Source organism: Solibaculum intestinale, from assembly GCF_040096205.1.
Taxonomy (GTDB): Bacteria; Bacillota; Clostridia; order Oscillospirales; family Acutalibacteraceae; genus Solibaculum_A; species Solibaculum_A intestinale.
Map to the genome: position 1 here is coordinate 1 of NZ_JBBMFD010000010.1, position 57,671 is coordinate 57,671.

Annotated in this window: 55 protein-coding genes; 28 read left to right on the plus strand and 27 right to left on the minus strand. The window is 52.1% G+C overall.

The features are described 5' to 3' along the window. The 3 genes from mobV to WMO26_RS07150 all read right to left on the minus strand — a co-directional run. Positions 1-419 (minus strand): MobV family relaxase (gene mobV, locus WMO26_RS07140; protein WP_349219259.1); only part of this gene is annotated, 419 nt, incomplete at its 3' end. A 183-nt stretch (positions 420-602) separates the two neighbouring features. Continuing rightward, positions 603-998 (minus strand): replication initiator protein A, encoded by a 396-nt coding sequence (locus WMO26_RS07145; protein ID WP_055154055.1) that lies wholly within the window; start codon positions 996-998, stop codon positions 603-605. A gap of 111 nt (positions 999-1,109) precedes the next feature. Next, positions 1,110-1,523 carry a cysteine-rich VLP domain-containing protein gene (locus tag WMO26_RS07150; RefSeq protein WP_349219362.1) on the minus strand — a complete coding sequence of 138 codons (414 nt, stop codon included), beginning with the start codon at positions 1,521-1,523 and terminating at the stop codon, positions 1,110-1,112. 197 nt (positions 1,524-1,720) lie between these two features. On the opposite strand from WMO26_RS07150, the gene WMO26_RS07155 reads away from it, so the two are divergent. From WMO26_RS07155 to WMO26_RS07190, 8 genes are read left to right on the plus strand one after another with little or no spacing between them, the layout of a single operon-like run. Next, on the plus strand, positions 1,721-2,551 hold the full coding sequence (locus tag WMO26_RS07155) for a helix-turn-helix domain-containing protein (protein WP_349219260.1): 831 nt from the start codon (positions 1,721-1,723) through the stop codon (positions 2,549-2,551). Beyond that, a complete protein-coding gene (locus WMO26_RS07160) occupies positions 2,548-3,024 on the plus strand; it encodes a very short patch repair endonuclease (protein WP_349219262.1) in 477 nt (158 codons plus the stop codon). The genes WMO26_RS07155 and WMO26_RS07160 overlap by 4 nt, the downstream gene beginning before the upstream one ends. Positions 3,025-3,074: 50 nt before the next feature. Continuing rightward, positions 3,075-3,284, plus strand: coding sequence for a helix-turn-helix domain-containing protein (locus WMO26_RS07165; protein WP_349219263.1), 210 nt, complete (start codon positions 3,075-3,077; stop codon positions 3,282-3,284). 12 nt (positions 3,285-3,296) lie between these two features. Beyond that, positions 3,297-4,493, plus strand: coding sequence for a DNA cytosine methyltransferase (locus WMO26_RS07170; RefSeq protein ID WP_349219265.1), 1,197 nt, complete (start codon positions 3,297-3,299; stop codon positions 4,491-4,493). Further along, positions 4,480-5,214: a PmeII family type II restriction endonuclease gene (locus tag WMO26_RS07175; RefSeq protein WP_349219267.1), complete on the plus strand. Its 735-nt coding sequence runs from the start codon at positions 4,480-4,482 to the stop codon at positions 5,212-5,214. Before WMO26_RS07170 ends, WMO26_RS07175 begins: the two co-directional genes overlap by 14 nt. A gap of 25 nt (positions 5,215-5,239) precedes the next feature. Continuing rightward, positions 5,240-6,334 (plus strand): DNA cytosine methyltransferase, encoded by a 1,095-nt coding sequence (locus WMO26_RS07180; RefSeq protein WP_349219268.1) that lies wholly within the window; start codon positions 5,240-5,242, stop codon positions 6,332-6,334. Positions 6,335-6,338: 4 nt separating this feature from the next. Further along, on the plus strand, positions 6,339-6,962 hold the full coding sequence (locus WMO26_RS07185) for a hypothetical protein (RefSeq protein ID WP_349219269.1): 624 nt from the start codon (positions 6,339-6,341) through the stop codon (positions 6,960-6,962). Further along, complete coding sequence (locus WMO26_RS07190; RefSeq protein ID WP_349219271.1) at positions 6,955-8,115, plus strand: GmrSD restriction endonuclease domain-containing protein; 1,161 nt, start codon at positions 6,955-6,957, stop codon at positions 8,113-8,115. Before WMO26_RS07185 ends, WMO26_RS07190 begins: the two co-directional genes overlap by 8 nt. 287 nt (positions 8,116-8,402) lie before the next feature. Here the strand turns inward: WMO26_RS07190 and WMO26_RS07195 are convergent, their stop codons facing one another. From WMO26_RS07195 to WMO26_RS07230, 8 genes are all read right to left on the minus strand, one after another. Beyond that, on the minus strand, positions 8,403-10,106 hold the full coding sequence (locus tag WMO26_RS07195; RefSeq protein ID WP_342680308.1) for a recombinase family protein: 1,704 nt from the start codon (positions 10,104-10,106) through the stop codon (positions 8,403-8,405). A gap of 84 nt (positions 10,107-10,190) precedes the next feature. After that, complete coding sequence (locus WMO26_RS07200; RefSeq protein ID WP_177940580.1) at positions 10,191-10,469, minus strand: hypothetical protein; 279 nt, start codon at positions 10,467-10,469, stop codon at positions 10,191-10,193. Between the two features lie 9 nt (positions 10,470-10,478). Continuing rightward, positions 10,479-11,363, minus strand: coding sequence for a ParB/RepB/Spo0J family partition protein (locus tag WMO26_RS07205; RefSeq protein ID WP_349219273.1), 885 nt, complete (start codon positions 11,361-11,363; stop codon positions 10,479-10,481). Next, a complete protein-coding gene (locus WMO26_RS07210; RefSeq protein ID WP_349219275.1) occupies positions 11,360-12,619 on the minus strand; it encodes a relaxase/mobilization nuclease domain-containing protein in 1,260 nt (419 codons plus the stop codon). Before WMO26_RS07210 ends, WMO26_RS07205 begins: the two co-directional genes overlap by 4 nt. Before the next feature lie 94 nt (positions 12,620-12,713). After that, positions 12,714-13,016 (minus strand): plasmid mobilization protein, encoded by a 303-nt coding sequence (locus tag WMO26_RS07215; RefSeq protein WP_177940577.1) that lies wholly within the window; start codon positions 13,014-13,016, stop codon positions 12,714-12,716. A gap of 965 nt (positions 13,017-13,981) precedes the next feature. Continuing rightward, positions 13,982-14,653 (minus strand): potassium channel family protein, encoded by a 672-nt coding sequence (locus tag WMO26_RS07220; protein ID WP_349219277.1) that lies wholly within the window; start codon positions 14,651-14,653, stop codon positions 13,982-13,984. Between the two features lie 21 nt (positions 14,654-14,674). Beyond that, complete coding sequence (locus WMO26_RS07225; protein WP_342680310.1) at positions 14,675-15,322, minus strand: potassium channel family protein; 648 nt, start codon at positions 15,320-15,322, stop codon at positions 14,675-14,677. A 5-nt stretch (positions 15,323-15,327) separates the two neighbouring features. Next, entirely contained in the window at positions 15,328-18,135 is a 2,808-nt protein-coding gene (locus WMO26_RS07230; protein ID WP_349219279.1) for a cation-translocating P-type ATPase, read from the minus strand. Positions 18,136-18,383: 248 nt separating this feature from the next. Between WMO26_RS07230 and WMO26_RS07235 the strand changes: the two genes are divergently transcribed. Continuing rightward, positions 18,384-18,629 (plus strand): TetR-like C-terminal domain-containing protein, encoded by a 246-nt coding sequence (locus WMO26_RS07235; RefSeq protein WP_342680489.1) that lies wholly within the window; start codon positions 18,384-18,386, stop codon positions 18,627-18,629. On the opposite strand, the gene WMO26_RS07240 is transcribed toward WMO26_RS07235, so the two are convergent. From WMO26_RS07240 to WMO26_RS07250, 3 genes are all read right to left on the minus strand, one after another. Further along, entirely contained in the window at positions 18,530-18,925 is a 396-nt protein-coding gene (locus WMO26_RS07240; protein ID WP_177940573.1) for a TnpV protein, read from the minus strand. The two genes, WMO26_RS07235 and WMO26_RS07240, sit on opposite strands and share 100 nt — an antisense overlap. Positions 18,926-18,929: 4 nt before the next feature. After that, the gene (locus WMO26_RS07245) at positions 18,930-19,115 is read right to left on the minus strand and encodes a hypothetical protein (RefSeq protein WP_342680312.1); all 186 of its coding nucleotides are present in this window, start codon (positions 19,113-19,115) and stop codon (positions 18,930-18,932) included. A 336-nt stretch (positions 19,116-19,451) separates the two neighbouring features. Then, positions 19,452-20,993 (minus strand): recombinase family protein, encoded by a 1,542-nt coding sequence (locus tag WMO26_RS07250; protein WP_349219281.1) that lies wholly within the window; start codon positions 20,991-20,993, stop codon positions 19,452-19,454. Positions 20,994-21,253: 260 nt separating this feature from the next. Between WMO26_RS07250 and WMO26_RS07255 the strand changes: the two genes are divergently transcribed. The 15 genes from WMO26_RS07255 (at position 21,254) to wecB (ending at position 38,256) form a co-directional block, all read left to right on the plus strand. Next, entirely contained in the window at positions 21,254-22,378 is a 1,125-nt protein-coding gene (locus tag WMO26_RS07255) for a DegT/DnrJ/EryC1/StrS family aminotransferase (RefSeq protein ID WP_349219283.1), read from the plus strand. A 77-nt stretch (positions 22,379-22,455) separates the two neighbouring features. Continuing rightward, a complete protein-coding gene (locus WMO26_RS07260; protein WP_349219285.1) occupies positions 22,456-23,613 on the plus strand; it encodes a glycosyltransferase family 4 protein in 1,158 nt (385 codons plus the stop codon). Continuing rightward, complete coding sequence (locus WMO26_RS07265) at positions 23,610-24,413, plus strand: aldolase/citrate lyase family protein (protein WP_349219287.1); 804 nt, start codon at positions 23,610-23,612, stop codon at positions 24,411-24,413. Before WMO26_RS07260 ends, WMO26_RS07265 begins: the two co-directional genes overlap by 4 nt. A 5-nt stretch (positions 24,414-24,418) precedes the next feature. Beyond that, positions 24,419-25,342 carry an NAD(P)-dependent oxidoreductase gene (locus tag WMO26_RS07270; protein ID WP_349219289.1) on the plus strand — a complete coding sequence of 308 codons (924 nt, stop codon included), beginning with the start codon at positions 24,419-24,421 and terminating at the stop codon, positions 25,340-25,342. A gap of 3 nt (positions 25,343-25,345) precedes the next feature. Further along, on the plus strand, positions 25,346-26,314 hold the full coding sequence (locus WMO26_RS07275; protein WP_349219291.1) for a glycosyltransferase family 2 protein: 969 nt from the start codon (positions 25,346-25,348) through the stop codon (positions 26,312-26,314). Positions 26,315-26,321: 7 nt separating this feature from the next. Next, complete coding sequence (locus WMO26_RS07280) at positions 26,322-27,641, plus strand: glycosyltransferase family protein (RefSeq protein WP_349219292.1); 1,320 nt, start codon at positions 26,322-26,324, stop codon at positions 27,639-27,641. Next, positions 27,625-28,686 (plus strand): acyltransferase family protein, encoded by a 1,062-nt coding sequence (locus WMO26_RS07285; RefSeq protein WP_349219294.1) that lies wholly within the window; start codon positions 27,625-27,627, stop codon positions 28,684-28,686. Before WMO26_RS07280 ends, WMO26_RS07285 begins: the two co-directional genes overlap by 17 nt. 3 nt (positions 28,687-28,689) lie before the next feature. Beyond that, positions 28,690-29,949: a glycosyltransferase family 4 protein gene (locus tag WMO26_RS07290; protein ID WP_349219295.1), complete on the plus strand. Its 1,260-nt coding sequence runs from the start codon at positions 28,690-28,692 to the stop codon at positions 29,947-29,949. Between the two features lie 56 nt (positions 29,950-30,005). Then, a complete protein-coding gene (locus WMO26_RS07295) occupies positions 30,006-31,196 on the plus strand; it encodes a glycosyltransferase (protein ID WP_349219297.1) in 1,191 nt (396 codons plus the stop codon). A gap of 23 nt (positions 31,197-31,219) precedes the next feature. Next, on the plus strand, positions 31,220-32,689 hold the full coding sequence (gene wzy, locus WMO26_RS07300) for an O-antigen polysaccharide polymerase Wzy (protein WP_349219299.1): 1,470 nt from the start codon (positions 31,220-31,222) through the stop codon (positions 32,687-32,689). Further along, the gene (locus tag WMO26_RS07305) at positions 32,667-33,206 is read left to right on the plus strand and encodes an acyltransferase (protein ID WP_349219301.1); all 540 of its coding nucleotides are present in this window, start codon (positions 32,667-32,669) and stop codon (positions 33,204-33,206) included. Before wzy ends, WMO26_RS07305 begins: the two co-directional genes overlap by 23 nt. A 48-nt stretch (positions 33,207-33,254) precedes the next feature. Beyond that, positions 33,255-34,769 (plus strand): lipopolysaccharide biosynthesis protein, encoded by a 1,515-nt coding sequence (locus tag WMO26_RS07310; protein ID WP_349219302.1) that lies wholly within the window; start codon positions 33,255-33,257, stop codon positions 34,767-34,769. Between the two features lie 115 nt (positions 34,770-34,884). Then, a complete protein-coding gene (locus tag WMO26_RS07315) occupies positions 34,885-35,928 on the plus strand; it encodes a polysaccharide biosynthesis protein (protein WP_349219363.1) in 1,044 nt (347 codons plus the stop codon). 57 nt (positions 35,929-35,985) lie between these two features. Then, positions 35,986-37,125 (plus strand): capsular polysaccharide biosynthesis protein CapF, encoded by a 1,140-nt coding sequence (locus WMO26_RS07320; RefSeq protein ID WP_349219304.1) that lies wholly within the window; start codon positions 35,986-35,988, stop codon positions 37,123-37,125. A gap of 3 nt (positions 37,126-37,128) precedes the next feature. Continuing rightward, complete coding sequence (gene wecB, locus WMO26_RS07325; protein WP_349219306.1) at positions 37,129-38,256, plus strand: non-hydrolyzing UDP-N-acetylglucosamine 2-epimerase; 1,128 nt, start codon at positions 37,129-37,131, stop codon at positions 38,254-38,256. Between the two features lie 18 nt (positions 38,257-38,274). Here the strand turns inward: wecB and WMO26_RS07330 are convergent, their stop codons facing one another. Further along, positions 38,275-38,424 (minus strand): hypothetical protein, encoded by a 150-nt coding sequence (locus WMO26_RS07330; RefSeq protein WP_349219307.1) that lies wholly within the window; start codon positions 38,422-38,424, stop codon positions 38,275-38,277. A gap of 262 nt (positions 38,425-38,686) precedes the next feature. Between WMO26_RS07330 and WMO26_RS07335 the strand changes: the two genes are divergently transcribed. Further along, positions 38,687-39,292 carry an acetyltransferase gene (locus WMO26_RS07335; protein WP_349219309.1) on the plus strand — a complete coding sequence of 202 codons (606 nt, stop codon included), beginning with the start codon at positions 38,687-38,689 and terminating at the stop codon, positions 39,290-39,292. A gap of 17 nt (positions 39,293-39,309) precedes the next feature. Further along, the gene (locus tag WMO26_RS07340; RefSeq protein WP_349219311.1) at positions 39,310-40,719 is read left to right on the plus strand and encodes an oligosaccharide flippase family protein; all 1,410 of its coding nucleotides are present in this window, start codon (positions 39,310-39,312) and stop codon (positions 40,717-40,719) included. A 79-nt stretch (positions 40,720-40,798) separates the two neighbouring features. Here WMO26_RS07340 and WMO26_RS07345 read toward each other — a convergent pair whose 3' ends face one another. After that, a complete protein-coding gene (locus WMO26_RS07345; protein ID WP_349219313.1) occupies positions 40,799-41,449 on the minus strand; it encodes a rhomboid family intramembrane serine protease in 651 nt (216 codons plus the stop codon). Between the two features lie 4 nt (positions 41,450-41,453). Then, the gene (gene cysK / locus WMO26_RS07350; RefSeq protein ID WP_349219315.1) at positions 41,454-42,410 is read right to left on the minus strand and encodes a cysteine synthase A; all 957 of its coding nucleotides are present in this window, start codon (positions 42,408-42,410) and stop codon (positions 41,454-41,456) included. 302 nt (positions 42,411-42,712) lie between these two features. On the opposite strand from cysK, the gene WMO26_RS07355 reads away from it, so the two are divergent. After that, positions 42,713-43,225, plus strand: coding sequence for an adenylate kinase (locus WMO26_RS07355; RefSeq protein WP_349219316.1), 513 nt, complete (start codon positions 42,713-42,715; stop codon positions 43,223-43,225). A gap of 76 nt (positions 43,226-43,301) precedes the next feature. Here the strand turns inward: WMO26_RS07355 and WMO26_RS07360 are convergent, their stop codons facing one another. From WMO26_RS07360 to WMO26_RS07405, 10 genes are all read right to left on the minus strand, one after another. Next, positions 43,302-45,380, minus strand: a complete 2,079-nt coding sequence (locus tag WMO26_RS07360) for a proline--tRNA ligase (protein ID WP_349219318.1) — start codon at positions 45,378-45,380, stop codon at positions 43,302-43,304. Positions 45,381-45,493: 113 nt separating this feature from the next. After that, the gene (locus WMO26_RS07365; protein ID WP_349219320.1) at positions 45,494-47,110 is read right to left on the minus strand and encodes a glycosyltransferase family protein; all 1,617 of its coding nucleotides are present in this window, start codon (positions 47,108-47,110) and stop codon (positions 45,494-45,496) included. Next, positions 47,082-48,110 (minus strand): glycosyltransferase, encoded by a 1,029-nt coding sequence (locus tag WMO26_RS07370; protein WP_349219321.1) that lies wholly within the window; start codon positions 48,108-48,110, stop codon positions 47,082-47,084. Before WMO26_RS07370 ends, WMO26_RS07365 begins: the two co-directional genes overlap by 29 nt. Further along, positions 48,107-49,036: an NAD-dependent epimerase/dehydratase family protein gene (locus tag WMO26_RS07375; protein ID WP_349219323.1), complete on the minus strand. Its 930-nt coding sequence runs from the start codon at positions 49,034-49,036 to the stop codon at positions 48,107-48,109. The genes WMO26_RS07370 and WMO26_RS07375 overlap by 4 nt, the downstream gene beginning before the upstream one ends. 12 nt (positions 49,037-49,048) lie before the next feature. Then, entirely contained in the window at positions 49,049-50,866 is a 1,818-nt protein-coding gene (locus WMO26_RS07380; RefSeq protein ID WP_349219324.1) for a thiamine pyrophosphate-binding protein, read from the minus strand. Positions 50,867-51,147: 281 nt separating this feature from the next. Beyond that, on the minus strand, positions 51,148-51,579 hold the full coding sequence (locus WMO26_RS07385) for a GtrA family protein (protein WP_349219326.1): 432 nt from the start codon (positions 51,577-51,579) through the stop codon (positions 51,148-51,150). Continuing rightward, positions 51,576-52,916, minus strand: a complete 1,341-nt coding sequence (rfbH, locus tag WMO26_RS07390; RefSeq protein WP_349219328.1) for a lipopolysaccharide biosynthesis protein RfbH — start codon at positions 52,914-52,916, stop codon at positions 51,576-51,578. The genes WMO26_RS07385 and rfbH overlap by 4 nt, the downstream gene beginning before the upstream one ends. A 3-nt stretch (positions 52,917-52,919) precedes the next feature. Then, positions 52,920-53,978, minus strand: coding sequence for a CDP-glucose 4,6-dehydratase (gene rfbG, locus WMO26_RS07395; protein WP_349219364.1), 1,059 nt, complete (start codon positions 53,976-53,978; stop codon positions 52,920-52,922). Further along, the gene (rfbF, locus tag WMO26_RS07400; protein ID WP_349219330.1) at positions 53,978-54,754 is read right to left on the minus strand and encodes a glucose-1-phosphate cytidylyltransferase; all 777 of its coding nucleotides are present in this window, start codon (positions 54,752-54,754) and stop codon (positions 53,978-53,980) included. The genes rfbG and rfbF overlap by 1 nt, the downstream gene beginning before the upstream one ends. Before the next feature lie 284 nt (positions 54,755-55,038). Beyond that, positions 55,039-55,704, minus strand: coding sequence for a 4'-phosphopantetheinyl transferase family protein (locus WMO26_RS07405; RefSeq protein ID WP_349219331.1), 666 nt, complete (start codon positions 55,702-55,704; stop codon positions 55,039-55,041). Between the two features lie 265 nt (positions 55,705-55,969). On the opposite strand from WMO26_RS07405, the gene WMO26_RS07410 reads away from it, so the two are divergent. After that, positions 55,970-57,565: an ABC-F family ATP-binding cassette domain-containing protein gene (locus WMO26_RS07410; RefSeq protein WP_349219333.1), complete on the plus strand. Its 1,596-nt coding sequence runs from the start codon at positions 55,970-55,972 to the stop codon at positions 57,563-57,565. The last annotated feature ends 106 nt before the right edge of the window (positions 57,566-57,671 follow it).

The window sequence follows — 57,671 nt, forward strand, 5'->3', positions numbered from 1 at the left end:
TTTGTCAGCGGAACAAAGGTCAAATGCAGGTGGGGCGTTTTCTCGTCCATGTGTACCACCGCCGACACGATATTTTCACGTCCTACCCGGCCAATGAGGAAATCTGCCGCCCTTTGGAAGAACGCCTGTATCTCCTTTGGGGATTTCCCCTTGAAAAACTCCGGGCTGGCGGTTATCAGCGTATCGACAAACCGTGTGCTGTCTTTCCTTGTCCGGCATCCGGCCTGCTCGATACGGCTCTGAATGAAGTGGTAATAGCGTCCCTCCGGCTTGACGATATGGAAATTGTATTTACTCCGGCTTGTGTCAATGTCGGGATTGCTGGCGTATTGTTCTTTCTGTCTTTCATGATGGGCTTCCAGCGGCCTTGCCGGGTTGCCCTTGTGCTTCTCAAACCGCAAAATTGCGTGTTGTGCCATTCTGCTCCTTTCCCCATTCCTTTCCTATCCGGGGTTTTCCACAGGGAAAATCCCGCCGGAATTATCTCTGATACGATAGGAATGGAATGGATATAAATAAATCATTTTAATCTTTGTATTTCTATATACCGTCCGGTTTTCGTACTTCAGGGGGGCGGTTTCCGTACTTCATGGGTACGGTTTTCAGCCCTCCGGCGTACCAGAACGGGATTTCTTGAAGTCGGTGTTTGGAACCGCTTCATAGGATTTTGGGAAAATGCGGTTGGGTTTTCCACAGCCCTGCTTCTGGATCTCCACCAGTCCGGCGTATTGCAGTTCCCGCAGGGTGTTCACCGCTTTCTGCCGCCCACAGTGGAGCAGGTCAACCACCTCACAGATAGGGTAATACAGGAAAATCCGTCCGCAGTCATCCGCCCACCCATTCTTGCGGGATAACTCTGTCCGGCGCAGGATAAAGGCGTACAGAACCTTTGCCTCGTTAGACAGGGGTTTGAATGTGGGGGCTTCAAAGAGAAAATTCGGGAGCCGGGTGAAGCTGAACGCCTTTTCCGGCTGATGGATATAGATGGTATTTGTCATAGTTCGTTTTGTGGACGGTTAGAAGCCCATTTTCCGGGCCGGGCGATACTTTATACCACCTGCCCCGGTTTGGGGCTTGCAAAGCCTGATAAATCAAGGATTTTTTCTCTCCTAACTGTCCACAGCAGACCTCCTTTTCCGTTCACTTTCTGTTTTCTGCCGCCTGTGAACTCTGGCGGCACAGCCGGGGCAGTATTTTGCCCGGTTGGATTTAGGGACGAACACACCGCCGCAGACCGCACAGCGTTTCAAGTCCTTATCACGGAAAATCTCGGCTTCCAGCGTCCCGTCCAGCGGCAAGACCGCCCAGCGGAACCACTTACAGCAGACCGAGAAAGAAGCCGTCTGCGGGCAGGTGCAGGTGTCCCCATCGTCAAGGACAATGCAGTTGCCGTCCTCACAGCAACAGCACTCCCGGCGTATCAGGCTGGCCGCCTGTTTTCTCTGCGCCGGTGTCATGCGGTAAAGGGAACCGTCCGGCCTGCGCTCCAGCGACGGCAAAGTTTTGATGGAATGGATGCTGATCCCTCTTTTCTTGTTGTATTCAACCGGTTGTGAGATCAGTTTATCATGAAAAAATGCAATTCCCGTTTTTCTGCGGAAATTGCATTTGTGCCATCGTGTAGACTTTGAAAATTGTAAATCTGCAATCAGGACTATTCCTAAATGCGGCCCGGTATGGTAAACTGGAAGGGAAGAAACACAGGCAAGGAGGGGGAAATATGGCGGCAAAACAGCTTGAGGGGCATCCGGGTGATCGGATTGGCGATCTGAGGACGAATTTGGGGATGACAAAGAAAGAATTGAGCCGGAAAACTGGGATTGACGCATCCCAGATTACCCGCATTGAAAACGGCACCCTCAAAACGATCAGCAGCGATTATCTGATAAAGCTGGCAAAGGAATTGAAAACATCTACCGACTATATCCTCGGGCTTACCACTGTCAGCGTCCCAAAAAGTTATGATATTTCCGAATTGGGCTTGTCAAATGAAGCGGTCAAAGGGCTTGTGACTGGCGCGATTGATGTGGAAATCCTCAACCGCCTGCTGGAACACAAGAGTTTCCCCCGGTTAATCCATCTGATCCGGGTTTACTTCCAAGATACGGCGGCGAGGGGGATTATGGCACGCAACCAGCTTATTGATATGGCAACGGCTTCCCTGTCTGACCTGATGAAAGAACGCCCGGAATATCGGGCAGGAGCAAAGCCGGATTTGCAGCTTTTGAACGCCCAAAAGCTGGGGGAGCATGAAGCGGAACTTGAAAAAATCAAAAATGTGTTCCTTGCAATCCTGCGGGATATTAAGAAAGATATGGACAACGGGGAACAACCGGGAGAAGTCGCCACCGCTGCGATGCTCCAAACCATGAGGGACACGCTGGCGGAGCAACAGCAGGAGCCGATGACAATGGATGATGTTGCCGGGATGGTTGCCGGCCAGCTTGGGCAGCTCGTCCCAATGGACGAGGAAACGGCGGAGCAGTTCCGGCAGTTGGCAAAGAAGATGATGGAGCAGGCAGGCGGTACACAAAACGAGGAAGAACCATGAGCGATGTAATGACCCCGGAGCAGCGGAGCCGGGCAATGAGCCATATTAAGGGGAAAGATACCAGCATAGAGGTATTATTGCGGAAAGCCCTTTGGCATAAGGGTATCCGATACCGGAAGAACTATAAAAAGCTACCCGGCACCCCGGATATAGCGATAACCAAATACAGGATTGCTATCTTTTGTGACAGCGAGTTTTTCCACGGCTATAATTGGGAGATCAAGAAGCAAAAGCTGGGGAACAACCGGGAATATTGGATTAAAAAGATTGAGCGCAATATGGCCCGTGACCGGGAAAACGACTTTAAGCTGATTGCAATGGATTGGGTACCCATGCACTTTTGGGGGCAGGAGATACAAAAGCGGACGGAGGAATGTGTAGAAGCTGTCGAAGATTTGATTTTCGAGTTGCAGATGATGCAGTTTGATGGTATGATAGAGGATATGAGGGACTGTGTTGAAGATATAAAATAATATTTTTATATCTTCAACTTAAAAATTGATAATTTACAAGGAGTACCCTTATGACCATATCAGAACAGATTAAGGTGCTGTGCGTACGCTCCAATATCAGCGTTGCGGAACTTGCAAGGCGCATGGGGACTACGCCGCAGAACTTCAACTCAAAAATGAAACGGGAGAGCTTTACCATCTCCGACTTGGAATATCTGGCGGAAGCAGTAGGGTGTTCTTTTGAACGCCATTTTGTCCTTCCAGATGGCGAAAAGGTTTAACAGGAGGGCATTATGGATTTATTGCGTTTCAAAGATAACGCCGCGAACCGGGATGTGATTTCCCTGTTTTCCGGGGCGATGGGGCTGGATATTGGCCTTGCAAAAGCCGGATTGAATATCGTAATCGGGCAGGACTTTGACCCCGCCTGCGTCGCTACCATGCGCGCAAACGGACATAAGGTGCTGGGTGGGGATATCCGCGAGATTGATGAAGCGGATCTGTTGGAACAGACCGGGCTTAAACAGGGGGAACCCTTCCTTATTTGCGGCGGCCCGCCTTGCCAGCCGTTTTCAACCGCTGGCAAGCGGATGGGGATCAATGACCCGAGGGGAAGCCTGTTCATGGACTTTATCCGCATGATTGACTATATCCGCCCCCGCTTTTTTATCATGGAAAATGTTAAGGGGATCATGTCTGCCCCGTTAAAGCATATCCCGCTGGCAGAACGGGATAAAAACGACCCGGAACAGCAGTTGGGGACGGTATTGGATGTTATCCTTTCCGAGTTTGGGAAGCTGGGCTACAAAACCGTGTACGGACTGTTGGATGCAGTCAATTACGGTGTCCCCCAATTCCGGGAAAGGTTTGTCTTGATTGGGAGCCGGGATAACGAGGACATTTTCCTGCCTTTCCCGACCCATTTCCAGATGCACCAAGACCCGCAATACCGTTGGCGCACTCTAAACGATACGATCCGCGATTTGGAATATGACTGTGGGGAATGTGCCGCATTCAGTAAGGATCGCCTTGCATACCTCCGCCTTGTCCCGGAGGGTGGGAATTGGCGCGATCTCCCGGAAGATGTGCGGAAAGAGGCAATGGGCGGCGCTTATGGTTCCGGCGGCGGGAAAGTCGGCTTTTACCGGCGGCTGTCTTATAGCCAGCCTTCCCCGACATTGGTTACTTCCCCGGTACAAAAAGCAACCATGATGTGCCACCCGACACAAGACCGCCCCTTGAGCATCCGGGAATATGCCCGCATCCAGCAATTTCCCGATAATTGGAAGTTCATGGGGACAAGCGCAGCGAAATACCGTCAGATTGGCAACGCCGTCCCGGTGGGGCTGGCGTTGGCGCTGGGAAAAGCGGTGCTTTCCGTTGCGGATCAATCTGCTGAAATCCGTACAAAACGGTTTAGAGGGACGGACATCCATCAAAAGCTGAAACAAGCCATAGAAATAGGAGGAAGCTGCTATGCCCATAAATAATAGCTACAACGAAGAAGCCATCGTAAAAGCGATTGCAACTGCGCTGGATAGTTTTTACACGAACTTAATCGGCAACATTGACAAGCTCAACATCAAAAAGGTCATGAAGCGCAAGAACCCGTACCTGTTCCGGGCAAAAGCCATGAACGGGGCAGCGCAGATTATTGATGCAATCCTCGCGGCTTTTGTGTCCTCGTCCGAGGAAACGATTTTCGGGAATGTATTCTTTGAGCCGATTGCCACCGCAGCCGCACAGGGGCAGAAAGCGTTGGCGGAAGGTGTGGATATTATGGTGGAACGGGATAACACCATCTATGCCATCGCAGTAAAATCCGGCACAAGCGTTTTCAATGCGGACAGCCGCAAAAAGCAGGAACAGAACTTCATGGCGGCAAGCAAGCTGGCGCAGCAGGCGAAGAAACGCTTCGTCCCGATTGTCGGCTACGGCTATGGGAAGAAGAAAACCTCTACCCGTGGCCTTCCCAAGTTTTACATGGAATTGGCTGGCAAGGATTTCTGGACAGAGCTGACCGGCGATGAAGAATTCTACATAAAGCTGATCCGCTTCATGGATAAGCTGCCGGAAAAGTATGTAGAGGAATTCGATGCCTCCTATCAAAAAGCCGCAAACCGGCTCGTCCGTGAGTTTACCCAAGAATTCTGCTTTGAAGATGGTAGCATTGATTGGGAGAAACTTGTGGAGTTTAATTCGGGGAATTAAAATAAACTTGTTGGGAGAGAAGAAGATGGATGTTGAAGTGTTTTCTTTTTTCTCTGGATTGGGTTTTTTGGATTTGGGATTTGAAAATGCCGGTTTCAACATCGTCTTTGTTAATGAGCACGATAAACGTTTTTTGAGTGCATATCAATATGCGAGAAGAAATAGCGGGCATACTCCGGTCTATGGATATAGCGAAAACGATGTTAGGGATTATCTATCAGATACTCTATGGAACAAGACTTTTCCCAATTATAACAATCGAGAGAATAAGTTGATCGGCTTTATTGGTGGCCCACCTTGCCCAGATTTTTCTACAGCCGGGAAGAACGAAGGCGAGAAAGGGGAAAATGGGCAGCTAACATCTGTGTATGTAAAACTTATAACTAAATACAAACCAGACTTTTTTGTGTTAGAAAATGTGAAAGGCTTGTTTCAGACAAAAAAGCACAAAGAGTTTTATGAACGTATGAAGCGCAAGCTTTACAGGGCAGGCTATTCCCTATTCGATTCATTGGAAAATGCATTAGAGTATGGCGTGCCACAATATAGGGATAGGCTTGTTCTGATAGGATTACTTAGAAGTAGGTTTGGGCAACATTTAGATTTTCAGATTGGACACCATCGCCAATATACGATGGAGGAAATTCAAAAAATCAATTGGCCTCAAATTGCGCCATTCGAAGAAAGCGGAGACTTATGCAAGCCAGATGGCCTTATAGATGACTTAACTGTTGAAAATTGGTTTACTCGAAATGATGTACGGCATCATCCTAATGCAAACGATATATTTGCGGTAAAAAGTATCTCCAAATTCACTTCTATTCCTGAAGGGGATTCTGGTGGAAAATCTTTCAAGCGTTTGCACCGATGGAGATATTCTCCAACAGCGGCTTATGGAAATAATGAAGTCCATCTTCATCCATACCTGCCAAGAAGAATTAGCGTGGCAGAAGCATTAGCAATTCAATCATTACCGGCGGATTTCTCCTTGCCTCCTGATTTGCCACTTTCGGCAAAGTTTAAGATGGTGGGAAACGGTGTGCCTTATCTTTTGGCGTTTGGTATTGCAAAGGATCTTTCTGAATGGATTGAGCAGTTTTTACATAGAATAGAGGAATAAAGCCATGATTACACAAGAGGTTCTTAAAGAAGACCTTCTGACATTGGAACCAAAGGCCTTTTATCTAAAACATATTGTCAAGTCACATAATTGGTACTTTTCTGAGTATCTCCATGTGCCATCAGATGAGATTGTAGATAAAATGGATTATTTTAAAGAAATTGTTTCTACAAATTTAGGAATCAACTTTCATAGCATGCAGATAGTGGGAAGTGCAAAGACAGGGTATAGCTTATCCCCTAAAAAGGTTTTGCAGCCATTTCATAATCGTGATAGTAGAATGGATTCATCGGATATAGATATTGCCGTGATCTCCGAAAAATTATATTTGCATTTCTGGACGCTTTTAAGGAACACAAAAGGTATATATAACCAATATTATTACAAATATTTGACTGCATCAATTTTTCGTGGATATATCAATGATAAAAACCTTCGGAATATTGATGGCATTCGTGAAGAGTGGGATGATTTAGTGGCCCCTATAAATGTGGCATTACAAGATAAGTTGCGCTTTGAGCATCCGATTACCTATCGCATTTATAGAAGTTGGGAAGATTTAGGGGAATATCAACTGATAGGCATATCTAAGGCGAGAGCTGCTTTGGAGGGAAAGAAAAATGTTTAGCTTTAATGACAACAGGAAAACTGTTAATGAAATATTTACAATGTTCGATGAAGGAAAACTAATTGTCGATGACACCTACCAGCGGCGCTCTGTATGGAGTGAAAAAGATAAGGTTCGGTTAATTGAAACGATTTTGCTTCAATTGGTTATCCCTGAACTTTTTTTCTGGAAAGCAGATACTGATCCAGAAACAGGTGTGTCAACTACCCATATCGTTGATGGGCAGCAAAGAATAAAGGCAATCTACTCTTTTATCAATAACGAGTTTAAGCTCAAACCGCAATACTTATTAGATGGCAGTATCAAGGCGGAATATTCTAATAAGTACTTTAAGGATTTGGATGCAGAAACAAGAAAAGCTTTTTGGAATTATCAGTTGATGATAATAGAAATTGATTCCAAGGCAACTCGGGATGATATAATAACAATGTTTAATCGTCTCAATCTTACAGATTATAGCCTTAACGATCAAGAAAAACGAAACAGCGTTTCCGGCGAGTTTGCTGCACTTGCGCGAGAACTATCAGATAATCCGTTATGGGATGAAAAACGGCTATTTACTGGGCCAGATGTAAAGCGCATGAAAGATGTCGAATTCTGTGCATCTATTGTGTTGCTATACCGCAAAGGAATAATCGATCAAACAGATCAATCTGCCCTTAACCAAGCGTATGAAGAATTGCAGATTGGCTACAAAGATGCAGAACGTGATAAAGAAGCAGTTTGTGCCGCAATAGAAACAATTTCATTGTTTTTTGTATCAGACAGCGTCACAAAATTTCTGCGAAGAAAAGCGCAGCTTTATACATTGTTTTCTGTTGTCTTTTATATGCAGCGCGAAAACATCGAAATTGAGCAATGCCAAAAAGATCATTTGGAATCATTTGTCAAACTATACTCTATCTTTGACAATGATATGGATTTAACAGGAGAAATTAGCGACCAAGAAAAGACCCTATTTGACTGGTTGAAGAAATATAAGCTCGCATCTTCCGAAGGGCTAAATAAACACACCAATCGGATGATTAGATATAATGTGATGAAAGATTTCCTCTTCGGATTAACAGACGAACTTGAAGCGGCACAACTAACCCTATATGAAAAAATGCAAGCTAATTCAACTGTTGTCGTAAAGGAAGACCCCGAAGACTAATTTTATTACAACAGGTTCATATCCCCGCTGCCACTCACGAAACCGCCCAGCTTTTTGCTCATCCCCATCCGCAAAAACCTGCCCGTTTTCCTGGCGGGCAAAACAAGCGTTTCCATCCGGCGAAACCCTCATTTTACCCGCCAGCCGTGACAGCAGGTATAACACACTACACTTTGCAAGCAAAGCCGTGTGCCAAAGGGGCATCCCCTTAGCCAACGCCAGATAAGGAAGTTTTTATGTAGGGGTACGGTGTAACTCAGTAAAATGGGTTGCACCGTATTCTTTTGTTATGCTACAAAGCGGAAGTCCTGCGGGTTTTCCCGTATTTCCTTCATCATAGCAAGGATTTCCTGTTCGGTAGGAATATCGATCATTCCCGCCGCCGTAAAATAAATATCCACCTTTACAAAACAGTGGCCACTTGACTTGTCATTGTTGTGTACTTCGATCCGCTCAATCAATGCGTTTACAAGCGTTGGGGTAAGCTCCGTAATATCCGTCAGTTCACGCAGGGTACGGAGCAGCAGCCTTAAATCTGTAACCTTCTGCTTCGCTTCCTGTAATGCCTTTTGACTGTCGGCAACCTCCTGTATTAAGGCTTTCTGCTCTTTTTCGTAGCTTTGGAGCATTTTGGAAAAGCGCTCATCGGAGAGTATGCCGCTTGCGTTCTGCTCGAACACCTTTTCAATCAGCCTGTCGATTTCGGCAATTCTCCTTGTACCCTGTTCCACTGTCTGTTGGAGTTTTTTGTGTTCTTTCTGCCGCATAGCGTTGGTTTTCTTCGCCAGCATATACAGAAATACCGTTTCGTGGCACTTCACGAAATCCGCTAAACCGCTGATGGCTTCAAACACAATCTTTTCAAGCACAACATCTCGGATATAGTGGATTTTGCAAGCTCCTCTGCCGTCCTTGTAGTTGGAACATCTCCAAAATTCCTGATTGCGTTTCAGGCTCTTAGCAGCACAGAAATGCAGCTTTGCGCCGCAGTCGGGGCAGTACACCAATCCCGAAAACAGGCTTGTTCTGCCCGTAGCTGTCGGTCTGCGGCGGTGTTTGCGGAGTTCTTGCACCCTTAACCATTGCTCCTCTGAGATAATCGGTTCCTGCATATCCGGAATGATCTGATGTTCCTCCGCTGGCTTGTAGACGGTTTTATGCACCTTGTAGCTGACGGTGGTGGTCTTGAAATTCACCGCACAGCCCGTGTACTGCCTGTTTTCAAGAATACCGACAACGGTTTTCTGATCCCAACAGTACGGATTAGCCGGTACTTTTTGTGCGTGTGATCTGCCGACACTTTCGTAATAAGCAGAGGGAACAAGAATTTTCTCTTTTTCCAACTGTCTTGCAATCTGAGATGGGCCACGCCCTGCAAGGCAGAAAGCATAGATTTTGCGTACCACTTCGGCGGCTGGCTCATCAATCAGCCATTTCTCTTTATCATTCGGGTCTTTCCTGTACCCAAACGGAACAGAAGAAGATACCCGTTTGCCGTTATCCGCTTTGGACTGCCATACCGCACGGATTTTCTTAGAGGTCTGCGCCGCATACCACTCGTTGAAAATATTGTGAAAGGGCATCATTTCCACGCCGTCTCCGGTCAGGGTATCTACTCGCTCCTGTATGGCGATAAAGCGAATGCCCAGCGACGGATACACTACCTGCGTCAGCCTGCCCATTTCCACCTGCTCACGCCCGAAGCGGGAGAGGTCTTTCACGATGATTGTGCCGATTTTTCCGTTCTCTGCCATACGCTCCATACGCATAAAATTTGGTCTTTGGAAGGTTGTACCCGATACGCCGTCGTCCACGAAAAACATGGTGTTGGTGTATCCCTCTTTTCGGGCGTAGTCCTGCAAAATCTGTTTTTGGTTGGTGATGGAGTTCGACTCCTCGTCCTTGTTGTCATCATCCACGGATAAGCGGCAGTAAAGCGCCGTGATTTTTTCATCTGCCTGCCCGTTTAATTTCGTTGCTGTTGTCATCATTCGTTTTCTCCTTTCCGACAACAGGGCATAGCAAAGGCATATTGATCCTACTATACCCTGTTGCCTTTTTCTACTGTGTGACTGTTAAATCAGCTTTTCGGACAGGATCAGTTCCTTGAATTGTTCCATAACGCATTGTCTGCCTTTCGGATTAAAGTGCGTAGAGATTTCATAGATTGTCCCACCGATCTTCAGCTTGAAATTATCCTCCCCAAAACGGCGCATCCTGCTGTAATCAAGAGTGCGTTCCTTGCTGCGGGGCAGCATATAATCCACAAGACAAACCGGCTCGTTTCCGTCTATCGGCTCAGGCGGCAGAGCATATATGACTTCGTTATTCGAATAAATATCTATTTTCTTCATATCTCCACCTTACCTTTCGTCCCGGCTTCTACGGCTTCGTTCCAATTTTCTGTTGTAGTCGTACAGCAGTTTTAAAATGGTATCGGTCATTTGTTTCTGCGTGTAATTCTTCGGGAAAAATGCCTTTAAATCCTGCACCTTAAAGCTGATACGCTCGGTCTGATTTGCTTTTTCCTCGGACATAATCTCATAGATACTTTCCAAAGAAAGCGTACCCTGCTGCGCCGCTTTCTTCATACGGATACTCTGTGCGTGAGAAGGGGTGCAATCGTTCAGGCGCATAGCGTCCAGCAGGATTTTCTGCTGTTCTTCGGACAGATAGGAAAGCTCAACGGCGGGGCTGAGCGCAATCCCGCCCTCGTCTACCTTTTGGAGCAGTTCGGGAATGAGGTGGGTTAAGCGGATATATCGGAATACTTTATTTCGGCTTTCGCCTTGTTCCTTGCCGATTTCGGCGGCGGTATCCGACTTTGTCGCAACTTGCGATAAAGTTAAGTCCGTGCGTTTGCCCTGTGCTTTCATTGCCTCCATTTTCATTTTGTAAGCAAAAGCTTTTTCGCTTGGGAGTATCCGTTCACGGTGGAGATTGCTGTCTACCACCGCAATCATCGCTTCGTTTCGGTCAGGGGGATAGATCAAAACAGGCACTTCGGAAAGTCCTGCTTTTATAGCGGCGTGTAGTCTGCGGTGTCCGCTAACCACTTCATATTCGTCCGTATTTTCAATCGGGCGGACGATCAGCGGACAAAGTATGCCTTGTTCTTTGATACTTTCGGTCAGCACCTCCATATCCTCATCGTCCAGCACCTGAAAGGGATGTCCCTCAAAGGTGCGGAGCTTATCCACCCCGATATTCGCCGCCTTTTTCTTCGGCGGGTTGATTGTATTTATCATCGTTCATACCTTCTTTCTTTGTGCTTCATTGTTACGGCAATTTCCATCTGCCGCTCGGTTTCGAGCAGTTTTTCAAATCTCGGTATCTTTTCGAGAATTGCCCGTGCGATGGACAGTTCTTTTCGCAAAGGCTTGATTTTTGCGGTAATATCCCTCGCTTCGGTGTTCAGCGATTCGCTTTTCTTATGGCGGTTTCGGTTATATATTGACTGCCTTTCCTTTTCCAAAGCGGAGATTTGCGCCCGTGTTTCGCTGATAAAAAAGGCAAGCTCCTGCGGAGAATCAATCTGCTTCTCGCACAGGAATCTGTATTCTTCAAGGGTTTTATCCAGTTTGGCAACCTCCCGCCGCATTTCGGGCGAAAGCAGGCGGGGAGCGGCAGGAGCAATATTGTTGCCTGTGATCAGCTTGCATAATTCGATAATCAGTTCAAACAATACCTGTATGCCGTCCATCTTTTTCATTTTGCGGTACTCGATTTCAAGCAGAAGCAGCGGTGTATATTTCGGCTTATGGAACGGAACATAGCCGACATATCGTTGATTATCCAAGAGTCGTTCACGGATAGCGGCAGGCATATATTCCTTGCCCAAGCGGTCTAAGCGGACTGCCCTCTGCCAGCTCGGCGCTTTGACGGAATAGTGGGCAAAGTGTTCGTCACGCCGTATCTCGTAGCCCATATCTTTGAGGCGTATCTCAAAGGCTTTGAAGTTGGTGGACTGGGCAAGAGCGGTGTCAATATCCGCCTTTAACAGTTCACGGTGCGACACACCGCCGCTCTGCTTCAGCCGGTATTCCTTTTTCTTCCCGCCATAAAATTCAGCTTCTTTTAAAATGCTTTTGCCGTATTCCAGACATACGGCGTCGGAGATTTCACGGAGCCTGTGGTGATCGGAGATATGGTTTTCAAACTTCCTGCCGGTCTTAAAGGATACGGAGTTTACCACAAAATGGTTATGGAGATTATCGGTATTGAGGTGGGTGGTAACAACAATTTCATATTCCTTGCCCCACATACGCCTTGCGGTTTCCAAGCCGATTTTGTGTGCTTCTTCGGGAGTTACTTCTCCCGTCTGAAAGCTCTGATACCCGTGATACGCCACATTGCCCCCTGTTTTACCGAAGCGCTTTTTTGTTGCTGTCATACGCTCATAGGCTCTTTTAGCGTTGCAGTTGATACCGCTGACATGCATACGCTCATCGGTCTTTCTATCATTGGAAACATACTGCAAGGCGGCGTAGAGATCGCTGTCCACATACCTTTTGTCGATGGTTTTATCGGGGTTTTCCGCATAGTCGATCACTTCCTTCAGCCTGCTTTTCACAGGCCAGTATCCCGTTGTCGCCACATCATACCACTATCCTTTCCTTTTGCGGTAAGATAAGTTCGGCGGTTATCTCATCAATCAAAGAGATAATTTTTTCTTCCGTGTCTGCTGAGATTTTGCCTTCGCATACCACACAAAGCTCATCTAATTTATCATTGAAAGAGAAGAATATTTCGGGTAAAACAGCTCTCGGCATATATCCCAAAGCTCGCTGCCTGAGATATTCTGATACAGAGAGACCGCACCTTTCAGCGTTATGCTCAATCATATTTTTCTCTTTTTCGCTGACACGGATAAACAGATTTTTATTTTTAACTTCGTTCATAACATCAGTCCTTTCTTTGATTTTTCAAGGGGTATTAGGGGTGCCCCCTAAAGTGAAATCGGCTCTCAAAGCCGATTGGGAGGGAAACTGTCAATACAGTTTCCCTGCTTGTTACAGCATACGACATCTCTGCTGTCTTTCCCGTGGGTGTTTTGCCGGTCTGCCTGAATGTCGTTTTTCTATTCCTGCCCCGGAGTCTCACCGCAGCGTTATTTCGCTCTCTCTGCTCACACAAGAGGTCTTGGCAAAATCATATCCCATCCAGCCGGTCATTCAGTTGTAACCGGCTTTCGGGTAACAAAAAAAGCCGGCACACAAATGCGTACCGACTTACCGCCAAAAGGATAAACTTATCCCTTGCGGTAGTGGCTTCACATTCATGTAACCGGCTTTGAAATTCAAAGTCGAAACTGTCCTTTACGCTTTTCTTACTGCCGACAGTCCAAAGCAGTTTCAGAAGCGGCGGCATTTTCTCTTAGCATACCGCAGGCATTATCCGGCTCACAGCCGTCATCCCAAATCTGTGAAGAAAGATATTCAGTTGTCGCTCTCTTTTGATATTTTTTTATTATACACCACAGAACAAATGTTTGTCAATACTTCCTGAATAAGTTTTTGAATATTTTTCAAAAAAGCGGAGATACTATTTTGTTTTATGCCTTGCGTAGTGAAATAGAAACCGATTCACATTTTATAATGTCGTTAAAACCTCTAATTACAACATATAAGAATCGAAAATTAGAGATTGAAAAAGCCTGATTTCAAGCCATTTCTAAAGCATAAACTTTGAGGGATAAGGTATAAACACCTTACCCCTCCATTTTGCATTTGAAAGCGTTACAGGATCATTTCCTCCATTTTACCCTAGCCGCATCAATGCGGCTATATTCGTTCCTTCATAATCTAATTTATTGCGACTAAGAAAGAAGATCGCAGAAAATATCCCTCCGATAAAATGATGTTTTCTACTTTTTCGCACCAAATATCCGGTTCAGTTCCTCCACGGCCGCCTCGTCTGCAAAAGCCAGAATATACTGGCCGGCACGAATAACGGTTTCACCATGGGGAATAAGCATCGCATCATCTTCATAAATAGCAATCAAGAGGGCGTGCGAAGGAAGTTTGATCTCAGCGATGGTTTTATTGACATTCGGAGAATGATAGTCGACATGGATACGGACAATCGAGTAGTCGCCTTTGGACAGCCGCATCAAGGTCATAATGGACTGATAGTTCATTTCATCTGCAATCATATGACCGATCATGTCGGCCTGATTGATCTTTACATCCACACCCATACCTGCATTAAAAAGCCATGCGTTTTTGGGATTATTAACTCTCGCAATTACCTTTGGCACATCGTATTCAAATTTTGCCATCATTGCCACGGCCAAATTAGTTTCATCATTGCCCGTAGTACAAACCAAGGCGTTACATCTGCGCACTCCGGCTTTTTCCAGCAACAGAGCGTCCGTTCCATCGCCTGTCAGGACATTTTCTTTTTTTAGGCCGTTTTTCTTTAATGCCTGAAGGGCCTTTTCTTTATTTTCAATGACGATAGCATTGTTTCCGTTTTCTATTAGCAATCCAGCGATATATCCTCCGACTTGGCCGCCGCCAACAATAATCACATTCATCGTACACCGCTCCTTTCCACTTTATAATTGCAACATATCCCTGGCCCGCTCCATGCAATCTGAACAAACCGACAAATACAAGATATCGTTATATTCGCAACACATATCTCTTTCCGGCACAAAGGATCGTCCATGACGTTCTACAGCAATCAGACTTATCTTTCCTGCCACATCAAACTCGGAATACTTTTTCCCCTCCAAGCTGGCAGGAATTCGTACCTTTACAAGCTGGACATCGTTTCCCAATTTGCGAATGACACGCCAGCTTCTGTTTCCTTCAAGGTATTCCATGACATTATCCAGTCCAAGGCGGGTAATGGATACTGTATATATCCCCATGGATTCAAACATTCTCGCCCGTATAGGGTCATACATACGAGCGATAACTGTGGGAACATGAAATACATTTTTCGCAATGTTAGCAACCACTGCATTCAGCGAATCGCTGCTGGTACAGCCAATCACTACATCCGCCGAAGCAATTCCCGCCTGTTCCAACACGTCTTTGTCATATCCGACTCCGCAGATTGTTCGTCCTGTAAATTCCTCGCTCAAAGCCAGGAATGTTTCCGGGCTATTATCTATGACGATGACATCATGGTTTTTTCGTGCCAAATATTCCGACACCCGGACACCAAATTTTCCACATCCTATAACTAATGCTTTCATTGCTTTCAACTCCTTTTCGCTCGGCGTACACGCAGTAATTTCTTTCTTGCTTCCTCAATGCCAAACACAATAAATGGGATACAAATTAAGTAAAGCCACTCAATCCAGGAAATCGGCGCCGTATTGAAAATTCCGCTCAAGAACGGAATATACATCAGCGCAAGCAGAATCACTACCTCTATCACTAAGCCGGCATTGATATAATGATTACTGAACAGCTTTCTTTTAAAGACCGATTCATAATCCGTTCGGTTGTTCATGGCCATTCCCATCTGTGCGAAGACCACACCGGCCAGCATCATCGTTGTGGCCTCGGCATAACCGTGCGTCCCCTCCGCAGCCAGTGGTATACCCGGCCAGCCGTTCAGGAAGTTGGCAAGGAAATAACCACCCACAGAAAAGAGTGTGCCAAGCAGTCCATACCAGATGAATCCGACTAAAACAACATTCTTATTGAGCAACCGCTCTTTGGTGGAGCGCGGCGGTTGCTGCATCACACTTGCTTCTGCATGCTCAGCGCCCAAGCCAAGCGCAGGCACCATATCCGTACCAATATCAATGGTCAGAATTTGAAGTACAGTTAGCGGCACGGGAATCATACCGCCGGAAAGCAGATATAAAGTGGGTGCTGCGGCTTCCGGCGTATTGCTGTCGAAAATATATCGAAGAAATTTCCGGATGTTATTGTAAACCGTTCTGCCTTCTTCAATCGCCCGGACAATCGTAGCAAAGTTGTCATCGCTCAGAATCATATCGGCAGCTTCCTTGGCGACATCCGTTCCGGTAATTCCCATGGCAATACCGATATCCGCCTTTTTCAGAGCGGGAGAGTCGTTCACGCCGTCGCCTGTTACTGCGACAATGTTGCCCATCTCCTGCAAAGCGCAGACAATGCGGTATTTTTGTTCGGGCGCCATGCGGGCAAAAACAACCTCGCCTTTTAGCACTTCCTTCAGCACAGTATCATCCATCTCGGCCAGTTCCACGCCCGATATTACCCTGGCATCAGGGCTCTGGATGATGCCAATTTTGCGGGCTATACTCTCGGCAGTCAATCCATAGTCACCGGTAATCATAATGATTTTGATACCCGCACTGCGGCACAGGCGAACCGCTTCTTTTACCTCACTGCGTGGCGGATCTTGCATCGCCACAAGCCCAAGAAAGGTTAAATTCTCTTCTACATTTTCAGGAGTATATTCACGAATCGATTCAGGAAGCGTTTCATCGTCTCTGCGTAACGGACGATAGGCCACTGCCAGGACACGCAAACCATCCCGGGCGTAAGTATCATTTGCCTGCATGATGCGCTGCCGGTCTTCCTCCTTCATCGGGCGGGAAGAAGAACCATCATAACAGCGTTGGCACAGTTCCATAACCTCTTTGGGAGCACCTTTTACAAATGCGATTCGATTGCTTCCTTCAAAAGGTTCTCTGAGCTGATGGATAGTTGTCATGCGCTTTCTGCGGGAATCAAAAGGCAGCTCCATGACACGCGGAAACGTCTGATTCAGTGTATCCAGGTCAATGCCGCCTTTTTGGGCAACAACGCCAAGACACGCCTCCGTCGGGTCGCCCAGCACCGTGTAGCGTTCTTTTCCCTCCTCCGGGGGAAGCAATTTGGCGTTAGAACACAACGCAGCGCCACTGAGCAAAAGCCTTAATGCGTTGCTGTTTTGCGCCGTTACTACAATATCGCCATCCCGAATTTCCCCTTGCGGGGCATATCCCTCTCCGCTTACCGTCATTTCTGCACGCAGGTTCCACAGGTGATTGACCGTCATTTCATTCTGCGTAAGGGTACCGGTTTTATCCGAACAGATGACATTGGTACATCCCAATGTTTCTACAGAAGACAATTTCTTGACCAGTGCGTGCTCTTTAGCCATTTTCTGTACCGCTAAAGCCAAAGATAGCGTTACCGCCGGCAACAGCCCTTCCGGGATAAATGCCACGATCATTCCCAGCGCAAAAAGAAATGATTCCATCCACGGGTCTTTTACTAAAAATACCGCAATCAGGAAAAAGATAAGGCCAATACTGAAAGCAATCAAGGCGATTTGTTTAGTCAGGACATTTAGTTCCTTTTGCAAAGGCGAAAGGCTTTTTTCTGTATTTTGCGTCAGGTTTGCAATTTTCCCAAATTCACTGTCCATACCGGTTGATACAACCAGCACACGGCAGGTACCCGCCGCCGCTGACGTGCCGGAAAACACCATGTTTTCCGCTTCCAAATAACTGCATTCCTGTTGTAAAGCATCGCTGCTTTTACGGATAGGATTGCTCTCTCCGGTAAGCGTTGACTGGTCGGCACGGAAATCATTGCTTTGAAGAATTCGGGCGTCGGCGCTGATGCGGTCGCCTTCTTCCAGAACCATAATGTCTCCGGGGACAATTTCTGTTGCCAGTATTTTTTTCTCTTCGCCATCCCGGATTACTCGAGCGTAAGCGGGCAGCATCTTTTGCAGGGCGTTGGTCGCCTTTTCCGCCTTAAATTCCTGAAAAAAGGAGAAAAGGCCATTGATCAGATTGACGCAGAAAATGGCAATCCCCAACTCTAATGCGCCGGAAAGTATTGCCATAACGCCGCCGGCCCACAAAAGCAATGCCATCAAGCTAGTAAAGTTTGCCAAAAACTTTTTCAGCATGCTGGTCTGCTTCTTTTGCGCTAATTCATTTTTTCCGTATTGTTCTAAGCGCTTGTCCGCTTCCTCTTGCGAGAGGCCCCGCATATTGGAACCCATCAGGTGACAGGCTTCCGCTGGACTTGTGAAAAGTATTTTTTCTTTTATGTCTGGAGTTTGGCTGTCCATATCGCTTTCACCATAATTCCCTTCATATTGTAAAAAAATGATTCCGGTAATTTGTCCGGAGCCTTGCTAATCAAGAAGACAAACATCCATAAATATAACGTGATCTTGTCGTTCCCAATAAAAAGTGCAATATAATATGGCTCTATTAGGAAATAAAAATACCAATTCTAATCTTTTTTAGTATAAAATCATGAGGAGAAAAAGTCAAGTTAATCCCTTAAGAATTCACAGTTTTTTTACTTTATATAATCCGTGACTTTGTCAAACAAAATCGGAAACACAATAAAGACATACGGCTGGATTTTCTTATCAATCATGTTTCCGGTAACTTTGTAGAAATGGTTTTATGGTGGATAAAAAGTTGTATGAAGCAGACGCCAGCAGAATTAGACCGCTATTTTAGTGCGGTCATTTGTCCAAAAATAATCACTTGGTTGACAATTTCTGTTGCACAAATTCGAATGTTATTTATCTGTCCAACCCACTCCATTTGATTTTCCGCCTTTAGCCGCTCGGTCACACCCTCGTGCTCTGCCATCTGCTTTACCAACCGAAGAAACATATTCTCTGCCCGCTCATCAATATCAACAAGATAGCTATTCAGTTTGCCGCTTGTGAGAAGATTAGCGTATGTAATCCTATGGCATTCTTTCAGATACCGTAAATGCCGTTGCCCCCATACTCCAATAGGTCTTGTTTCTTTTTCGGTGGGTAAGACGAGATTTGGCAAATAGCAATCGCCTTGCTGAGTATATGTGCCGCCCATCTGCTCAAATATTGTTTTTTCCATAACCTTAAACCTCCGCCATCTTTATCTTGAATTTCTTAATAGGTGCGTTGACTACTTTGATTAGAACATCATCTACTGCGTCCGTATATCTGTCTTGTGCAAGTAATTTGTTCCGCAGCGCATTAAGAGCATTTAGAATAATTCTCCGTTCACTTTCATCAATCGCTATGTAATATTTTTGATTTCGCATATCTGCTTACCTCCCTCGCCTACATTGTAGCAAGGAAGTTTTTGCTTGACGAATGTGCGATTTTATTTTTGAACATAAAGAAAGACAGCGTAAAAAGCATTTTTGCCTTCTACGCTGTCTCTTGCCTTTGCTATTGCCCGTAAAGTATATTTCAATGTTGTTTTAAATTACTGCCTTATGTGGCGTTAGCATTTGGAAACCCCTGTTTTGGAGGGAAGCCGGTGCGACCCGCAAAATCGCGGCTGCACCCCCCCTTCACTCCAAAACGCAATCAGGCGGCATAGGCCAGCCCGTCCCCGGTGCTGATCTATGCCGCCTACTTGCCTGTATGGGCGCTTACTGTATCGCCCATATCAACCGTTCTAATTTATCACTTCTGTATGTATGGTTGTGTGGATTGGGAACGGTTTGGTCTGCAAAAGAAGAAAGATGCACCGTCACCTGCCCGTCCGCCTCCACTATAATGGCGTCCACCGTTTCTCTAAGCAGGGCGTTGGTCAGGGTTTCCCCCCGAAGGAGCAGGGCGGGCGCAAAGGCGGAAAGGGGAGGGGTTTCCTCTCCTTGGGGACATGCTGCCAAGCGCTGGTTCACTTTGGCAAGCTCCTCCTGGACCCGGGCGAGCTTGTCTCTGAGCTCTTCCATTTCAATTAAGTCGTTTTCGTATAAGGTAAGGAGTTTTTCCCGGCTGCGCGCGAGCCGCGTTGCTTCCCTTTGCTCCGCTTCCCGGTCCATCCCTCCCGAACCGCTTGCACAAAGCCGGAGATACTCCTGCCGGATGCGTTCTGCCGTGCCCGGGACGGCTTGCAGAAAGGAAAGAAGGTAGCCCGCAATCCCCTGCAAAAGCGCTCCTTCGTCCACTGCGGCGGTGTTCGGGCAGCTTTTTGCCCCGTCGCCGTTTCGTTTGGCGCAGACCCAGCGTACATAGGTGTTCTGATAGGTGCGGCTTAAGCGCCGGAAGGACCGGCCGCACACCCCGCAGGTGAGCAGTGTGCTCAAGGGATGGGCGCTGTTTTGCCGCCGCCCCGCCTCCAGCTGCCTCGCCCGCCGCCCGGCCGCCGCCTTCTGGGCCAGGAGAAAGACCTCGTCCTCCACAATGCGAAGCTTCGGACGATCGGCCACCAACCACTCGGCCGGGTCCCGGCCCCGCCGCTGGCCGGTGAGAAAATCGGCCACCTCCTCCTTGCCGTTTAGCACCCGCCCGGTGTATAAGGGGTTTTTCAGAATCCGGGACACGGCCGTTTGGCTGAAGGCGCAGCCCCGCTTGGTGCGGGCCCCCTGGGCGTTGAGCAAAGCCGCAATTCTTCCCGCGCCGTACCCTTCCTGGGTGTACAGAGAAAAAATGCGCCGTACCACCGCGGCCTCGGCCGGGTTGACTGCCAGATCAAAATACTCCCCGTTTTTCTTGTCGTAGCCGTAAACCAGGTTCGGTACCCGTCCTTTCTCCGCGTTGAGCCGCTTACCGAACTTGACACGCTTGGAGGTGTTCGCACTTTCCTCCTGGGCCAGCGCCCCGAACACCGTCAGAACAAACTCGGAGTTGCCCAGTACCGTCTGGCTGGAAGTCAGGAAAAACGTGTCGATCCCCATGGCTTTGAGGGCCCGCGTGCTTTGCAGCAGATCCACCGTGTTGCGGGCGAAGCGGCTGATGTCCTTGACCGCCACCAGGTCGAAGGCTCCCGTCTTCGCGTCCTGCAGCAAACGCAGAAACGCCCGCCGGTTTTTGGTTTTCGTACCGGAAATTCCTTCGTCCGCATAGATGTCCACTAGGGTATGCCCGTTTTTGCGGGCGAATTCTTCAAAAAACGCCTTCTGCGCCTGCAGGCTGTTGAGCTGGTCCTCCTTATCGGTGGAAACCCGGCAGTATGCGGCCACGCGCATGTCATCCCCCTCCCTTCGCTTAAGTACGGAGACAGCAGTCTCTGGGACATGCCTATGCGCTGCCCGGTCCGGTTATGTAGGACAGGCGAAAGCCCTGCGAAAGAGCGGACGCTGGTGAAAAAAGAAAAAAGGAAGGGAGTTTTGGCAATACCAGGAAGAAAAGGCCGAGTTAGCGTTGACTTATTCAGCAGAAAAATCTATAATAAAAAAGAATATAGTCAAAAAAACCGTTGGAAACCGGTATAGATAAGAGGAATGGTATGAGCAAGCGAATTTATTTATCTTCTCCCACTATGCACGGAGAGGAACAGCGTTATATCAAAGAGGCGTTTGACACCAATTGGGTGGCACCGCTGGGTACCAATGTAAACGAATTCGAAAAGGAACTGGCGTCTTATGTGGGGGTGGGCCACGCGGCTGCGCTGAGCGCGGGGACCGCTGCGCTCCACCTGGCCATGAAACTGGCGGGCGTCACCGACGGGGACGTGGTCTTTTGCTCGGATTTGACCTTTGCCGCCACGGTAAATCCGGTTTCCTACGAAAAGGGCGTGCAGGTCTTTCTCGACAGTGAGGAAGAAAGCTGGAATATGGACCCGCGGGCCCTAGAAAAAGCGTTTGAAAAATACCCGAACCCCAAGGCGGTCGTGCTGGTCAACCTGTACGGGACCCCTGCCAAGCTGGATGCAATCAAAGACATTTGCAGCGCCCATCAGGTCCCCTTGATTGAAGACGCGGCGGAGAGTCTGGGTGCCGTTTACCACGGCAAGCAGACCGGAACCTTTGGAACGTTCGGTGTTTTTTCGTTTAACGGCAATAAAATCATCACCACCTCCGGCGGAGGGATGCTGGTGTCCGACGACGCAGCGGCCATCGAAAAGGCCCGGTTCTGGGCCACCCAGTCGAGAGACCCGGCCCGCCATTACCAGCACAGCGAGATCGGCTATAATTACCGCATGTCCAACATTGTCGCGGGCATTGGCCGGGGGCAGCTCAAGGCGCTCGACCTGCACATCCAGAAGAAAAAAGCCATTTACGAGACGTATCAGAAGGAATTCGCCTCCATCCCGGAAATCCGTATGAACCCCTACCTGCCCGGTTCCGCGCCCAACTTCTGGCTCTCCTGCATGACCATCGACCCCGCCTCTAAGGTGACTCCCTTAGATGTGATGGTGGCGCTGGAACAGGAGAACATCGAATCCCGTCCCATCTGGAAGCCGATGCATATGCAGCCGGTGTTTGCAACGCACGACTTTATTCAGGTGGCCGACGGGGTCCCGGTGAGCGAACGGATTTTTGAACGGGGCGTCTGCCTGCCCTCCGACGTGAAGAACACTGAAGAGGACATGGAAAGAATCATCGGGATCGTCAAGGGCCTTTTCGCTTAAGAAAAAACCAATTGTGCACCCCGGAGAAAAGAAACGCGGCTTTTCTCCAGATTTCGATCCCATTTAGGAGCGTGTCCATGAAAAAACTCTGCATCATTACCACTGTGTCCATGACGCTGGAATCCTTTGTACTCGACGGTGTCAAGGCGCTGCACGAAACCCATCCGGACTGGGAGATTACCTTTGTCTGCAGCCACAACGAGCGGTTTGCGACGTCCCTTCCGTCCTACATCCGGTTTTTTCCCATCAAAATGGAACGGGGCGTGAGCCTGTCGGGTCTGGCGGCGGTTTCCCAGATGAAAAAGCTCTTTGGCAGGGAACGGTTCGACCTGGTTCAGTACGCCACGCCCAACGCCTCTTTGTACGCTTCCATCGCGGCCAAGCGAAAAAAGGTCCCGGTACGGCTTTACTGCCAGTGGGGCATCCGGTATGTGGGTTTTGAGGGATTTGGCCGCCGGGTCTTCAAAAGCCTGGAAAAGACTGTCTGCCGCAATTCCACCCATATCCGGGCGGTCAGCTTCTTAAACAAGCAGTTTGCAGTGGAGGAAGGCCTCTACCCGGAGGATAAGGCGGTGGTGCTCGGTCAAGGCGGAACCATCGGCGTGGATTTGGAGGAGTATATTCTTGCTCCGAAAAAGGAATGGCGGACGAAAATCCGCAGTGCCTGCCGGCTGGGAGACGGCGTGGTGTTCGGCTTTGTAGGCCGCATCTCCAGGGATAAGGGGAGCGAAGAACTTTTGCGTGCGTTTCGCTCCATTCACGGGCTCGACCCCACCACAAAGCTGCTGATGGTAGGAACCTTTGAGGCGGACGAGAGCATGGATCAGGAGCTGCTCGACTGGGCGAAAAGCTGCCCGGACGTGGTGTTTACCGGCCGGGTGGACAAGCATGACCTGCGCGAGTATTACGCGGCCATGGACGTATATGTGCATCCCTCCTACCGGGAAGGCTTCGGCATGGTGCTGCAGGAGGCGGCTGCCATGGAATGCGCCATTGTCACCACCGACATTCCCGGCGCGTCGGAGGTAATGGAGGAAGGAATTTCCTGCTTGCTGGCAAAACCCAGAGACAGCGAAAGCTTACAAAACCAGATGACGGCCTTCTTAAAGGATCCCCGTCTGCGCGAACGTTATGGAACACAGGCCCGGCTTCGGGTGGAAACTTATTTCGACCGCAGGCGGATGATCGAAGAACAGTGCAGGGAATACGAAAGATTGCTGGAGGAAACGACATGATGAAATTGATGCTGCTGACGGCGGACCCCGCGTTCGCCGCACAGGCGCAGGACGCCGGGGTAGACCGGATTTTTCTCGATTTGGAATACATCAATAAGATTGAGCGGCAGATGGGGCGCAACACGGTCATTTCCCACAACTCGGTGGACGACGTGGCGAAGCTGCGCCGGGTTCTTGACCGGTCCGACCTGCTGGTGCGGGTCAACCCCATCAATCCCAGCTTGAAAGCGGAAGTGGACCGGGTGATTGCCGATGGGGCGGACATTGTCATGCTCCCTATGGTCATTGACGCGGACGACGCCCAGCGGTTTGTCGAAATGGTGGGTGGCCGGGCCAAAGTTTGCCTGCTGCTGGAAACCTCCCAGGCACTTGTGCGCATGGATGATTTCCTGGAAATGGGGGGGGTGGATGAAATTTACATAGGCCTCAATGACTTACACATCAGCCTGGGCCTCAAGTTCATGTTTGAGACCTTGAGCGGCGGGATTGTGGAATATATGGCAAAGAAAGCAAAGGCTAGGAACATTCCCTTCGGCTTCGGCGGTATCGCGAAGATCGGGGAAGGCATGCTTCCTGCCGACTATATCTTAGGCGAGCATTACCGCATCGGCTCCACCAGCGCCATCTTGTCGCGGACCTTCCGCAACGAAACCGGCGGCGCCCATGATCCTCTCGACCTGAAAACGGAGATCGAAAAGATCCGCAGCCGAGAACGGGAAATTGCATCCTGGACGCCGGAGCAGTTTGAGGAAAACCGGATTTTCGTGCGCAACTGCGTCAATAAAATTGTGAACGGGTGAAAAGCATGTTCGTTTTAAGTGAGATTGATCTGCCGGGAGCGGGGCCGGAGCTTACCATAGAGAAGATCACCCGCAAGGAACTGGCGTCCTACGGTCAAAAGGCCCGGGTGGAGGCCATCGTGGGCAGCCGGGCCATGGCCATCGACGCGGCGTCCATGGAGCTGCCGGCGCTGAAATTCGTGCAGCTGACCAGCGCCGGGTTCGACGGGGTGCCGCTGGAGGAATACGCGGCCAAAAAGGTCCTGGTGGCCAACGCCGGCACTGTATACAGCGCGCCCATTGCGGAAACGGTGGTGTACGGCATGCTTCAGATGGCAAAGCGATACCGCAAAAACCCCAATTCCCACCGGCTGCGCCTGACCCGGGGCTACCGGTATCTTACCGAGCTTGCGGGCAAAACGGCGGTGATTTTGGGCGCGGGCAGCATCGGCACCGAGGTGGCAAAGCGGCTTTTGGGCTTTGGAATGACCATCTGGGGATATGACCCCTATTGCTCCGAAAAGCCGGAATACGAGAACCTGTTCCGAGACCTTTCCTCTCTGAAGAAGGCCTTGCCCCAGGCGGATTTCGTCATATCCACCCTGCCGGACAACGAGGAAACGAGAGGCATGATTGACGAAGCGTTTCTAAGCTGCCTTGGGCCGCAGGCGGTTTTCGTCAACGTGGGGCGCAAGGCGGTGATCCGGCAGGAGGACCTGTATGCGGCCCTGAAAAGCGGACGGCTGGGCGGCGCGGTGCTCGACATGTTCGAGGTGTTTCCAAACCCGGTTACCAATCGGTTCCGCCGGTTAAAGAACACCATCGTCCTGCCGGGAGTGGCCGCCATCTCCCGGGAGTCCCAGCAGAGGAGAAACGATCACATTCTCAAGAACCTGACCCTGGCCGGGCGTGGGGAAGAACCCGCCTATCTCATCAACAAGGAGAAGTGACCGATGTTTTTCAGTGTGATCATTCCGGTCTATAACGCCCAGGGCTATCTTCCCGCCTGTGTGGACAGCGTGCTCCAACAGGAATTCGCGGATTTTGAGGTGATCCTGGTAGACGACGGTTCCACCGACCAGAGCGGCGCCCTCTGCGACCGGTATGCTATGGGGGACCGGCGCGTAAACGTGCTGCACAAGGAAAACGGGGGCCAGTCCACCGCCCGAAACCTGGGGCTTCGTGCGGCAAAGGGGGACTATGTGGTCTTTCTCGACAGCGACGATTTTATCACCACACCTCGGTTTTTCACCGACCTTCATGAAAAGGCGGAGAAAGCCCCGGATCTGATTTTGTATAAATACCAGAAATATTTTGAGGACAAGGGTCTTCTGGACTGCGCGTTTTCCTTTGCCGGCATCCCGGACTTTCAAAAGCAGGAGGACACCATCCTCGAGCTGGTCAAACGGGACGCTTTTTTCTGCTCCGCCTGGAGCAAAAGCGTCAAGCGCAGCCTTTTGCAGGAACACCGGTTTTATTTTGACGAAACCCTTTCCTGCGAGGACATGGACTGGTATTACCAGGTCCTATCCAAAGGGACGCGCATCGCTCTGCTGGACCAGTCCTATATTGCCTACCGCCAGCGTCCGGGCTCGGTGACGGCGGTAGTGAAGGAAAAGACCATCGGGGATTTTATCCGGGTGCTGCAAACCTGGTCGGGCAGGTTTCAAAAGGAGCTGACGGGAGAACGCCAGCGGGTCATGCTCCAGTCCATGACCAAGCTCTATTGCAACCTGCTGGTGGCATTTGTACGATACCAGGGGGAGAACCGGAAGGAATACCGGGAAAAAATCAAAGCGTTGGCCTTTTTATTTCAGTATAACGAAAATGCCCGCGCCGGGAAGTTTGCGAAAATCTATCGTTTGGCCGGCTTCGGGGGCCTGCTGTGGTTTTTGAAGCTTGCCGACCGCGTGAGAGGATAGAAAAAACATGACAAACCCATTGCCAAAGGTACTGGTTGCCTCCACCAACGCCTGGAGGGACAATACGGGAATCAGTACGCTCATCGAACTGTTCAAGGTCTGGGACCCGGACCGTCTCGCCCAGGTGTATACCCGCTCGGCCCTGCCCAAAACGGCCGTCTGCCGCCGTTTTTTTCAGATTTCGGAAAGCGCGGTGGTGCGCAGCCTTCTGCGCAGGAGTACCGTCACCGGGAAACAGGTGGAAAACGAGACCGGGGCGGTAGACGAACAGGCGAAAAAAGAGCAGGCTGCTGAACAGCGTCTGTACGGAAAAGCCCGCAAAAAGCAGTCCTGGTTTCTCAGCTGCTGCCGGGAGCTGGTATGGAAGTTCGGAACATGGAAAACCCCGCAGCTGGACGCGTTTGTGAAGGACTTTTCGCCGGACGTGCTGTTTTTGCCCATTTATCCTACTGTTTACATGGGCCGGCTGCAAAACCATCTTTTGAAAACAACGGGAAAGCCCGCCGTCTGTTATTTAGCCGACGATAACTATACCTATAAACCCTGCGGGAAAAACGTGTTTGCCTATGTGCACCGGTTTTTCCTGCGCCGGCAGGTCAGGCGGGTGGTGGAGCGGTGCGAGAAGATGTTCGTCATCGCGCCCAAGCAGAAAGAGGAATACGACCGGATTTTCGGAGTAGACAGCATTTTGCTGACCAAGGGGATTGATTTTACAAAGGTGAACTTCGAGCCCCACAAGCTGTCCGATCCCATCCGCATGGTTTATACCGGCAAGCTGATCATCGGCCGATGGCGGTCGCTGGCAGCCATTGCCGAGGCGCTGGGTGCTATCAACAAAGACAAAGCCCGGATGACCCTGGACATTTATACCACCGATTCGCTCACTCCCCAGCAGGAGCGGGCGCTCAACAAAAACGGCTGCGCCGTGCGGGGTGCGTTGTCCTTAAGCGAGGTTATGGAGGTGCAGCGCCAGGCGGATATCCTTGTTTTTGTGGAAAGCCTGGACCCTAAGGAATGCATGAGCGCCCGACTTTCCTTTTCCACGAAAATCACCGATTATCTCAAAAGCGGGAAATGCATTTTCGCCGTGGGTGTTGCAGAAATTGCGCCCATTGACTATTTTTTGCGGGAAGGTTCGGCCTGTGTCGCCTCCAGCAGAGAGGAAATCGGTCAAAAGCTGCAGGCCTTATGCGCCCACCCGGAGCAAATTCTTGAATATGGCCGCCTTGCCTTCCAGTGCGGGGAACGAAACCACGCCCAGGAAAAGGTAGCCCGAACACTCACCGAGACCATTACAGAGGTAAGCCGCCATGCAAACCATCACTAGAAATGTCTACCATTCCCTGGATGTGGCGAAATTCGTCTGCGCGCTGCTCATTATCTCCGCGCATTTCGCCAGCGAACAGGGCCATTTTCCCACACTCATCGACTACGGCTTTTCCATCTATATCATCGCCGTCCCCTTTTTCTTCTGCTGCAGCGGCTTTTTGTTTTTTGATAAGCTGTCCCGTCTGGCGGAGCCGGCGGACCGCAAGGCATATTTCGTCAAGTATATCAAGCGCATCCTGCTCATGTACCTGGTCTGGAGCGCCATCTATTTCGTTTTTGTGGCTGCTGGCTGGATCATCAAAGGTGTGAGCGTACAGGAGGTGCTAAGCTACCTGCATACCTCCCTGCTTTTCTCCACCTACGCCACCATCTGGTTTTTGCCCGCTCTGGCGGTGGGAGTGGCCATGGTGTATGTTCTGCAAAAGGTTATGTCCATCGAATGGGTTTTTGTGATCTCCATTCTCTTTTACGTGATCGGCGCCTTCGGCTACTCCTATGCGCCCGCGCTGGACGGGGTTCCCGCCTTGCGGGAGGCCTACCGGGTCTATGACGCCATTTTCATTTCCAGCCGAAACGGGGTATTTCACGGCTTTCCGCTGATCGCTATGGGAGCGCTGGTTGCAAAGCAGCGAAACGCCGTCCCGGAAAAGAGAAAAAGAGGGGTCTTCTATCTGATGGGCGTCCTGATTTTCGGCGTCGGCGTGGTGGGGGAAGCCTTCTGGGTCAAGCAGCAGTTCAACCCCACCGGAATGGATACCATCTTTCTACTGTTGCCTTTCACCTATTTTTTGATACAATGGTTGCTGACGGTTCCGTTAAAGGACCGCAAGATTTACACTCTGATGCGAAATACCAGCCTGCTGATGTTTGTCAGCCAGCGTCTGTTCCTGTCCGCCCTGCCCTCGGTGTTTCCGGCGGCATTCCAGGCGCTGTGGAGCAACTCCTATGCGGGCCTTTTTCTGACGCTGGCGCTGGTGACGGGTTTCTCGGTGCTGATCGTCAAGCTGACCCCGCGGCTGAAATTTTTGAAGGTGCTGTGGTAATCTATGAAGAACAACGTCTTATTTGTCACCGGCTGCTATCCCAAGGATACCGACGAATTTGTTGCCGATTCCAAGGTCATGCCCCAGAACGCCGCGAACGTGCTGTCCTGGCGCTTGATTGAAGGATTTGACGCGAATATCCCAGGCCGCCTGACGGTGCTCACCTGCCCGTTCATCGGCTACTATCCCAACATGTACAGAAAGCTTTGGATCCGCAGCCGCAAATGGGCCCACGACGGCGAGTGCCCCACCGATACCCTGCTGGGCTTTCTCAACCTCAAGGGCCTGGAAACCTACATCAAAAGCGTTCGCATCTACCGGTTTGCAAAAAGGTGGTACAAGCAGGCGCAGGAGAACCGCAATCTGCTCTTTTACAGCCACTATGCCGGGTTTATGCGGGCGGCGGGGAAGCTCAAGAAAAGGCTGCCCGACCTTGCCTTAACCTGCCTGGTCACCGATATGAACGAGCTCGACGAGCGCAAGGATCTGCAGGGACTCAAAGGTAAGCTGAAAGGCCTGCCCCGCAAAATCATGATCGACACCACTTATAAAAACCTCAAATACATCGATTCTTTTGTGCTGCTGGCGGACAAGATGAAAGAGCCGCTCCGGGTGGGAGACCGTCCCTATGTGGTGGTGGAAGGAATCGCCAACACCCAGCTTGCCAAGGAAGGAGCCGCCCCTGCCAGTGGAGACCGCTTTCCCAAAGAGGAAAATGAATTTCGCGTGGTGTACACCGGTACCCTGCACAAACGGTACGGCTCGGTGATGCTCACCGAGGCATTCTCCCGGATTTCGGACAAAACCGTCCACCTGTACCTGTGCGGCGACGGGGACGGGCGGGAGGAGGTCAAGGCCAACGCGCAGAAGAATCCCAACGTCCACTACCTGGGGGTTTTAAAGCACGAGGACGCCATCCGCTTGCAGGCGAGCGCCGATCTGCTGGTGAATTCCATGCCGGAATTCGGCATCCACACCGCTCTTTCCTTCCCGTCGAAAACCATGGAATATATGATTTTAGGCAAACCGGTGGCCTGCTTCAAGGTGCGGGGAATCCCCGACGAGTACGACGTCTATCTGGACTATTTTGAAGAAGAAACGCCGCAGGCCATGGCCAAAAAAATCGAAGAGCTTAAGGGAAAAGGCCGGGAGGTTCTCGCGCAGATGGGAAAAAAGAACCAGGAATTTGTCCTTGCCCATAAGAATCCCAAAACCCAAGTGGCAAAAATTCTGGATATGTGGGGCGTTTCTCACAGCCAATGAATGCCGCTGCCCCAGAAAGGAACAATAGAAGGGTCTGTACCGGAGAGGAAACCGCAATGAAAGACATTTTGATCGTCTATTCCAAGATGGTGGTGGGAGGCAGTACCACCAGCCTGCTTTCGCTTTTAAACGGCATTGATTACAGCAAATACCGGGTGGACTTGCTGCTTTATGACAACGGCGGCGACCTGCAGTCCTTTATCAATCCCAACGTCAATGTGCTGCCCCAGGCGAAGGAAACCACCCGCCCCCTTGTGAAGCTCTGCAATCCTTCCTTCTGGGTTCATCTTCAGAAGGCAAGGCGGTTGAGCCGTAGATACAAGAATAAGCTCATAAACGCCCAAATCATGTCCAAATACGAGGCGCTTGCCTGCGGGCGGCCCCGCAAGGAATACGACGTGGGAATCAGCTTTCTGGAATTCTGGCCCACCGAGTACCTTTGCCGCCGGGTCAGGGCGAAGCGGAAAATCGGCTGGATTCACATTGACATCAAGGAGGCCGGGCTGAAGAAAGAACTCAGCCAGTCCGTCTTTTCCCTTTTGGACCAGGTGGTTCTTGTTTCCGATCCTTGCTTGCAGAACTTTGTAAGCCTTTACCCGGAATTTCGCCAGAAAGCGGTCTGTATAGAAAATATCTTAAATCAGAAGACCATTCGGGACATGGCGGACCGTCCGTTGGAGGAGCCGCTCTCCTTGGAACCAAAAGCGTGCAACTTGGTCACCGTCTGCCGGGTAGCCTTCGTGTCCAAAGGGCTTGACCGGGGAGTGAACGCCTTTGGACGCCTCAAGAAGGAAGGCCGGCTTACGGGCCTTCGCTGGTTTGTCATCGGGGACGGCCCGGACCTGCCGAGACTCAAAGACATGATCCGGGACTATGGCCTGGAAAAGGAGATTATTCCTTTGGGCCAGCAGATCAATCCCTACCATATCGAAAAATACATGGACGTCTTTTTTCTCCCGTCCCGGTATGAAGGAAAGCCTATGGCCGTCACCGAGGCGCAGATGCTGGGCCTTGTGCCGGTAGTCAGCAATTATTCTTCCGCCAAAGATCAGGTTCGTCACGGGGTGGACGGGGTGATTATGGAGAACAGCGACGACGCTCCTTACTATACCCTCAAGGCGCTCGTGGAAGAGAAAATTGACCTGGCGGGGATGCAGGAAAAGGTACGAAATCAGGATTATTCCAACACCGAAGAAATCGAACGTTTTTATGAGATCATTGGGCCGGACGCGAATTTGCGCCGGTAGCACAAAGGAGGCAGGGAAACGACGTGCCAAAACGCAGTAAGCTTGTCCTGGATTTTCCTCTGTTCTTTCAATTGATTGTCACCTTGCTTTCCGTGTATGTGCTTTTTGATACAGGGAAATCCTTCGACGGGGTTGTTGCGCTGATTTTGGGCAACGTAGCGGTATCGCTTCTCCTGGTGGTGCTCCGGCAAAGACGGGTTTTCACCCTTTATTTCTGCTTTCTGCTGTTTCTGGCGCTGTTCCATTTCGGGCAGCTGGTGCTGTATGTGTTCGGCGCCCGTGTGGACACCTCCATCGCCTACGACCTCATGGACCTTTACAGCAACTACGATCTGCAAAGGACGCTTCTGTTCTGCCTGGTGGCGTTCAATGTGATGAACCTGTCCGGAATGCTGCTGCTGCCGCGCAGGAGGAAAACCCCGCCCCCTGCGGCCGCCAAAAAGGAGGCCCAGGGCCTGAACGACCAGAAAGGGCGGATGGTCTACCAATTCGGCCTGGTGCTGTTCGTAGTCCTCTTCATTCCGGTTTTGATCTATGACATGCAGATGATCACCTCTGCATCGCAGGTGGGATATCTGGCCAAGTATACGACCAATACCGGCATCTTCGGCGATCTGGAAGCTTACTTTTCCGCGGCAGTTCTCTGCATGCTGGTGACGGCAAAAAGCCAGAACCGCCCCTGGAAAGGGGTTTATTACTATGCGCTGCTTCGCGCGCTTGTGCTGATGTTGCTGGTCGGCAACCGGGGCAATATGCTCATTACCGCCATTTTGTACATTTACGCAAAGCATTGGTTCATTAAGCCCTATACCAGGAAGAACTGGCTTTCGGTTGGAGCCATCTGCATCGGTGTGGTGGTTTTGATGCCCTTTATCGCCTTTATCCGCGGGAAAGCCAGTGAACTGGGTTTCTGGGAATATTTGAGTACCAACAATCCGGTGACCCAATTTTTGTCCGAGTTCGGCTCCACGTTGGTTACGCCTATTTTGTCCTTTCAGTATGTGGACTCCTTTGGTTTTCTGGGAGGAAAATCGTTTTTGGGAGCCCTGGCGGTCCTGGTCCCCTTCTCCAGTGCTTTGTTTGGAGGAATCAAGCAGTTCATGTCTGTGGGGGTACTGCTGAATCCTTATGCGCCGGCGGTAGGAGCGCTGGGCGGTTCGGTTTTCGCGGAGCTTTATATCAATTTTGGATGGGCTTCCCTGGTACTGGCCGCCTTGTTTGGGCTGGGGGTAGCAAAAATTTCGCAGGCACTGGAAAATGGCGCCCGGGGGGATCATCCTTTCTTATCCGGCATGCTGCTGTATCTTTCTTACGGCGTCCTTCTATATGTAAGAGGGGATTTTCTGGACATTGTCCAGGCTGGCAAGCGGGTGCTCTATCTTTGCGTTGTGTTCTATCTGTTTAAGAATCTGATGAGCAGAAGAGACCGAAGCCGTCTGCGCGGCGAGGAAGAGGAAGGGAGTGACGGCCTTGAGCCGAATCAGTCTGATTAGAAACACCATCCGGATGACTGGATGGAAGATCCGGTATGGAAAGCGGCTGTCGGGCAGCCTGATTCAGAATTTCGGGAAGCGTTCTTCCATCGAAATTCATAAAAACGGCCGGCTGATGCTGGGCCGAGCCATCTTTTCCCGGTCAAATACGGTGATCGTAGTTGCCGGGAGCGGAACTTGTACCATTGGGAACAATGTCTATTTCAACAACAACTGCGCGGTGACGGCGATGGAAGAAATCGTGATTGAGGACCGCGTCACGATTGGGAATAACACGGTCATTGTGGACCACGACCATGATTACCGCAACCCGCAAGCGGGACACGTGGTTTGCAGTAAGGTCACAATTGGTGCAAACACCTGGATCGGTGCCAACTGCGTCATCCTCCGAGGATGCCGGATTGGACGCGACTGCGTCATTGCCGCCGGCTCGGTGGTCATGGGCAACATCCCGGATCACACCATCTATTATCAGAAACGAGAAACGGTGTGCAAGGCATATGAAAAGGAAGCATGAGAGAATGAGAAATGAATTTGGGCGCGCTAGAGGAGCGCGGGTGCGGCGATGAACAGAACGAAAAAATTCGCATTAAACGCCACTTTCAGCGCCATACAGCAGGTGGTGGTCATGATCGTCGGGCTTATCACACCGAGGGTCATGCTGCAGTTTTACGGTTCGGAAATCAATGGCTTGGTGGCCTCCATCACACAGTTTATTTCATACATATCCCTGATTGAGGCGGGCCTTTCCGGCGCCGCCGTCTATTCCCTGTACAAGCCTCTGGCGGAGCACGACGTGAAGGGCATCAACGGCGTCGTGTCGGCGGCAAAGCGGACCTATACCAGGCTTGGATACGTGTTCACCGGCCTGACTCTGGTACTCGCCGCCATTTACGCGAGCATAGTGACGGTACAAGGGCTGTCCATACAGGAAATATTCTTCCTCATCCTGGTGATGGGCGTATCCGGCGCTATGGAGTTTTTTACCATGGCAAAATACCGGGTGCTGTTCACCGCCGATCAAAAGCAATACATCCTCTCCATCTGCACCATGGTGGGTGTGGTTCTCAATATGGTACTGATCGTGCTATGCGCAGTTTTGCACCTGAACATCGTCTGGCTGAAGGTAATTGCCACCCTGTCGGTATTCGTGCGGTCGGCAATTCTGGCTGGGTACATGCGCAAGCGATACAAATACGTCAACTTTAAGGAAAAACCCAATATGCGGGCGCTGGACAAGCGGTGGGACGCGCTTTACATGCAGATTCTCTGGAATCTGGAATCAGGCGCCCCGATCATTCTGGCGACCGTGTTTACCAATATGGTCCAGGTGAGTATCTACTCGGTTTACAATCTGGTGATCTACGGCATCAATAATGTGGTCGCCATCTTTTTGTCCGGTCTCAGCGCCGCGTTCGGGGAAATCATCGTCATGGGCAACCGGGAGCAGCTTAAAAAGGTTTACAGCCAGCTTTTGTTTGCGTTTTACTCGATTCTCACCGTGCTGTACGCCGTAACGGGCGTGATGTATATGCCGTTTATGCGCAATTATGTGGCAAATCTCTCCGATTCTCAGCTGTATATTGTCCCAACACTCGCGCTGCTTTTCTTTATCAACGGGTTGCTGCACGCCGTTCAGACGCCCCAGGGCATGATGACCATCGCGGCGGGCATGTACCGGGAGACCCGCATTCAAAACAGCATTCAGGCGGGGATTTTGGTATTCGGCGGTATTCTTCTGGCGCCTTTTCTGGGACTTCACGGAATTCTGCTGGCGGCCATTTCTGCAAATCTGTTCCGTCTGATTGACTATATTATCTTTATCTCCAGAAAATTTGAAGGGATCGGAATGAAGGAAACGATTCTTCACGTCATCCGGGTAATGGTGCAGGTGGGGGTTGTATATGCGATCTTCTGGTTTGTTCCCCTGCCCAACAACGGATATCTGGAATGGGCGCTGAGCGCGCTCATTGTGCTGGCGGTTTCCGCCGCCATCGTCCTTCTCAGCGCCGTGATTTTCAACCGTAAGGATTTAAAGAACCTGTTTACACGGCTCAAGCTGCTCGTCAGACGAGGATAAAAAACGGACGCTTCGTCTTGTTTTAGATCGGGCGAAGAAGCCGCCGACAACATAAAAAGACCGGACGCATTTGCGTCTTTTGAAAAACAAGGAGGGCTTTATGAATCAAAATTCCATATTTAAAGACCGCACCCTGCTGATTACGGGCGGCACCGGTTCCTTCGGCAATGCGGTGCTCAATCGGTTCTTGACCACCGACATTGGAGAAATCCGCATTTTTTCCCGGGACGAGAAGAAGCAGGATGATATGCGTCATACCTACCAGTCCAGGTATCCCCAGTATTCCGACAAAATCAAGTTTTATATCGGCGACGTGCGTGACATCCAAAGTGTGAAAAACGCCATGCACGGGGTGGATTTCATTTTCCACGCCGCCGCTCTCAAGCAGGTACCTTCCTGCGAGTTCTTCCCCATTGAAGCGGTGAAAACCAATGTGTTCGGCACTGAGAACGTGCTGACCGCCGCCATTGAGGCGGGGGTGCGCAAGGTTATCTGTCTCTCCACCGACAAGGCCGCCTATCCGGTCAACGCCATGGGAACCTCCAAGGCGATGATGGAAAAGGTGTACATTGCCAAGTCCAGAACCATTCCTCAGGAAAAGACCCTGATCTGCGGAACCCGATACGGAAACGTCATGTGCTCGCGGGGCTCGGTCATTCCCCTTTTCATCGAGCAAATCAAAAAGGGCCTGCCTCTCACGGTTACCGATCCGGCCATGACCCGCTACATCATGAGTCTGGAGGAAGCGGTGGAGCTGGTTTTGTATGCCTTCGAGCATGCCAACAGCGGGGATATTATGGTGCAAAAGGCCCCGGCCTGCACCATCGGGGACCTGGCCCAGGCGGTCAAGGAACTGTTCCATGCCGACAATGAGATTAAGGTCATCGGCATCCGCCACGGCGAAAAGATGTACGAAGCGCTTCTGACCAAAGAAGAGTGCGCCAACGCCGTGGACCTGGGGGATTTCTTCAAGGTGCCGGCAGACAAGCGGGATCTCAACTACGACAAATATTTCAACGAGGGCATCCACGGAAGCGGTATGAAGTATGAGGAATACACCTCCAGCAATACCAACCAGCTGAATGTGGAGCAGATTAAGGAGAAGCTGCTAAGTCTGAGCTATATCCAGAGAGAGCTGGCGGAATGGGAAGCGCGGTAACCGGCTGCTGAGTGCAAGTGGTACCGTCCCGGCAAGGAAGAGAGGAACGAAGATAAGATGAAGGTATTGATTACGGGCGCAAAAGGCTTTATTGGGAAAAACCTGATTGCTGAGCTCGAAAACATCCAGAGCGGGAAGAGCAGGCAAAGCAGCCTTTCCTCCCTCACCCTCTATGCATACGACATGGACACCGATCCGCAGCTGTTAGACGGGTTCTGCGCGGACTGCGATTTTGTCTTTCACCTGGCCGGCGTCAACCGTCCCAAGGAGCAAAGCGAGTTCATGCAGGGGAATTTCGGATTTACCTCCGCCCTGCTCGACACGCTCAAGCGCCACAAAAACGCCTGTCCGGTGATGCTTGCCTCCTCTACCCAGGCTGCGCTTGACAATCCCTACGGCCATTCGAAGAAGGCCGGGGAGGACTTGCTGTTCGCCTATGGAAGGGAAACCGGCGCAAAACCGCTGGTGTACCGGTTTCCAAACGTGTTCGGCAAATGGTGCCGCCCCAATTACAACAGCGCCGTGGCCACCTTCTGCCACAACATTGCCCGCGGCCTGCCCATCACCGTCAACGACCCCGCCGTCCAGATGACCCTGGTTTATATCGACGACGTGGTTTCGGAGCTCATCCACGCCTTGGAGGGAAAAGAAACCCGGGACGGGGATTTCTGCAAGGTGCCGGTGGAGCATTCCGTGAAGCTAGGGGAGATTGTGGACCTGCTTCATTCCTTTAGGGAAAGCCGGAAGACCAAAAGCGTCCCCAATATGGAAAACCCATTTGAAAAGAAGCTGTATTCCACCTACTTAAGCTATCTGCCCGAAGATCAGTTTAGCTATCCGCTCAAGATGAACGTGGACGACCGGGGCTCTTTTACCGAAATCCTGCGCACGCCCGACCGGGGCCAGTTTTCCGTGAATATCTCCAAGCCCGGCATCACCAAGGGCAACCACTGGCACCATACGAAGAACGAGAAGTTTGTAGTGGTCAAAGGGGAAGGCCTGATCCGGTTTCGGAAAGTCGGCAGCGAGGAGATTGTGGAATACCGGGTGTCGGGGGACAAAATCGAGGTGGTGGACATCCCCACCGGCTACACCCACAGCATCGTTAACGTGGGGGACACCGACCTGGTCACCTTCATGTGGTGCAACGAATGCTTCGATCCGGAGAAGCCGGATACGTATTTTCTGGAGGTATAGGGCATGTCCAAATTGAAGCTGATGACCATCATGGGGACCCGGCCGGAAATCATCCGGCTGAGCGCGGTGCTCAAATGCGCCGACCGGTACTTTGACCATATTATGGTGCATACCGGGCAGAACTGGGACTACACCCTCAACGAGATTTTCTTTCAGGATTTGGGGCTGCGCAAGCCGGACTATTATCTAGACAGCGTGGGCAAGGACCTGGGCGAGACCATGGGAAACATCATCGCCAAGTCCTATGACGTGCTCAAAAAAGAACAGCCGGACGCGCTGCTGGTGCTGGGGGATACCAATTCCGCCCTATCCGCCATCAGCGCCAAGCGGTTGAAAATCCCGATTTTTCACATGGAGGCGGGCAACCGCTGCTGGGACTGGAATGTGCCTGAAATGGTCAACCGCACCATCGTCGACCACATTTCCGACATCAACCTTCCTTATACCGAACACAGCCGCCGCTATCTTCTAAACGAAGGGGTGGACGGCAAAACCATCTTTGTCACCGGCAGCCCTATGAGCGAGGTGCTGCGGGACCATGCGGCGAAGATCGCGCAGAGCGATGTGCTCGACCGGCTGGGGCTTACCCCCAAAGGCTATCTTCTTCTTTCTGCCCACCGGGAGGAGAACATCGACAACGAAGCGCATTTCATCAGCCTGATGACCTCCATCAACCACATTGCCCAAACGTATCAGATGCCGGTCATCTATTCCACCCATCCCCGCAGCCGCAACATCATTGAAAAGCGGGGCTTTCGGTTCCATCCCCTGGTGCAGAGCATGCAGCCCTTCGGCTTTTTGGATTACAACAAGCTCCAGCAGAACGCCTACTGCGTGCTGTCCGACAGCGGGACCCTCAGCGAGGAAAGCGCCCTGCTGCATTTCCCCGCCGTGCTCATCCGTACCTCCACCGAACGTCCGGAGGTGCTCGACAAGGGCACCATTGTGGTTGGAGGCATCCAGGGGGAGGATGTGGAGCAGGCCATGAACCTGGCGGTTTCCATGTTTGAAAACGGGGAGGAGACGGTTTTGGCGGAGGACTACGCGGACACGAACGTGTCGGTAAAGGTGATCAAGATCATCCAAAGCTATGCGAAAATCGTCAATCTCACCACTTGGAGAAAAGAATAAGGCGGACTTTCGTCCGCCCTACTGGGTACCGGCCGGCCCGCCGCCTTGAGGGGGCCGGCCGTTTTCCCGGTTTTGGGCCAGCTTCGCGCAAAGGTGGATGAGAAACCGCACGGTGTCCTTTTCTGTGTTCGGATTCTCAAAATGAATGGACAGGGGCTGGTTTTTCATAGGTGCTCCCCTCCTTTGCCCCATATCTATTCGGACAAGCCTGCAAAATATGCAGCGCCATGAGCAAACTTAGGCGAACAACATGCAAAAACGCCTCTCTGGAAACCAGTTATCGGGAGAAAAATACGCCTGTCCGCTTGGCACATTTGGACTGGGATTCTCTGCTGTTTTTCCAAAGAAGCGAGTTCCCATTGACGAAGGGCCTTTCTTTGCCGTACAATAAAGTTTATGACATCTTATGAGACGGAAGGCGGATGATTGGATGAACCAGGTTCTTATTCTCGGTGCCGGCGGCCATGCAAAAGTAGTGGCCGACCTTGTGGAGCTGGCCGGATACGCTGTCGCCGGGTTTCTGGACGACCATCCGGCGGGGCCCGACGTCTTCGGGAAACCGGTGCTTGGACCCATTGCGGATTGTTTGCGTTATCCGGAGCACGCTTTTGTCATCGGCATCGGCAGCAATCGGGTCCGCCGGGAGCTCGCCGCGCGCTATCCCCTTCGCTGGATTACCGCCGTGCATCCCAAGGCCGTGGTGGCCCGGGATGCGATGCTGGGCCCGGGCACGGTGGTGATGGCAAACGCCGTCGTCAACCCCGGCGCGGCGGTGGGCGCTCACGCCATCGTCAACACCGGCGCCATCGTGGAACACGACAACGTCGTCGGGGATTTTGCCCATCTTTCGCCGGGCTGCGCGCTGGGCGGCACGGTTACGGTGGGCGCAGGGACCCATGTGGGCATCGGCGCCTGTGTGCGCAACAACGTCTGTATCGCACCCGACTGCGTGATCGGCGCGGGAGCCGTAGTGATAACGGATCTTAAGCAGCCGGGAACCTATGTGGGCTGCCCGGCGAAGCGGTTGAATAAATAAGGGAAAGAGGCGGACGTGTGGGACGCAGTAAGTATCAATACCTGGTTAAGAATATCGGCCTGTTTACCCTGAGCAGCTTCGCGACGAAGATTTTGTCCGCCCTGCTGCTGCCCCTGTATACCACCTTTTTGGTGGACGAGCAGTTCGGCAGCATCGACATCATCCATACCACGGTGATATTGCTGATCCCCATTCTGACCCTGAGCATACACGACGGGGTGCTGCGTTTCGCCATGGACCAGTGCGAAGACAAAAAGAAGGTCTTTTCCCTGGGGATGGAGGTCACGGTGGCCGGCTGTGTGCTGCTTGCTTTGCTGCTGCCGGTCTACGGGCAGATATCGTTTCTCGCCGATTATAAGTTTCATTTCCTGGCGCTTTATATTGTCTCCGCGCTCAACTCCATCTTTGCCAATTTCGCCCGTACGGTGGATCAGGTCAAGCTCATTACCATCAGCTCCATCGCCGCTTCCGCCGTCACCATGGGCCTCAACGTGTTTCTCATTGCCGGCCCGCCCCGGATGGGGGTGAACGGCTACCTGTTTTCCATGATTGCCGGCAGCTTTGTGGGCTGTGTGATTTACTTTTTCTTTGGGCGCATGTACCGGTATTTGACCTTTCGGGGGTTTGACAGGGTTCTTCTCAAGCGGATGATCCTCTACAGCATCCCTCTCATCCCCAACTATCTTTTCTGGTGGATCAATTCCAGCCTGGACCGGTACTGCCTGACGGCCATCACCGGGCTTGCGGCCACTGGCCTTTATGCCTTGGCCAGCAAAATCCCCACCCTTCTCAACACGCTCACATCCATTTTCCAACAGGCCTGGAGCATTTCCGCCATCAAGGAGTACCAAACCGAGGAGGGAGAACGGTTCTTCTCCAGCATCCACCGGATTTTCAGTTACGTGATGCTTCTGAGCACCTCTCTTTTGGTGGCGCTCTGTCAATACTTGGCCATGTTTTTTTTCCAGGGGGAAAACTACCAGGCCTGGTCTTTGATTCCTCTCTTGGCCCTGGCCTTTTATTACAGCTCTCTCAATTCCTTTCTGGGCTCGGTCTATACCGCCACCAAACGAACCAAGTCCCTCTTCGTCACCACCGCCGCCGGTGCCGGGGTCAATGTGGCCTTCAACCTCCTGCTCATTCCCTTTTTTGGGCCCTACGGGGCAGCGATTGCCACCTGCCTGAGCCACTTTGCGGTGTGGCTGGCGCGCTCGATTGCCTCCCAGAAAATCATCCGTATTCAAGTGGATTATAAACGGATGATTCCATCCCAGGCCCTGCTGGTGCTGCAGGTGGGGCTGATGACCGCCCAAACCGGTATTCTCTGGTCTGCCGGTATCTTCGTGGCGATTTTTCTGATCAATCTTTCCACCTTTAAGCAAGCTAAGGATTTTCTCTGGACCCGCCTGAAAAAGCGCGCCCGGTAACGGGGAATCCTTGCCTGCGGCTGCGGAAAAACGCGCCCTCTGGATCAATCCAGAGGGCGCATTTTGTGTAGATCTATTGTTAGCGGAAATTATTTTTGCGAAACTGCCGGCGGGTTTTGCTGTACTTGATCTGCTGGCGGACGGTACGGAAGAAGTCTCCGCCGAAGAACAAGAGTACGTTCAAAAGGGACATGAGGATGGATACCCGGAGCGGCCAGGTCCCCAGGATCAGGACTACCACAAAGTAGACCGCGTCCAGAATGGCCAGGTACTTGACCTTGATAGGGATGAGGAAGAACAGCATCACCTGAAAGTCCGGGTAGACCGCCGCAAAGGCAAGGAACAAGGAAAGGTTCAAAAAGGAATTGGTGGCCGAGCCGGTAAACAGCGCGCCGAGGATGGTACCCAAGACGCCCACCAGATAGAAAAACGTAAACTTAAAGGTGCCCCATTCCCGTTCCAGCAGGTTGCCGATCAGGCAGTAGAAATAAAGGCTGAAAAGGATCCAGACAGGCGAGCTGTTCGGCGGCAGAATCAGAAAGGAGAGAAGCCGCCAGACCTGCCCCTGAGCCACCAAGTCCATGTTCAGGTACAGATACGAAGAGATTCCCAGATCGGGCCGGACAAATTCCACCAGAAACACCGCCAGCATCAGGGCGGAAAGAATGTACATCAGATAGGGAATGCCGATGCGCCCGCATTTTCGTTCCAGCTTGTTGAGCCAGTTCATTTCGTCACGTCCTTTCGGTCAAAAACGTCATTCCGTCGGAGAACAAAGGGGTACTGAAATACCGCTCTCCCGTGTCCGGCAGGATGGTGACCACTGTTTTCCCTTTCCCAAGCTTCTTCGCCAGTTTTAGGGCCGCCGCGATGTTCGAGCCGCTGGAGATGCCGCAGAGGATGCCTTCCTCGCTTGCCAGGCGCTTGGCCGCGCCCAGTGCCTCCTCGTCGGTGACGATGCATACCTCATCGTAAATGGAGGTATTCAGGTTCTCCGGGATCAACCCGTCCCCAATGCCCATTTGCAGGTGGGTCCCGATGCTGCCGCCGGAAAGGATGGCGGCGTTTTGGGGCTCCACCGCCCAAATTTCAATACCCGGGTATTTCGCCTTCAGCGTTTCCCCGATGCCCGTAATGGTGCCGCCGGTTCCCACCCCGGAGCAGAAGCCGTCAATGGTGACCCCGGCGTCCTCGATGATTTCCAGCGCCGTGTGCTCCCGGTGGACCTGGGGATTGTCTGGGTTTGTAAACTGCTGGGGAATAAACACCCGCGCATCCTCCCTAGCCATGCGAAGGGCCGTCTGCATGCATTCCTCGATGCACTTGCCAATGTCCCCTTCGTCGTGGATGAGGATAACCGTGGCGCCGTATTGGCTTACCAGCTTGCGCCGTTCTTCACTGACCGAGTCTGGCATGATAATCCTTACCTCATAGCCCAGCACTGCGCCCACCAAGGCCACGCCGATGCCTTGGTTGCCGCTGGTGGGCTCCACCAGAATGGTATCCGGCCCGATAAGACCCTTCTCTCGGGCCTTGGTAATCATGTTATAGGCAGTGCGGGTCTTGATGGAACCGCCGATGTTGACCGCCTCATATTTCACCAGCACCTGCGCGTCCTGGGGCCCGGTCATTTTTTGAAGCCGGATGAGGGGAGTGCGGCCGATGGCCTGCAATATGTTCTCGTAAATCAAGATCCGATTCCTCCTTTGGCAGATAACCTCTTTATTCTAACGGAAATACGCCCAAACTGCAAGGAGAAACCTCACCTTGAGCATGGGATGTTTGAAGTGGTCTTATACCCGGTCGGAGCGTATTTCTCCATTGTATGCAAAAATCTGCGAAAAGGACCATCCAGGCCGCCTTTTCTCTAGAAACTTCGCTCACTCTCAAATGCCGGGCGGTGTCTGTCCAATCGTGGCATTTAGCGGGGATATATGCTATATTTTGTTTATGCTACAAAAGGGAGAACTTGGATGCGAAGGGAGAGAGCAAAATGATTATATTGATCACAGGGGCTTCTCACACGGGGAAAACGCTGCTGGCGCAAAAGCTTCTAGAAAAGTACCGATACCCCTACTTGTCCATCGACCTTTTGAAAATGGGGTTAATCCGAAGCAAGAACACAACCTTAACGCCTTATGATGACAAGGAATTGGAAGACTATTTGTGGCCGATTGTCCGTGAAATAATAAAGACGGCCATTGAGAATAGGCAAAATCTCATTGTAGAGGGCTGTTATATTCCGCTTCGTTGGAAAGAGGATTTTTCCGACGCGTATCGCAATGAAATTCGCTGTTATTGTCTTGTGATGAGTCGAAACTATATTCAAACCCATTTTTCCGACATAAAGAAGTATGCGAATGAAATCGAGCAACGCATAGATGACACATGGTGTACCATGGACTTTGTGATTGAGGAGAACGAACGTTACCTGAGAATGTGTCAAGAGCATAACGGCAACATGATTTTGATAGAGGATTGCTATCAGATCGAAATAGATGGGTAGGTAAAGCTACGGCAAAAGAAAAAAGCAAGGCCGGTGAAAATACAGCCTTGCTTTTTCTTTGTGCGTTCCCAAAACCTTAGCAGCCCAGCGCCGCCAGCTGCTTGGCGATTTCGGCCTTGACCGCTTCCACCGCTTCGGTAAAATCCCGGTTCTCGCCGTACACAAGGTCGGTACGGAAGGTTTTGGTCCGGTCGGCAAATTCCACGGCGTTTCGTCCGCAGGTCTTGGGGCTGACCACCAGGCGCAGAGGGCAGCCTAAAAGGTCCGCATCCGAGAACATGGACCCGGCGCTTACCGCCCGGTCGTCATACAAAACCTCCACGCCGGCAGCCGTCAGCTGCCGGTACAGCTCGTCGGCCACCGCCTGCACGTCGCCCTTGGAGGCGTTAAGCGCGCACAGCTCCACCTGCCAAGGCGCGATAGACATGGGCCAGATGGGGCCGTAGTCGTCGTGATGGGCCTCGCATACGGACGCGGCCAGACGGCCCACGCCGATGCCGTAGCAGCCCATAATGGGATGCTTCAGGGCGCCCTTTTCGTCCAGGTACTGCATATTCATCGCCTTGGTGTACTTGGTGCCCAGCTGAAAGATGTTGCCCACCTCGATGCCGCGGCTGATGGTAAGGTGCGGCTTGCCGCAGGCCGGGCAGATGCCGCCGGTATAGGCCTTCGCCACATCCACGAAGGTCACGTCCTTCAGGTCTCGTTTTAGGGAAAGGCCGCTGTAATGGTAGCCGTCCTCATTGGCGCCGCAGTAAAGCATGTTGCAGCCTTCCAGAGACCGGTCTACCACCACCGTCACGTGCTCCGGCAGCCCGATGGCGCCGATGGAACCGGGGACCAGGCCGGATTCGGCAGGAATGTCCTGCGCCGGATGGACCTCGCAGCCCAGGTAATTGCGCAGCTTGGTCACGTTAACCTCCAGATCGCCCCGTACGAAGATGACCACATAGGAGTCGTCCTGGTTCTTTTGATAGACCACCGCTTTGGCCGTCTGGGTAGGCTTTATGTGGGCGAACTGACACAGATCCTCAATGGTCTTGACCCCCGGCGTTTCGAACTTGGTTAGAGGCGCTTCCTCCACCGTCTCGTTTTCCACAATGCATTCCGCCGCTTCCATGTTGGCCCGGTAGCCGCAGTCGTCGCACAGCACGATGCTGTCTTCCCCGATGGCGGTCAGCAGCATAAACTCGTGGGATACGCTGCCTCCCATCATGCCGGAGTCCGACTTGACCGCCACCACCTCCGGCACCCCCGCCCTAGCGAAGATACGGTTGTAGGCGTCCAGGCACTTGTCGTAATATGCCTGCAGATCCTCCTGGGAGGTGTGGAACGAGTAGGCGTCCTTCATGGTGAATTCCCGCACCCGCACCAGACCGCCCCGGCAGCGGGGCTCGTCGCGAAACTTCGTCTGAATCTGATAGATCATGAATGGATAGTTCTGATAGCTGGTAGCCACGTCCCTAGCCAGATGGACCGCCGCCTCCTCATGGGTCATGCCCAGCACGTTTTTCGCGCCGCTGCGGTCGGTGAACCGCGCCATTTCACTGCCGATGCTGTCATACCGTCCCGACTCCTGCCATAAAGTGGCGGGCATGACTACCGGGAACAGTACCTCCTGCCCGTCCAGCTTGTCCATTTCGTCTCGGATGATGGCTTCCACCTTTTTGGTGACGCGCCGCATGGGCATAAAAAGGGAAAACACGCCGCTGGAAACCTGTTTGATATACCCGCCCCGAATCATCAAAATGTGGTTGGCGGTTTGACAATCTGCCGGCGTTTCCTTGAAACGCATGCCGAGCAGCTGGCTCATTTTCATCTGTATCCACTCCTCCGAATTTGACCCAGCTGTGGCCGGGCGACATTTGCTCTCATTATAGCACAATCTTCCCCAAAGCAAAAGGGAAAAGCGAAAGGGAGTGGGGTACAGGGCCGAAGAAAAGGCGGCGTACCGCTCCCGAGAAAGGAACAGGCACGCCGCCTTTTGAAAGGAGACCGGGACTTTTCGCGGCTTTAAACCGTTCCAGTCCGGTACATCCATATGTACAGTTGATTTTGAAATATCAAATTCCTTGGCGGCGGCGCGGACGGTCGCCTTATTTTCCAGGATATACACTCCCAGTTCCACTGCACGTTCTTCTAAAACGCCCTTCATGTAAAAAGCCTCCCTCGTAAAACTCGATGGTACTATCCGATATATATGCACCATGGAAGGGCAATTAGAAGAAAGCCGAAAAAGGCGGGAAGAATTTCTCTTCCCGCCTTTTCTCATTGTCTGCTTAAAATTTCTTTCGCTTCGTCGTAGTACGAGTTGAGAACCCAGAAATCAGGGCCGCAGATGTCCATTACTGTGTAGTTTTCTTTGATAAATTGATCCACACTGGGGGCAAATTCTTCGTATACGTAATCCCACACGGTGCCCTTCGGATCATAGATAATCACCTTTGGCTGATTGTTGGAAAGATCCTCCACCGCTTTGTCTTCAAACAGATCGGCGAACCAGGGGACCATATTGTACATACGACTGGCAGGGAACCGGTCTGCATTGATGTAGAAGGTATTATTTAACGTATTTGCGTAGATCGTGTCTTCCGGACCGGTTAGTCTTTGGATATAGTCCTCGTAGCTGTTGGTTGCCGGGACGTTCTGTGTAACGGCAGCCAAGGTTTCACGTGTGGGCAAAATGTTGGTAAACGTGGTCATATACGGTGTCACGATCAAGAAAACGGCACTGCAGATACAGGCGGATTGTTTGATCGAATACGACCTCCATTGCGGGTGTGCCTTGATCCAGCGTGCGGCCATGATCAGACCCATCATGATGCAGACCGCCCAGTAGGGAATGGAGTGGAAGGCCGTGAACCCTCTTACACCCGTCAAAATAATGAAGGCAGCCATGATTACACCGTAGGACTTGCGCCATTTGAATAGACCGATGACGAAAATGATGTTTACCACGTAGTTGAGCAGAATGCGCAAATTACCAAAGGGATTCGTAAAGAGCGCATTCAAAGAGGACAGCAACTGGGAGAAATAATTTTGGAACGGCGATACAATGGTATTGAGGACATTTCCGCCGAAGCCGCCGGTATACGTTGCATAAACTTTGGTATTGAGCAGATAAGCTTGGTCATAAACGTTGCGAATCAGCCCGAATGCGGCGAAGTAGACGAAAGCCGCGAGAAAGGGAACGGCAATAATAAGAAGGGCCCGCCAATACTTCTTCCAAATCCGTGCAATGGTAGCTCCCACGCCGATTTTGCCAATCACGGAATCGGAGATTTCGATGTAAAGCACACCCACAAAAACAGCCGCAATGGGAAGCAGCGCCATAAAGGCGACGCCGAAGCCGGCGGCTATCGCAATCGAAATCAGAATGGAGTTGGAAAGCTTCAGTTCCTTATGTTTAAAGAACAAAAGAAGCTCGATCATCAGCACAACCATTGCCTGGGACTGAATCTGTTCCGAAAGAACCATATGTCCCAGTCCATCGAAATTGCACATGGTAACCGCATAAACAACGGGATAAAGCGCCATGGCGAATTTACCGACGTAATTCTTATAGCGCAGGTACATGAGCACCCAAATGAGCGAAAGCGTCAAGTAAAAGAACAACCGGTACTGAAAAATAGAGGATGCGCCCAGTAGGCGGAAAATTGCACATAGATAATACATGACAGGCGTGTGCTGCGAGTAAAAGTCCCGGTAAACGACGCCGCCGTCGGCGACCACCATGCCGCCGAGCATGTTGTCCACCTCATCGCAGAAAACCCCTTGGTTGAGATAGGCGGAGCATAGAATAAAATACAAAAGAAACAGGCCGATACCGGTCAGAATACCTTTTCCGATAGGCTCTCTATTTCTCAGTGCCAGTTGTTTTGTCATTCCCTCTTTCCTCCTTGGTTGTCTCCTCAAAATTTAACCGCTTTTCCTCAATTACCAACGGCCGCTTCATGATCCGCGTATTCATATTGAGGATGTATTCGCCCAAAAATCCGATAAAGAAAATCTGCACCGAGCCCATCAAAAACACCCCGATCAGGATGGGCGCGGTTCCAGCCGGGAAGGTATCCCAGAAAATCAGCTTCAAAATCAGATAGACCAGCGCAATGAGAAAGCTGATGGCGGAGAAAATAAAACCGATGATCGTTGCCAGCCGCAGCACCACTTTGGTATAAGAGGTGATGCTGAGCATGGCGGCATCGTAGAGCTTATAAAAGTTGTTGCTGGTTTTTCCGGCCCGGCGGCGGGGCTGCTCGTAAGGGATTTCCTTTCGCTTATATCCAAGCTCCGCTACGATCCCGCGCAGGAAAGGAGTCGGGTCGTCCAAATTCCGCAGCACCTCGATAAAGCTTTTGTCATAAAGACCGAAGCCGGTAAAATGCTCAATCTGTTCCACGTTGGAAAGCCGCTTGATCAGCTTATAGTAGCACGAACGCAGGAAATACATGATCTTGTTTTCCTTGCTTGTGGTTTTGATGCCAATGACGATCTTATACCCGGCTTCCCATTCTTTGACGAACTTCGGGATCATTTCCACCGGGTCCTGAAAATCCGCTGCCAGCAGCACCGTACAGTCCCCCGTCGTCTGGAGCATGCCGTAATAGGGAGAATTGAACTGCCCGAAATTTTTCACATTGAAGATCGCTTTGATGTCCGGGTCGCCGGCACACAGGCCGGCCAGCTTTTCCTGGGTATGGTCGGTGGAACAATTGTCGATAAAGATAAGCTCGTACCGGTAGGCGGGCAGATCTTCCCGGAAGGTCTTGCGGATGGCGTCACTGAGAGGAACGACATTTTCCTCTTCGTTATAACAGGGGACTAAAATACTAATCGTTTTCTGCACGTCCGGGGAAACCGGCAGATTGTTTTTTTCCCTACTCATCTTCCACACTCCTTTTTGCACCATTCCACCGTCTTTTTGATTCCTTCTTCAAAGGAGACCTGTGGAACGAAGCCGGTGTCTTTGGTTAAGCTGGCAATGTCGGCGCACAGGTACATCACCTGGTTTTGCGCATAGGGGAGCGCCCCGATACCCACAGGGAGGGACGGGTCCACCGCGTCTCGCAGCGCCTCGATGTATTCCCGCAGCGGCCTTGCCTGTCCGCTGCCTAGGCAATAAACAGCCCCGTCAAGCCCCTTTTGCGCCATAAGATACAGGCCGTTGGCAGCGTCTTCGGAAAAAAGATAATCCCACATTTGTTCGCTCCCCGTAAATAAGGGACGTTCGCCCCTAAGGAGCGTTCGAATGCTGGACATCACCATGGTGTTCGGCCCTTCAAAGGTACCATACACGCTTAAAATGCGGGCCCAGACATGCCGAATTCCCTGCTGCCTACAGGCAATGCGGCTCATCTGCCCAGCACAGAGCTTGGCGATGCCGTATCCGTTTTCCGGAAACGCCGGCGTATGAGCGGACAGAGAGCCCGTCACCCGGCCGTACTCCGCCTGGGAACCGGCACCTACAAACACCTGGCAGCCGAGCTGTTTTGCTAAGTCTACCGCGTCCAGCGTATAGCGGATGTTCTGGGTTTGCAGCGCCATATCGTTGCGGCTGTCCCCAAAGGTGCCGTCCCAGCCCAGGTGAAAAAAGGCGTCGTATTGGCCGGAAATTCGGCCGGCGGCCTTCGGCAGGTCACATAAGCCGCATTCGAGTACGGTCAGCCCTTCCTGCTTTGGAAGACGTGCGGCGTTGGAGGAGTGGGGCCGTACCAGGGTCAGCACCCGTACTCCCTCTTCCAGCAGGCGGTTGATTAAGTTGATCCCGATCATACCGGTGGCACCGGTGATGACGGCGCTTGTTAGCTTCATATACGGCTCTCCTTATTCCTTGACCGGCTCAATGATCATGTTCTTTAAAAATTCTTCCCGGTCTAAAAACGGGGCCAGATCCTCCAGCGGCGCGGAAACCAGGGTGCCGTCCGGCAGCCGCTTGGTGGCGGATTTGGGTTCAAACTTTTGGTCCAGCGAAACGAATATCTCGCAGATGGCCGGACCCTTCTGCGCCAACGTTTCTTCGATGGCCTTACCCAATTCCCCGTTGCTTTTTGCGCAGGTGTAGGGATAGCCGTAAGCCGGGGCAAGCTTGGACATGTCCGGAAAGCTCAGATCCCCGCTGTCCACGCCGATGCCCACCAGCGGCTCTCCGAAGAAGTTCTTCTGGGTCTGGCGGATGGAATGATAGCCCCCGTTGTTGATGAGGAAAATTTTTATAGGCATTTGGTGATGGATGATGGTCTGCAGCTCCTGAATGTTCATCTGAATGCTGCCGTCGCCGGTGACGCAGATCAGGTCCTGACTGTGGTCGGCTACGCAGGCGCCGATGACGGCGGGCAGGTCGTATCCCATGGAGGCGATGGCGGAGTTGATGATGAACCGCTGCCCCTTCTTGATTTCATAGCCGTGGCTGCCCACCACGCAGGCGGAGCCGTTGCCCACCACCGTGATTTGATTTTCCTTTAAGCGGCGGCTGAGCTCTTTGATCAGGCAGTAGACGTTGGCAAGCCCCTCTTGCTCATAGTGCTTTTTCTGCACCACCGGATAGTCCCGTTTCCAGCTCTGGCAGCGGGAAATCCAGTCAGGCCCATGAAACAGGGGTTCCCCGCCGGGAAGAGCCGCATCCAGCTTTTCGAGCAGGTCCTTCGCGTCGGCATGAACCGGCAGGTCCACATGCAGGGTGGGCTTTTTAAGCTCTTCGGCATCCACGTCTTCCATAATCACATAGGCTTCTCTGGCCCAGGTCTGGTAGTTATACCCCACCTGGCGGATGCTTAGACGGCTGCCGATGGAAAGGACCAAGTCGCTGTTTTGCACGGCGAAGTTGCCCGCCCGGTCCCCCATGATGCCGCCCCGGCCTACATACAAGGGATGGTCGTCGTACATAGCGTCGATGCTGTTCCAACCGGTGACCACTGGGATGCCCAGCTTTTCCACCACCCGGCGGAAGGCGTCGAACCCGCCGGAGATGCGGATGCCGTTGCCCGCATAAAAAACCGGGCGCTTGGCCTCCTTGACCTTTTGCAGGATGGTTGCAACCGTCTCCTGGCCCACCGGGGGAGGAAGCTCCTTTTCATAATCCTTGGGGTCATACCCCTCCAAATCGTCCGTTTCGATGTATGCGCCCTGGATATTGAGCGGGATGTCCAGCCAGCAGGGGCCCGGACGGCCGTGCTGAGCGATGTACAGCGCCTTTTCCAGAGAGTAGCGGATGCGCTTGGCGTCCACCACCATTTCGCTGTATTTAGTCATGCAGCCGACCGCCTTGACGATGTCAAACTCCTGGTCCCCCATAGCTCGGATTTGAAGCCCCGTGCTGCGGGCGGTGGTATCGTACCGCACCTGGCCGGAGAGAATGAGCATGGGAATGGAATCCAGATATCCGCCCAGTACTCCCGTGATGGCGTTGGAGCCGCCCGGACCGGTGGTCACGCATACGGCCGCGATTTTATTGTGGATGCGCGCATAGCTTTCCGCCGCGATGGCGCAGGCCTGCTCGTGGTGGTTATAGATGCACGTGAGCCCTTCCTGGTGGCCCAAAGCGTCGTTTAAATGCATGGCGCCGCCGCCGGTGACGGTGAAAACGTGGGAAATCCCGTGGCGCACCAGAAAATCAGAAATGTAGTTGGATACTTTGATTCTCATAAAAAACCGCCGTTTCTCCAGCGACCGAAAGGGTAAGGGAACCGACTGTCCCCGAGCCGCTGGGAAGGGACGGCGGTTTTTTTTGGCGCATAAGGACACAAAGCACAGCGGATGTGTCTGCGCATGGGAAGGAGCCTTCAAAGAAGGCTTGACGCCTTTTCTATGGCGCTTTGCGCCCGAAAACCCGGTCGATTTGCTGCAATGAGCGGCAAAACAAACGGGGCCAAGACAAGCAGAGTGCCGAAAGGCGCCCAAAAGAGGCCTTTCGGCAGAGAAAACGGTTATTTGAACGCCCAGAACTTATTGAGCAGGAAATTCAGAGGAATGGTCAAAAGCAGGTTGATAATCGGCGCGATCATCTCGGACACATTCCAGTAATGCACCAGCACGAAAAGAAACCCGGTTCCCAGCAGGAAGGTGCTCCCGTAGGAAACGAATACCTTAACAAAAGATTTGCCGTGCTTGCGGTCCTTCTTCTGAAAGACAAATTTGCTGTTCCAGATATAGGCGTTGATGACGCTGATGACAAAGCCCAGGGTGTTGGCCAGAATGTAGTGCTCCACCCCAAGAAGCAGCACCACCGCGTAATAGACCGCCAGGCTGATGAGGGTGTTGGACACGCCCACCAGGCCGAACTTTACAAACTGCCACACAAACTTCCAGAAGTCTTCCTTGCTGTGGATGTTGAACTTGTCCAAGAGGCGCTTTATCATGCCGTTACCGCTTCCTTGATGGTTTTGGCCATGTAGTCGATCATCTCATCGGTCATGCCCGGATAAACCCCCACCCAGAAGGTGTCGTTCATGATCCGGTCGGTTTCCTTCAAGTCCCCGACGATGCGGTAGCCCCTGCCGGTTTTGCGCATCTCGTCAAAGCAGGGATGCTTTACCAGATTGCCGGCAAAGAGCATCCGCGTCTGCACGCCCTTGCTTTCCACATACTGTACCACCTGGTTGCGGTCCACCCCTTCCTTGCAGGTCAGGAGAAACCCGAACCAGCTGGGACGGGAATGCGCGCAGGCTTCAGGCAGGATCAGCTTGTCCGACACGTCCTGCAGCGCGGCTTTGAGCCGGTCAAAATTGTGCCGGCGCTTTTCCACGAAGGAGGGGAACTTCTTTAACTGGGCCACCCCCACCGCCGCCTGCATGTCGGTGGCCTTGAGGTTATAGCCGAAGTGGGAGTACACATACTTGTGGTCATATCCCAGCGGCAGCTCGCCGTACTGCTTGTCAAAGCGATGCTGGCAAAGGTTATCCCGGCCGGAGGGGCAGATGCAGTCCCGTCCCCAGTCCCGGAAGGAGCGGATGAGCTTGTGCAGCAGCGGGTCGTCGGTATACACCGCGCCGCCTTCCCCCATGGTCATGTGGTGCGGGGGATAGAAGCTGGAGGTGCCGATGTCCCCGATGGTGCCGGTGAACTTTTCCACCCCGTCGATGGTGTATTTGGAGCCTAAGGCGTCGCAGTTGTCTTCGATGAGCCACAGGCCGTGCTTTAAGCAGAAGTCCTTCACCGTTTTCAGGTCAAAGGGGTTTCCAAGGGTATGGGCCGCCATGACCGCCTTGGTCTTGCCGGACAAGGCTTTTTCCAGCATGGACACGTCCAGGTTGTACTGGGGGATGGTCATGTCGATAAAAACCGGGATGGCGCCGTACTGAATCACCGGGGCTACCGTGGTGGGAAAGCCTGCCGCCACCGTGATCACCTCGTCGCCCGGGCGGATGGCCCGTTCGCCAAGAAGAGGGGAGGTGAGCGCCATGAAGGCGATCAGGTTCGCCGAGGAGCCGGAGTTGACCAGGGAGCAGTACTTGACGCCCAGGTACTCGGCAAACTGTGCCTCGAACTGGTCGGTATACCGCCCGGCGGTCAGCCAGAATTCCAGGGCGCTGTCCACCAGGTTGACCATTTCCTCCCGATCGTATACCCTGGAAGCGTAGGGAATCCGCTGGCCCTCCTCAAAGGGCTTCTTCTGGTTGTGAAACCGGTCGCAGTACGCGGCCACCATCTCTAAAATCTGTTCCTTTGCCTGTCCTTCGGTCTTATTTTCAAACATAGCTTACTCCTGTTCTCCATAAAATTCCGCAATCTGCGCCTGCATACAGGCGGACACGTCGCCGCCCGCCAGATAGACCTTGGTCCACTCCACCGTTTTCTCCACCGCCCTCGCCACATGCCAGCGGGGCTTCCAGCCGAAGACCGCCTTGAGCTTGGAGCAGTCGAGTTTTAGGAAATTGGCTTCGTGGGGGCCGCCCACCGACTGGTTGATCCATTTGACCCCGTCTCCCCACTTCTCGCAGAAAAGGGAAACCAGCTCGCCGGTGGTGACGCAGTCGCATTCGTCGGGACCTACGTTATAGTATCCCGCAAATTTTTCCATTTCATACTGCCTTTGCGTGATCATCAGATAGGCGCCCAGCGGCTCGAGCACGTGCTGGTAGGGACGGGTGGAATGGGGGTTTCGCACCACGATGTCCTCGCTCTTTTCCACTGCGCGCACGCAGTCGGGGATGATGCGGTCGTTGGCAAAGTCCCCGCCGCCGATGACGTTGCCGGCCCGTGCGGTGGAGATGGCTACCCGCCCGTCGGCAAAGAAGGAGTTTTTATAGCTGTGAGTCACCAGCTCCGAGCAGGACTTGGAGTTGGAATACGGGTCGAAGCCGTCGAGGGGTTCGTTCTCCCGGTAGCCCCATTCCCATTCATTGTTGTGGTAGACCTTGTCGGTGGTCACGTTGAGAAAGGATACCACGCTGTCGCTTTCCCGCACGCACTCGAGGACGTTTACCGTGCCCATCACGTTGGTTTCATAGGTATAAACCGGTTCCTTATAGGAATCGCGCACAATGGGCTGGGCCGCCAGATGCAGCACGATCTCCGGCCGCGCCATGGCGAACACCTCCCGCAGCCGGGGCAGGTCCCGGATGTCCCCGATGATGGAAACCATATCGTCCGCGATGCCCGACAAGTCGAAAAGGTTGGGCTCGGTGGGGGGGACCAGGGAGTACCCCGTCACCCACGCGCCCGCGTCGATGAGCATTTTGCACAGCCACGTTCCCTTAAACCCGGTGTGCCCGGTGACCAGCACCTTTTTGTCCTTATAAAAAGAGGGATCAAACATCAATCGTTCCACACCTTCCACGGGGCGTGCCCGGACGCCCACATTTCTTCCAGCCGCATCTTATCCCGCTGGGTATCCATGCAGTGCCAGAATCCGTCGTGCTTGTAGGCCATCAGCTGACCCATGTTTGCCACCGTTTCCAGCGGCTCTTTTTCAAAAACCGTAGCGTCTCCCGCGATATACTGGAAAATCTCCGGGTTTAACACCATAAAGCCGCCGTTAATCAGGCTGCCGTCATCCTTGGACTTTTCCCGGAAGGCATGGATGGTGTTGTCCCCGCCCACCTCCAGCACGCCGAACCGCTGCCCAGCGTTGATGGCGGTCATGGTGGCGATTTTGCCGTGGCTCTTGTGAAACGCCACTAATTTGTTGATGTCCACGTCGGACACCCCGTCGCCGTAGGTGAGCATAAAGGGCTCGTCCCCAATGTACTCCTGGATGCGCTTGACCCGTCCGCCGGTCATGGTGTTAAGTCCCGTGTCCACCAGCGTCACCTTCCACGGCTCGGAGAAGTTGTTGTGCACCGTCATCTTGTTGTTGGCAAGATCAAAGGTAATGTCCGACGTGTGCAGAAAATAGTCGGAAAAATACTCCTTGATCACATAGGCCTTGTAGCCTAAGCAGATGACAAAGTCATGAAACCCGTAATGGGAATATTGCTTCATAATGTGCCACAAAATCGGCTGTTCGCCGATTTCGATCATGGGCTTGGGCTTTAAATGGCTTTCTTCCGAAATGCGCGTGCCGAACCCACCGGCCAAAATGACAACTTTCATCGGTTACATCCTCTCAATCCATCGTCCGGCGGCGGACCGCCTGATCTGGTTTTCTTTGCCGTCGTTTTTAAAGATAGGCGCAACAATACTCTACATTATACCATACCGTGCAACTGGTGTTAAGTGGAAAGGCAGAAACCGTCCCCTGTTTCCCAGGGAAAACACCGCCGCCTGCCTGCGAAAACCCCGAAAGTTTTGGGAAAACGGCACGGGGGTTTGCAGACGGGTTTTGCTTTTCTTAGAAAAAAGCACAAAAAGAACGGGGCGGTGAAAAATCAGAATATTTACAAAATATTTTCAAATGGAACCACCGTCAGCCGGAAATCGGAGGAATCCTGGGCGGTGGCCGCTGTGAGCACCACGCCAGGCCGGGGCAGAAGGCTTCGCAGGCGCAGGCGGGTTTGCCGGTACCGGGCCGTGGCCGGGCGCAGATGCCGGTGCTCCACCGAGACAGCGGCAAGGCCGCCCGCAAGCCCGTCTCCCGCCCACTTGAGCACGCTTTCCTTCGCGGTCCACAAGGCGGTAAAGAATAAGTCCCGTTCCCGCCCTGCGAGGCTTTGCAGATAGGTGTACTCCTCGGCAGCAAAGGTCCGTCTGGCCACCGGGAGCCGGGCGGGCCCCACTTCCTCCAGGTCCACCCCGACCGGGCTTTTATCCATAGCACAGGCCGCCCAGTTCCCGGAATGGGACAGGGAAAAGTGAATCCCCGGATGGCCGGTCAGATAGGGCTTTCCGTGAGCGCCGGCGGCAAAGGCGGCCTGCTCCGCCGCGATGCCCGCTCCCTTTAACGCATGGCGCAGCAAAAGCCCAGCCCCGGCGCTGCGGGCCCGGTCGTCGGGCTTTAAAAGGCGGCCGAGGGCTTCTCTTCGGCCCGGGGACAGGAAGGGCAGCGTAGAAGCGAGGGTTTCCTGCCGTAGGAGCGGGGAAACCTCCATCAGATAAACGTCCATGGCCAAAGCGCCTTCCTTTCCCTTTTCTTTGTATTATAGCGGGCTTATCCCGCTTCCGTCAACAAAAAGGGATCTTTTTCCCTGCAAAAAACAAAGGAAATTCGCTGTTTTCCCGCAGAAAATCGGGAATTTTACCCCAACCCCCAAAAATCCGAAGCAAAAGCTGTTCTGCCGGGGAAAAATGTCCCCATGGGCTGGTAATTTACACGCTGCTGTGATAAAATATACTAATTTCGCAGAGAAACCTTTTACTATCGGAGGAACTATGATTACCGTATCCAATGTCAGCTTGAATTTCAGCGGAACCAGCCTGTTTAAGGACGTGAATTTGAAGTTCACCCCGGAAAACTGCTATGGCATCATCGGCGCCAACGGCGCGGGAAAGTCCACCTTTCTGAAAATCCTGTGCGGCGAGCTGGAACCGTCCACCGGCGAGGTGATTATTCCGCCCACTGTGCGCATGTCCGTCTTAAAGCAGGACCATTTCGCTTACGACGACTATTCCGTGCTCGACACGGTGATTCTCGGAAACCCCAAGCTTTATCAGATCATGAAAGAGAAGGACGCCCTCTATGAAAAGCCGGACTTCAGCGACGAGGACGGCATTCGCGCGTCCGAGCTGGAAACCGAGTTTGCCGAATTAAACGGCTGGGAGGCCGAGTCGGACGCGTCCAAGCTCATCCAGGGGCTGGGGCTGCCGGAATCGCTTTTATACGCCCAGATGGAGGGGTTGACGGGAAAGGAAAAGGTCAAGGTGCTTTTGGCCCAGTGCCTCTTCGGAAACCCGGACATCATCCTCATGGACGAGCCTACCAACGGCCTGGACATCGACGCCATCGACTGGCTGGAGAACTTCCTCATCGACTATCCCGGCACGGTGATCGTGGTTTCCCATGACCGGCATTTTCTCAACAACGTCTGCACCCACACGGTGGACATCGACTATACCAAGATCAAGATGTACGTGGGCAACTACGATTTCTGGTACCAGTCCAGCCAGCTCATCCAGCGCATGATCAAGCAGCAGAACAAGAAAAACGAGGAAAAGGCCAAGGAGCTGCAAAGCTTCATTGAGCGGTTCTCGGCCAACAAGTCCAAGTCCAAGCAGGCCACCGCCCGCAAGAAGCTTTTGGAGAAGCTGACCATCGAGGAGATGCCCGCCTCTTCCCGCCGCTATCCCTTTATCGGCTTTGCCATGGACCGGGAGGCCGGCAAGGACATCCTGGCGGTGGACGGCCTTTCCAAGACCATCGACGGGGTAAAGGTGCTCGATTCCATCACCTTCCGCCTGAACAAGGGGGACAAGGTGGCCTTTGTGGCGGAAAACGAGATCGCCATGACCACCCTGTTTAAAATCCTCATGGAGGAGCTGGAGCCGGATGAGGGAAGCTTTAAGTGGGGTGTGAGCACCACCCAGTCCTACTTCCCGCAGGACAATTCCAGGTTCTTCGACGGGTGCGACCTGTCGATTGTGGACTGGATGCGCCAGTATGCCAAGGACCAGACGGAAACCTATCTGCGGGGCTTTTTAGGCCGGATGCTTTTCTCTGGGGACGATATCTTTAAGCCCGTGAAGGTCCTCTCCGGCGGGGAAAAGGTGCGGTGCATGTTTTCTCGGATGATGCTCTTCGGCTCCAATGTACTGGTTCTCGACCAGCCCACCAACCACCTGGACCTGGAATCCATCACCGCGGTCAACAACGGCCTGGAGGATTTCAAGGGCAACATCCTTTTTGCGTCTCACGACCATGAGTTCATGCAGACGGTGGCCAACCGCATCATCGAGCTCGACGGGGAGAAAATCGACCGGGTTTGCACGTACGACGAATACTTGGAGTATAAAAAGGAACGAAATCAATAATCTGGATTGTTTTTGAGGCGCCGTATAAAACGGCGCCTTTTTTCTATTTGTCTGGACATTAGATGCTGTCGTATGAATAGCCAAATGTGGTTATTGAAATTTGTGA

What these genes read in the sequence shown, in the direction of transcription:
- WMO26_RS07145 (WP_055154055.1), bottom strand. Translation starts at nt 998, where the DNA reads ATGACAAATACCATCTATATCCATCAGCCGGAAAAGGCGTTCAGCTTC.
- WMO26_RS07155 (WP_349219260.1), top strand. Translation starts at nt 1,721, where the DNA reads ATGGCGGCAAAACAGCTTGAGGGGCATCCGGGTGATCGGATTGGCGAT.
- WMO26_RS07160 (WP_349219262.1), top strand. Translation starts at nt 2,548, where the DNA reads ATGAGCGATGTAATGACCCCGGAGCAGCGGAGCCGGGCAATGAGCCAT.
- WMO26_RS07165 (WP_349219263.1), top strand. Translation starts at nt 3,075, where the DNA reads ATGACCATATCAGAACAGATTAAGGTGCTGTGCGTACGCTCCAATATC.
- WMO26_RS07170 (WP_349219265.1), top strand. Translation starts at nt 3,297, where the DNA reads ATGGATTTATTGCGTTTCAAAGATAACGCCGCGAACCGGGATGTGATT.
- WMO26_RS07175 (WP_349219267.1), top strand. Translation starts at nt 4,480, where the DNA reads ATGCCCATAAATAATAGCTACAACGAAGAAGCCATCGTAAAAGCGATT.
- WMO26_RS07180 (WP_349219268.1), top strand. Translation starts at nt 5,240, where the DNA reads ATGGATGTTGAAGTGTTTTCTTTTTTCTCTGGATTGGGTTTTTTGGAT.
- WMO26_RS07185 (WP_349219269.1), top strand. Translation starts at nt 6,339, where the DNA reads ATGATTACACAAGAGGTTCTTAAAGAAGACCTTCTGACATTGGAACCA.
- WMO26_RS07190 (WP_349219271.1), top strand. Translation starts at nt 6,955, where the DNA reads ATGTTTAGCTTTAATGACAACAGGAAAACTGTTAATGAAATATTTACA.
- WMO26_RS07195 (WP_342680308.1), bottom strand. Translation starts at nt 10,106, where the DNA reads ATGATGACAACAGCAACGAAATTAAACGGGCAGGCAGATGAAAAAATC.
- WMO26_RS07200 (WP_177940580.1), bottom strand. Translation starts at nt 10,469, where the DNA reads ATGAAGAAAATAGATATTTATTCGAATAACGAAGTCATATATGCTCTG.
- WMO26_RS07205 (WP_349219273.1), bottom strand. Translation starts at nt 11,363, where the DNA reads ATGATAAATACAATCAACCCGCCGAAGAAAAAGGCGGCGAATATCGGG.
- WMO26_RS07215 (WP_177940577.1), bottom strand. Translation starts at nt 13,016, where the DNA reads ATGAACGAAGTTAAAAATAAAAATCTGTTTATCCGTGTCAGCGAAAAA.
- WMO26_RS07220 (WP_349219277.1), bottom strand. Translation starts at nt 14,653, where the DNA reads ATGAATGTGATTATTGTTGGCGGCGGCCAAGTCGGAGGATATATCGCT.
- WMO26_RS07225 (WP_342680310.1), bottom strand. Translation starts at nt 15,322, where the DNA reads ATGAAAGCATTAGTTATAGGATGTGGAAAATTTGGTGTCCGGGTGTCG.
- WMO26_RS07230 (WP_349219279.1), bottom strand. Translation starts at nt 18,135, where the DNA reads ATGGACAGCCAAACTCCAGACATAAAAGAAAAAATACTTTTCACAAGT.
- WMO26_RS07240 (WP_177940573.1), bottom strand. Translation starts at nt 18,925, where the DNA reads ATGGAAAAAACAATATTTGAGCAGATGGGCGGCACATATACTCAGCAA.
- WMO26_RS07245 (WP_342680312.1), bottom strand. Translation starts at nt 19,115, where the DNA reads ATGCGAAATCAAAAATATTACATAGCGATTGATGAAAGTGAACGGAGA.
- WMO26_RS07250 (WP_349219281.1), bottom strand. Translation starts at nt 20,993, where the DNA reads ATGCGCGTGGCCGCATACTGCCGGGTTTCCACCGATAAGGAGGACCAG.
- WMO26_RS07255 (WP_349219283.1), top strand. Translation starts at nt 21,254, where the DNA reads ATGAGCAAGCGAATTTATTTATCTTCTCCCACTATGCACGGAGAGGAA.
- WMO26_RS07260 (WP_349219285.1), top strand. Translation starts at nt 22,456, where the DNA reads ATGAAAAAACTCTGCATCATTACCACTGTGTCCATGACGCTGGAATCC.
- WMO26_RS07265 (WP_349219287.1), top strand. Translation starts at nt 23,610, where the DNA reads ATGATGAAATTGATGCTGCTGACGGCGGACCCCGCGTTCGCCGCACAG.
- WMO26_RS07270 (WP_349219289.1), top strand. Translation starts at nt 24,419, where the DNA reads ATGTTCGTTTTAAGTGAGATTGATCTGCCGGGAGCGGGGCCGGAGCTT.
- WMO26_RS07275 (WP_349219291.1), top strand. Translation starts at nt 25,346, where the DNA reads ATGTTTTTCAGTGTGATCATTCCGGTCTATAACGCCCAGGGCTATCTT.
- WMO26_RS07280 (WP_349219292.1), top strand. Translation starts at nt 26,322, where the DNA reads ATGACAAACCCATTGCCAAAGGTACTGGTTGCCTCCACCAACGCCTGG.
- WMO26_RS07285 (WP_349219294.1), top strand. Translation starts at nt 27,625, where the DNA reads ATGCAAACCATCACTAGAAATGTCTACCATTCCCTGGATGTGGCGAAA.
- WMO26_RS07290 (WP_349219295.1), top strand. Translation starts at nt 28,690, where the DNA reads ATGAAGAACAACGTCTTATTTGTCACCGGCTGCTATCCCAAGGATACC.
- WMO26_RS07295 (WP_349219297.1), top strand. Translation starts at nt 30,006, where the DNA reads ATGAAAGACATTTTGATCGTCTATTCCAAGATGGTGGTGGGAGGCAGT.
- WMO26_RS07310 (WP_349219302.1), top strand. Translation starts at nt 33,255, where the DNA reads ATGAACAGAACGAAAAAATTCGCATTAAACGCCACTTTCAGCGCCATA.
- WMO26_RS07320 (WP_349219304.1), top strand. Translation starts at nt 35,986, where the DNA reads ATGAAGGTATTGATTACGGGCGCAAAAGGCTTTATTGGGAAAAACCTG.
- wecB (WP_349219306.1), top strand. Translation starts at nt 37,129, where the DNA reads ATGTCCAAATTGAAGCTGATGACCATCATGGGGACCCGGCCGGAAATC.
- WMO26_RS07330 (WP_349219307.1), bottom strand. Translation starts at nt 38,424, where the DNA reads ATGAAAAACCAGCCCCTGTCCATTCATTTTGAGAATCCGAACACAGAA.
- WMO26_RS07335 (WP_349219309.1), top strand. Translation starts at nt 38,687, where the DNA reads ATGAACCAGGTTCTTATTCTCGGTGCCGGCGGCCATGCAAAAGTAGTG.
- WMO26_RS07345 (WP_349219313.1), bottom strand. Translation starts at nt 41,449, where the DNA reads ATGAACTGGCTCAACAAGCTGGAACGAAAATGCGGGCGCATCGGCATT.
- WMO26_RS07355 (WP_349219316.1), top strand. Translation starts at nt 42,713, where the DNA reads ATGATTATATTGATCACAGGGGCTTCTCACACGGGGAAAACGCTGCTG.
- WMO26_RS07360 (WP_349219318.1), bottom strand. Translation starts at nt 45,380, where the DNA reads ATGAAGGGCGTTTTAGAAGAACGTGCAGTGGAACTGGGAGTGTATATC.
- WMO26_RS07365 (WP_349219320.1), bottom strand. Translation starts at nt 47,110, where the DNA reads ATGACAAAACAACTGGCACTGAGAAATAGAGAGCCTATCGGAAAAGGT.
- WMO26_RS07370 (WP_349219321.1), bottom strand. Translation starts at nt 48,110, where the DNA reads ATGAGTAGGGAAAAAAACAATCTGCCGGTTTCCCCGGACGTGCAGAAA.
- WMO26_RS07375 (WP_349219323.1), bottom strand. Translation starts at nt 49,036, where the DNA reads ATGAAGCTAACAAGCGCCGTCATCACCGGTGCCACCGGTATGATCGGG.
- WMO26_RS07380 (WP_349219324.1), bottom strand. Translation starts at nt 50,866, where the DNA reads ATGAGAATCAAAGTATCCAACTACATTTCTGATTTTCTGGTGCGCCAC.
- WMO26_RS07385 (WP_349219326.1), bottom strand. Translation starts at nt 51,579, where the DNA reads ATGATAAAGCGCCTCTTGGACAAGTTCAACATCCACAGCAAGGAAGAC.
- rfbH (WP_349219328.1), bottom strand. Translation starts at nt 52,916, where the DNA reads ATGTTTGAAAATAAGACCGAAGGACAGGCAAAGGAACAGATTTTAGAG.
- rfbG (WP_349219364.1), bottom strand. Translation starts at nt 53,978, where the DNA reads ATGTTTGATCCCTCTTTTTATAAGGACAAAAAGGTGCTGGTCACCGGG.
- rfbF (WP_349219330.1), bottom strand. Translation starts at nt 54,754, where the DNA reads ATGAAAGTTGTCATTTTGGCCGGTGGGTTCGGCACGCGCATTTCGGAA.
- WMO26_RS07405 (WP_349219331.1), bottom strand. Translation starts at nt 55,704, where the DNA reads ATGGACGTTTATCTGATGGAGGTTTCCCCGCTCCTACGGCAGGAAACC.
- WMO26_RS07410 (WP_349219333.1), top strand. Translation starts at nt 55,970, where the DNA reads ATGATTACCGTATCCAATGTCAGCTTGAATTTCAGCGGAACCAGCCTG.